The organism is Lysobacter capsici, assembly GCF_018732085.1.
Lineage (GTDB): Bacteria > Pseudomonadota > Gammaproteobacteria > Xanthomonadales > Xanthomonadaceae > Lysobacter > Lysobacter capsici_A.
In genome coordinates this window covers 5963009-6019893 of sequence record NZ_CP076103.1, presented here as the reverse complement: position 1 = coordinate 6019893, position 56885 = coordinate 5963009, and the positions used below count along the sequence as shown (strand labels likewise).

At 61.9% G+C, this 56885-nt stretch carries 52 protein-coding genes (2 of these 52 running past the window's edge); 27 read left to right on the top strand and 25 right to left on the bottom strand.

Annotation, left to right across the window (positions count from 1 at the left end; translation table 11 throughout):
• Positions 1-154, bottom strand: partial view of an SDR family oxidoreductase gene (locus KME82_RS25015; RefSeq protein ID WP_215496434.1) — the beginning only. 716 nt of this gene lie to the left of the window's left edge; the window shows 154 of its 870 coding nt (coding positions 1-154); the start codon lies at positions 152-154; its stop codon lies off the left edge, out of view.
• A 99-nt stretch (positions 155-253) separates the two neighbouring features.
• Here KME82_RS25015 and KME82_RS25010 point away from each other — a divergent pair, with 99 nt between their 5' ends.
• Positions 254-1147 carry a LysR family transcriptional regulator gene (locus KME82_RS25010; protein WP_215496433.1) on the top strand — a complete coding sequence of 298 codons (894 nt, stop codon included), beginning with the start codon at positions 254-256 and terminating at the stop codon, positions 1145-1147.
• Between the two features lie 159 nt (positions 1148-1306).
• Here KME82_RS25010 and KME82_RS25005 read toward each other — a convergent pair whose 3' ends face one another.
• Together KME82_RS25005 and KME82_RS25000 are read right to left on the bottom strand one after the other, a co-directional pair.
• Complete coding sequence (locus KME82_RS25005) at positions 1307-2812, bottom strand: MFS transporter (RefSeq protein ID WP_215496432.1); 1506 nt, start codon at positions 2810-2812, stop codon at positions 1307-1309.
• Between the two features lie 16 nt (positions 2813-2828).
• Positions 2829-3863, bottom strand: a complete 1035-nt coding sequence (locus tag KME82_RS25000; protein WP_215496431.1) for a LacI family DNA-binding transcriptional regulator — start codon at positions 3861-3863, stop codon at positions 2829-2831.
• Positions 3864-4184: 321 nt separating this feature from the next.
• On the opposite strand from KME82_RS25000, the gene KME82_RS24995 reads away from it, so the two are divergent.
• On the top strand, positions 4185-6632 hold the full coding sequence (locus KME82_RS24995; protein WP_215496430.1) for a TonB-dependent receptor: 2448 nt from the start codon (positions 4185-4187) through the stop codon (positions 6630-6632).
• A gap of 164 nt (positions 6633-6796) precedes the next feature.
• Positions 6797-9313, top strand: coding sequence for a glycoside hydrolase family 3 protein (locus tag KME82_RS24990; protein ID WP_215496429.1), 2517 nt, complete (start codon positions 6797-6799; stop codon positions 9311-9313).
• Between the two features lie 283 nt (positions 9314-9596).
• On the opposite strand, the gene KME82_RS24985 is transcribed toward KME82_RS24990, so the two are convergent.
• Complete coding sequence (locus KME82_RS24985) at positions 9597-10715, bottom strand: serine hydrolase domain-containing protein (RefSeq protein ID WP_252255529.1); 1119 nt, start codon at positions 10713-10715, stop codon at positions 9597-9599.
• An 884-nt stretch (positions 10716-11599) separates the two neighbouring features.
• Between KME82_RS24985 and KME82_RS24980 the strand changes: the two genes are divergently transcribed.
• Complete coding sequence (locus KME82_RS24980; RefSeq protein ID WP_215496427.1) at positions 11600-12481, top strand: alpha/beta fold hydrolase; 882 nt, start codon at positions 11600-11602, stop codon at positions 12479-12481.
• Positions 12482-12606: 125 nt separating this feature from the next.
• Here the strand turns inward: KME82_RS24980 and KME82_RS24975 are convergent, their stop codons facing one another.
• Positions 12607-13179 (bottom strand): hypothetical protein, encoded by a 573-nt coding sequence (locus tag KME82_RS24975; protein WP_215496426.1) that lies wholly within the window; start codon positions 13177-13179, stop codon positions 12607-12609.
• Positions 13180-13288: 109 nt separating this feature from the next.
• On the opposite strand from KME82_RS24975, the gene KME82_RS24970 reads away from it, so the two are divergent.
• Positions 13289-13618, top strand: coding sequence for a helix-turn-helix domain-containing protein (locus tag KME82_RS24970; RefSeq protein ID WP_215496425.1), 330 nt, complete (start codon positions 13289-13291; stop codon positions 13616-13618).
• A gap of 135 nt (positions 13619-13753) precedes the next feature.
• On the top strand, positions 13754-14464 hold the full coding sequence (locus KME82_RS24965; RefSeq protein WP_215496424.1) for a hypothetical protein: 711 nt from the start codon (positions 13754-13756) through the stop codon (positions 14462-14464).
• Between the two features lie 434 nt (positions 14465-14898).
• Here KME82_RS24965 and KME82_RS24960 read toward each other — a convergent pair whose 3' ends face one another.
• Positions 14899-15480: a TetR family transcriptional regulator gene (locus tag KME82_RS24960; protein WP_215496423.1), complete on the bottom strand. Its 582-nt coding sequence runs from the start codon at positions 15478-15480 to the stop codon at positions 14899-14901.
• Positions 15481-15687: 207 nt separating this feature from the next.
• Between KME82_RS24960 and KME82_RS24955 the strand changes: the two genes are divergently transcribed.
• On the top strand, positions 15688-16497 hold the full coding sequence (locus tag KME82_RS24955; RefSeq protein ID WP_215496422.1) for an oxidoreductase: 810 nt from the start codon (positions 15688-15690) through the stop codon (positions 16495-16497).
• Between the two features lie 252 nt (positions 16498-16749).
• Here KME82_RS24955 and KME82_RS24950 read toward each other — a convergent pair whose 3' ends face one another.
• Complete coding sequence (locus KME82_RS24950; protein WP_215496421.1) at positions 16750-17115, bottom strand: hypothetical protein; 366 nt, start codon at positions 17113-17115, stop codon at positions 16750-16752.
• A gap of 225 nt (positions 17116-17340) precedes the next feature.
• Between KME82_RS24950 and KME82_RS24945 the strand changes: the two genes are divergently transcribed.
• Positions 17341-17505: a hypothetical protein gene (locus tag KME82_RS24945; RefSeq protein ID WP_215496420.1), complete on the top strand. Its 165-nt coding sequence runs from the start codon at positions 17341-17343 to the stop codon at positions 17503-17505.
• Between the two features lie 14 nt (positions 17506-17519).
• Here the strand turns inward: KME82_RS24945 and KME82_RS24940 are convergent, their stop codons facing one another.
• A complete protein-coding gene (locus KME82_RS24940; protein WP_215496419.1) occupies positions 17520-17870 on the bottom strand; it encodes a hypothetical protein in 351 nt (116 codons plus the stop codon).
• 385 nt (positions 17871-18255) lie between these two features.
• Between KME82_RS24940 and KME82_RS24935 the strand changes: the two genes are divergently transcribed.
• The 3 genes from KME82_RS24935 to KME82_RS24925 all read left to right on the top strand — a co-directional run bounded on the left by KME82_RS24935 (position 18256) and on the right by KME82_RS24925 (position 22722).
• Positions 18256-18822, top strand: a complete 567-nt coding sequence (locus tag KME82_RS24935) for a hypothetical protein (RefSeq protein WP_215496418.1) — start codon at positions 18256-18258, stop codon at positions 18820-18822.
• Positions 18823-19073: 251 nt separating this feature from the next.
• The gene (locus tag KME82_RS24930) at positions 19074-19700 is read left to right on the top strand and encodes an ECF-type sigma factor (protein WP_215496417.1); all 627 of its coding nucleotides are present in this window, start codon (positions 19074-19076) and stop codon (positions 19698-19700) included.
• Positions 19701-20160: 460 nt separating this feature from the next.
• Complete coding sequence (locus KME82_RS24925; protein ID WP_345777958.1) at positions 20161-22722, top strand: serine/threonine-protein kinase; 2562 nt, start codon at positions 20161-20163, stop codon at positions 22720-22722.
• Between the two features lie 660 nt (positions 22723-23382).
• Here KME82_RS24925 and KME82_RS24920 read toward each other — a convergent pair.
• The 3 genes from KME82_RS24920 to KME82_RS24910 form a co-directional block, all read right to left on the bottom strand.
• Positions 23383-23844 (bottom strand): hypothetical protein, encoded by a 462-nt coding sequence (locus KME82_RS24920; protein ID WP_215496415.1) that lies wholly within the window; start codon positions 23842-23844, stop codon positions 23383-23385.
• A 460-nt stretch (positions 23845-24304) separates the two neighbouring features.
• Positions 24305-24703, bottom strand: a complete 399-nt coding sequence (locus KME82_RS24915; RefSeq protein ID WP_215496414.1) for a hypothetical protein — start codon at positions 24701-24703, stop codon at positions 24305-24307.
• A gap of 262 nt (positions 24704-24965) precedes the next feature.
• A complete protein-coding gene (locus tag KME82_RS24910) occupies positions 24966-26171 on the bottom strand; it encodes a serine hydrolase domain-containing protein (RefSeq protein ID WP_215496413.1) in 1206 nt (401 codons plus the stop codon).
• 85 nt (positions 26172-26256) lie between these two features.
• Between KME82_RS24910 and KME82_RS24905 the strand changes: the two genes are divergently transcribed.
• Positions 26257-26772 carry a MarR family winged helix-turn-helix transcriptional regulator gene (locus KME82_RS24905; RefSeq protein WP_252255526.1) on the top strand — a complete coding sequence of 172 codons (516 nt, stop codon included), beginning with the start codon at positions 26257-26259 and terminating at the stop codon, positions 26770-26772.
• Positions 26773-27348: 576 nt separating this feature from the next.
• Here the strand turns inward: KME82_RS24905 and KME82_RS24900 are convergent.
• The 3 genes from KME82_RS24900 to KME82_RS24890 form a co-directional block, all read right to left on the bottom strand.
• On the bottom strand, positions 27349-27789 hold the full coding sequence (locus KME82_RS24900) for a low temperature requirement protein A (protein ID WP_215496412.1): 441 nt from the start codon (positions 27787-27789) through the stop codon (positions 27349-27351).
• 87 nt (positions 27790-27876) lie between these two features.
• Positions 27877-29289 (bottom strand): aldehyde dehydrogenase family protein, encoded by a 1413-nt coding sequence (locus tag KME82_RS24895; protein ID WP_215496411.1) that lies wholly within the window; start codon positions 29287-29289, stop codon positions 27877-27879.
• Positions 29290-29508: 219 nt separating this feature from the next.
• The gene (locus KME82_RS24890; RefSeq protein ID WP_215496410.1) at positions 29509-30540 is read right to left on the bottom strand and encodes an alcohol dehydrogenase catalytic domain-containing protein; all 1032 of its coding nucleotides are present in this window, start codon (positions 30538-30540) and stop codon (positions 29509-29511) included.
• A 150-nt stretch (positions 30541-30690) separates the two neighbouring features.
• Here KME82_RS24890 and KME82_RS24885 point away from each other — a divergent pair, with 150 nt between their 5' ends.
• The 3 genes from KME82_RS24885 (at position 30691) to KME82_RS24875 (ending at position 33020) form a co-directional block, all read left to right on the top strand.
• Positions 30691-31608: a LysR family transcriptional regulator gene (locus KME82_RS24885; RefSeq protein WP_096417313.1), complete on the top strand. Its 918-nt coding sequence runs from the start codon at positions 30691-30693 to the stop codon at positions 31606-31608.
• Between the two features lie 269 nt (positions 31609-31877).
• Positions 31878-32654, top strand: a complete 777-nt coding sequence (locus tag KME82_RS24880; protein WP_215496409.1) for an SDR family oxidoreductase — start codon at positions 31878-31880, stop codon at positions 32652-32654.
• 60 nt (positions 32655-32714) lie between these two features.
• Positions 32715-33020: a DUF1330 domain-containing protein gene (locus KME82_RS24875; protein WP_215496408.1), complete on the top strand. Its 306-nt coding sequence runs from the start codon at positions 32715-32717 to the stop codon at positions 33018-33020.
• 481 nt (positions 33021-33501) lie between these two features.
• Here the strand turns inward: KME82_RS24875 and KME82_RS24870 are convergent, their stop codons facing one another.
• Both KME82_RS24870 and KME82_RS24865 read right to left on the bottom strand, forming a co-directional pair.
• On the bottom strand, positions 33502-33798 hold the full coding sequence (locus KME82_RS24870) for a YciI family protein (RefSeq protein WP_215496407.1): 297 nt from the start codon (positions 33796-33798) through the stop codon (positions 33502-33504).
• Between the two features lie 177 nt (positions 33799-33975).
• On the bottom strand, positions 33976-34779 hold the full coding sequence (locus KME82_RS24865) for an SDR family NAD(P)-dependent oxidoreductase (protein WP_215496406.1): 804 nt from the start codon (positions 34777-34779) through the stop codon (positions 33976-33978).
• 228 nt (positions 34780-35007) lie between these two features.
• On the opposite strand from KME82_RS24865, the gene KME82_RS24860 reads away from it, so the two are divergent.
• The gene (locus tag KME82_RS24860) at positions 35008-35445 is read left to right on the top strand and encodes a winged helix-turn-helix transcriptional regulator (protein WP_215496405.1); all 438 of its coding nucleotides are present in this window, start codon (positions 35008-35010) and stop codon (positions 35443-35445) included.
• 424 nt (positions 35446-35869) lie between these two features.
• Here KME82_RS24860 and KME82_RS24855 read toward each other — a convergent pair whose 3' ends face one another.
• Positions 35870-37330 (bottom strand): efflux transporter outer membrane subunit, encoded by a 1461-nt coding sequence (locus KME82_RS24855; protein WP_215496404.1) that lies wholly within the window; start codon positions 37328-37330, stop codon positions 35870-35872.
• 94 nt (positions 37331-37424) lie between these two features.
• Here KME82_RS24855 and KME82_RS24850 point away from each other — a divergent pair, with 94 nt between their 5' ends.
• From KME82_RS24850 to KME82_RS24835, 4 genes are all read left to right on the top strand, one after another.
• On the top strand, positions 37425-38042 hold the full coding sequence (locus KME82_RS24850) for a TetR/AcrR family transcriptional regulator (protein WP_215496403.1): 618 nt from the start codon (positions 37425-37427) through the stop codon (positions 38040-38042).
• Between the two features lie 81 nt (positions 38043-38123).
• Entirely contained in the window at positions 38124-39233 is a 1110-nt protein-coding gene (locus tag KME82_RS24845) for an efflux RND transporter periplasmic adaptor subunit (protein ID WP_215496402.1), read from the top strand.
• Positions 39230-42319: an efflux RND transporter permease subunit gene (locus tag KME82_RS24840; RefSeq protein ID WP_215496401.1), complete on the top strand. Its 3090-nt coding sequence runs from the start codon at positions 39230-39232 to the stop codon at positions 42317-42319. Before KME82_RS24845 ends, KME82_RS24840 begins: the two co-directional genes overlap by 4 nt.
• Before the next feature lie 78 nt (positions 42320-42397).
• The gene (locus tag KME82_RS24835; protein ID WP_215496400.1) at positions 42398-43741 is read left to right on the top strand and encodes an OmpP1/FadL family transporter; all 1344 of its coding nucleotides are present in this window, start codon (positions 42398-42400) and stop codon (positions 43739-43741) included.
• A 212-nt stretch (positions 43742-43953) separates the two neighbouring features.
• Here the strand turns inward: KME82_RS24835 and KME82_RS24830 are convergent, their stop codons facing one another.
• Together KME82_RS24830 and KME82_RS24825 are read right to left on the bottom strand one after the other, a co-directional pair.
• Positions 43954-44346: a hypothetical protein gene (locus KME82_RS24830; protein ID WP_215496399.1), complete on the bottom strand. Its 393-nt coding sequence runs from the start codon at positions 44344-44346 to the stop codon at positions 43954-43956.
• 137 nt (positions 44347-44483) lie between these two features.
• On the bottom strand, positions 44484-45386 hold the full coding sequence (locus KME82_RS24825; protein WP_215496398.1) for a LysR family transcriptional regulator: 903 nt from the start codon (positions 45384-45386) through the stop codon (positions 44484-44486).
• Positions 45387-45516: 130 nt separating this feature from the next.
• Here KME82_RS24825 and KME82_RS24820 point away from each other — a divergent pair, with 130 nt between their 5' ends.
• The 4 genes from KME82_RS24820 to KME82_RS24805 all read left to right on the top strand — a co-directional run bounded on the left by KME82_RS24820 (position 45517) and on the right by KME82_RS24805 (position 49403).
• Positions 45517-46584 carry an NAD(P)-dependent alcohol dehydrogenase gene (locus KME82_RS24820; RefSeq protein ID WP_215496397.1) on the top strand — a complete coding sequence of 356 codons (1068 nt, stop codon included), beginning with the start codon at positions 45517-45519 and terminating at the stop codon, positions 46582-46584.
• A complete protein-coding gene (locus KME82_RS24815) occupies positions 46581-47615 on the top strand; it encodes an alpha/beta hydrolase (protein WP_215496396.1) in 1035 nt (344 codons plus the stop codon). The genes KME82_RS24820 and KME82_RS24815 overlap by 4 nt, the downstream gene beginning before the upstream one ends.
• A 62-nt stretch (positions 47616-47677) precedes the next feature.
• Positions 47678-48868 (top strand): MFS transporter, encoded by a 1191-nt coding sequence (locus KME82_RS24810; RefSeq protein WP_215499206.1) that lies wholly within the window; start codon positions 47678-47680, stop codon positions 48866-48868.
• A gap of 13 nt (positions 48869-48881) precedes the next feature.
• Positions 48882-49403, top strand: coding sequence for a cyclophilin-like fold protein (locus KME82_RS24805; protein WP_252255524.1), 522 nt, complete (start codon positions 48882-48884; stop codon positions 49401-49403).
• Positions 49404-49480: 77 nt separating this feature from the next.
• Here the strand turns inward: KME82_RS24805 and KME82_RS24800 are convergent, their stop codons facing one another.
• The 5 genes from KME82_RS24800 to KME82_RS24780 form a co-directional block, all read right to left on the bottom strand.
• Positions 49481-49945 carry a hypothetical protein gene (locus tag KME82_RS24800; RefSeq protein ID WP_215496395.1) on the bottom strand — a complete coding sequence of 155 codons (465 nt, stop codon included), beginning with the start codon at positions 49943-49945 and terminating at the stop codon, positions 49481-49483.
• 64 nt (positions 49946-50009) lie between these two features.
• Positions 50010-50483 carry a hypothetical protein gene (locus tag KME82_RS24795; RefSeq protein WP_215496394.1) on the bottom strand — a complete coding sequence of 158 codons (474 nt, stop codon included), beginning with the start codon at positions 50481-50483 and terminating at the stop codon, positions 50010-50012.
• A 56-nt stretch (positions 50484-50539) separates the two neighbouring features.
• Positions 50540-50944, bottom strand: a complete 405-nt coding sequence (locus KME82_RS24790) for a hypothetical protein (protein ID WP_215496393.1) — start codon at positions 50942-50944, stop codon at positions 50540-50542.
• An 82-nt stretch (positions 50945-51026) separates the two neighbouring features.
• A complete protein-coding gene (locus KME82_RS24785) occupies positions 51027-51461 on the bottom strand; it encodes a hypothetical protein (RefSeq protein ID WP_215496392.1) in 435 nt (144 codons plus the stop codon).
• Between the two features lie 212 nt (positions 51462-51673).
• Complete coding sequence (locus KME82_RS24780; protein WP_215496391.1) at positions 51674-52255, bottom strand: TetR/AcrR family transcriptional regulator; 582 nt, start codon at positions 52253-52255, stop codon at positions 51674-51676.
• 186 nt (positions 52256-52441) lie between these two features.
• Between KME82_RS24780 and KME82_RS24775 the strand changes: the two genes are divergently transcribed.
• The 3 genes from KME82_RS24775 (at position 52442) to KME82_RS24765 (ending at position 55561) form a co-directional block, all read left to right on the top strand.
• Complete coding sequence (locus KME82_RS24775) at positions 52442-53548, top strand: alkene reductase (RefSeq protein ID WP_215496390.1); 1107 nt, start codon at positions 52442-52444, stop codon at positions 53546-53548.
• Between the two features lie 77 nt (positions 53549-53625).
• Positions 53626-54489 carry an alpha/beta fold hydrolase gene (locus tag KME82_RS24770; protein ID WP_215496389.1) on the top strand — a complete coding sequence of 288 codons (864 nt, stop codon included), beginning with the start codon at positions 53626-53628 and terminating at the stop codon, positions 54487-54489.
• Positions 54490-54559: 70 nt separating this feature from the next.
• Entirely contained in the window at positions 54560-55561 is a 1002-nt protein-coding gene (locus KME82_RS24765; protein WP_215496388.1) for an NADP-dependent oxidoreductase, read from the top strand.
• Positions 55562-56358: 797 nt separating this feature from the next.
• Here the strand turns inward: KME82_RS24765 and KME82_RS24760 are convergent.
• Positions 56359-56885 carry the 3' portion of a hypothetical protein gene (locus KME82_RS24760; protein ID WP_215496387.1) on the bottom strand. The gene runs 52 nt beyond the window's last position, so 527 of the gene's 579 nt are visible here — the last part of the coding sequence; the start codon falls outside the window, past its right edge; the stop codon is at positions 56359-56361.

Genomic DNA, 56885 nt, shown 5'->3' with positions numbered 1-56885 from the left:
CCAGCAGGTCGCCCTGCACGGTGGCGACTCCGGCCGGCAGGGCCGCGGTGGCCGGATCGCGAACCAGGGCGCGCACATCGGCGCCGCGCTGGGTGAGCTGTTGGACGACGTGGCGGCCGATGTTGCCAGTGGCGCCGGTGATGAGGATGGTCATGGGATTGCTCCGGGTTGGGTTGGGTGGCCCTATGGTTGGTGATTCACCCATGGCCCGATAGCCCGTATATTTGGACCTCCTGTCTCGCTGGTGGAACACATGGACCTGCTGGCTCTGGCCGACTTCAACCTGGTGGCGCGGCATGGAGGTTTCGGCCGGGCGTCCCGCGCCGCCGACCGACCCAAGGCGACCCTGTCCCGTCGCGTGGCGGAGTTGGAGAGCAGCCTCAACCTGCGTCTGTTCGAGCGCGGTGGGCATCTGCTCAAACTGACCCAGGAGGGCCGAGCGCTGTACGAGCGAACGGAGGCCCTGCTGACCGAGCTTGCCGAGACGGCGACGTCGATCAGCTCGGGCGGCGACACGCCGCGTGGCCATCTGCGGATCAGTGCGCCCTTGCTGTTTTCTCAAACCGCGATGGGTGAGCTGGCCGCCAGGTTCGCCCTGATGTATCCGGAGGTAAGTCTCGAAGTGTCGACCGACGATCGCATGGTCGACATGGTGGAGGAAGGCTACGACCTGGTGATCCGGGTCAACCCCGATCCCCATGAAAGCCTCATCGGCCGCATCTTTCTGCACGATCGCCTGGTGGTGGTTGCGAGCCCCGGGCTCCGCATGCCGCAAGGCGATTCCATCGCGTCGGCTGTGATGCGCAGCAAGCGCCCAGCGAACACAGCGTGGGATCTGATCACGCCGACCGGCCTGGTACGCATCCATGCCAACCCCGTGCTGAGCTTGTCATCGCTGATCATGATCCGAAGCGCCGTGCGCACCGGCATCGGCGCCGCGCAATTGCCGTTATCGCTGGTGATGAGCGATCTGCAAGCCGGCACGCTGGTGCAGTGGGGCGAGGTCCAGGCTCCGGGCATCGAGCTGTGGGCGTTGTATCCATCCAGGCGCCTGCTCAGCGCTCGCGTGTCCGCTTTTCTTGAGTTTCTGAAGGCGTCCTTCCCTTCGGGAGCGCCCGAAGAACTGGCGGCGTATATCAAGGGGTGAATCAGTCGGGGTTGACAGCTTGCAATCCAAACGGCGCGTTAAGGATGTTCTTTAAATCGCTTTATGTGTTGCCCGTGGGGACGATGTCGAAGGCCGCGCGGCTTTGGATAGTGGCCAGTCTTTAACTGCAGTGGCGCAGCTGCCGACGGTACTGGTACGTCATCGGCAACCGGCCGCGCGGCTGGTTCCAGCAGCATCGCCCACGCGTAAGACACAAAACGCCGCCAGCAATAAGCTAATGCCACCGATCAGCAGCGCGTAGATCGGTGCATTGCCGAAGAACGTCTTCAGCAGGAAGCCAAGCGCGCTGGCGGCGAGCAATTGCGGGATGACGATAAACAGATTGAAGATGCCCATGTACACGCCCATCTTTCCCGCCGGCACGCTGTCGGACAGCATCGCGTAGGGCAGGGACAGGATCGACGCCCAGGCGAAGCCGACGCCGACCATCGACAGCAGCAACCAGTGCGGGTCGCGGATCAGCAGGAAGGACAGCAGGCCGCAGCCACCCAGGACGAGATTGATCAGATGGCTCAGGCGCAGGCCGAGCCGGCGCGTCATCCAGGGAATCAGCATCGCCGCGGGTACGGCGAAACCGTTGTAAGCGGCGAACAGCACGCCGGCCCAGTTCGCGCCGTCGTTGTAGGCGGCCGAGCGCGTGTCCGCCGCGGCGAAATGCACGCCGGTGACGGCCGCCGTCGTGTAAATCCACATGGCGAACAGCGCGAACCAGGAAAAACACTGCACGGGCACGAGCTGACGCATGATCGTGGGCATCGTCAGCAAGTCGGCGATGATCGCGGTGACCGGATTGCGCGCGCGACTGTAGCCGGCGATCAGTTGGATCGCGCCGTAGGCGAACAGGCCGGCGGCGAGCAGGTGCAGGCGTGGGTCGGTCCGACTCAGGTGGATGGTGAGGAACGCGACCAATCCGGCCGCGCACCAAAGCATGCCGTTGGATCGCACCTGCGCTGGCAGCGGCGGTGGCGGCGTTGTCGGCGCTGTGTCCTCGAACGCGGCGAGCGCGTCGGGCGGATACTCGCGCGTCGACAGCACGCTCCAGGCGAGCGTGCCGAACAGGACGGCGGCGCCGAGATAGAACGCCAGCTTCACCGTGTCCGGCATTTCTCCGGCGGCGGAGAGGTTGCTGACTCCGCATTGCGCGAGCAGCCAGGGCAGCAGGCTGGCGACGACGGCGCCCGCCGCGATGAACAGGGTCTGCATCGCGAAACCGGCCGGCCGCTGTGCCGACGGCAGCTGATCGCCTACGAACGAGCGCAACGGTCCCATCGAGACGTTGATCGCGGCGTCGAGGATCCACAGCAGCGCCGCAGCGCTCCACAGCGTCGGCGAATTCGGCATCGCGATCAGCGCCAATGCGGCGATGACGGCGCCAGCGAGCAAGTACGGCCGGCGTCGGCCGAGCCGACCCCAGGTGCGATCGGAGCAATAGCCGACGATCGGCTGCACGAGCAATCCGGTCAGCGGCGCCGCGATCCACAGCGCGGGAATATCGTCGATGCTGGCGCCGAGAGTATGGAAGATGCGGCTGACGTTCGCATTCTGCAGCGCGAGACCGAACTGCAGCCCCACGAAGCCGAAGCACATGTTCCAGATCTGCCAGAAGCCGATCGGCGGTCTGTTCGTCGTGGCGGACGTGGACATCCGGCGGCGGCGTCGCTCAGCGCCGCTTCGCCGCGGCGGGCGCGGGCCCGCCCGACTGGCGGATCATCAGTTCATACGGCACGCGCACGAGCGCGCCCGCCTGCGGATCGCGGATCGCGGCGAGCAGCTGTTCGGCGGCGATGCGCCCCATCTCGCGACACGGCTGTCGCACCGTCGTCAGGCTGGGCCAGATCTGGCGCGAGGCCGGCGTGTCGTCGAAACCGAACACGGACACGTCTTGCGGGACGCGCAGGCCGCGTTCGAACGCCTCGTGCATGACGCCGCAGGCGCTGTCGTCATTGGCGGCGAAGATCGCGGTGGGCGGATGCTTCAGATCGAGCAGCTGCCTCGTGCCGGCGACGCCGTCGTCGAAGGTAAAACCGCCATCGACAACCAGCTTGGCGTCGTACGCAATGCCCGCGCGGCGCAGGCCGTCGCGATAACCGGCCAGGCGCCAGGCGCGTCCGCCATGCAGCTGCGGGCCGGCGATGTGCGCGATGCGGCGATGACCGAGCTCAACCGCGTGCGCGATCATTTCCGCCGCCGCCTTGCGCTCGTCGAGGATCGTGCCGATGCGCGCGTGACTGAGCTTCGCCTTCGCGGAGATCGTGGCGTAGCGCACGCCCAGGGCGTCGAGACGCTGTAACAGCTTGACGTCGTCGGCGAACGGCGGCACCAGGATCAGGCCGTCCGGACGGTACTGGGCGATCGATTCCTCCACCGCGCGGACATGGTCGGCATTGGAATGCTCGAGCGGACGCAGCATGGCGCTGTAACGCTGGCGCTCGCAGGCGGCCAGCATGCCGACGATGATCTCCATGATGTAGCTCGATGCCGCGGCGGGATCGTCGTACACCAGCGAGATGAGATAGGAACGATTCCCCGCCAGGCTGCGCGCCGACGGATTCGGTCGGTAGTCGAGCGCCTGCGCCGCCGCCTCGACCTTCAGCCGCGTCTTCTCGCGCACGTTCGGCTCCTTGTTGAAGACGCGCGAGACGGTGGTCATGGAGACACCGGCGGCCTGGGCGACGTCTTCGATTCTGGCGCGCATCAATGCGTTTCCGAGGGGCGAGCGGGGCGAATCATGTTATCGCACACCGCGATGCCGGCGGGCGAGATCGCTGCGAGGAGCGCGCTTGCGCCAGTGTCCGGTCTGGCGACGAACGTCGCGCAGATCCGTTGCTGCGGTGCGGCATCCAGGCGCCGCACGCAGCCATGACGTGACGCTGTAAGAGCAAATTGGTAGCGCTTCCATTTCACGATTGACAGCGCTGCCATTCGGGCGTATCACTCGCTCCGCTCCATGCCGGCCGGCGACGATACCGCCACAAGCGCCGGGAGACGGGAGCGTCCGAACCGGAGGGAATAGGACATGGCGTACCGCTTGCACGCGCTGTATGGCGCGATTCTTGTTGTGCTCGTTTCATCAACCGACGCGCTGGCCGGACCCGCCGATCAGGCGCAAGCCGTGGATTCCGCACAACCGCAAACGCCCGCGGGAGCCGCGCCGCAGGCAAGCGCGGCCAAGACGCTCGACGCGGTGGTCGTCACCGGCACCAAGCGCGTCACGCCCTTGCAGAAGACGCCCGTGGCCATCAGCGCGATCAATGCCGAGACGCTCGGCAAGGAACGGGTGATGACCGTGCAGGACATCACCAAGCTGGTGCCGAGCATGCAGGCCACCCGTCAGGGCGACCACGATGTCATCACCGTGACCTTGCGCGGCATCGGCAACGACCAGGCCAAGACCGAATACGCGGATCCGGAAGTGGCGATCTTCGTCGACGGGGTCTACTCGCCGCGCGCCGAAGCCGCCGCCGGCCTGCTGCTGGACATCGAAAGCGCGGAAGTCCTGCGCGGCCCGCAGGGCACGCTGTGGGGCCGCAATTCGACCGTCGGCGCGGTCAACTTCCAGACCACGAAGCCCGAGATCGGCAGCTATTTCGGCAACGCGCAGTTGTCCATCGGCAACTACAACGCCATCGGCGCGCGCGCCGCGGTCAATCTGCCGATCAGCGACACCTTCGCGATGCGCGTGGCGTTCGTGCAGGAACAACACGACGGCTATGTCGATTATCAAAATCCGATCGGCCAACTGCCGTCGGTGGATGCGCAGCGGGCCGCCTACGCCGCCTCGGGCGGCGATGCGACCTTGTTCCAGCCCATCAACCCGAATCTGTTCGTCACCCGCGGCGACAAGTACAACGCACAGGATCAGTCGGCGGCGCGCGTCAGCGCGCTGTGGCAGCCGAACGAGGTGTTCAGCTGGAACTTGGCGCTCGAATACTTTCGCGACCGCGGCACGCCGAGCATGAACCTGATGCAGAAGCCCAGGGCGGGGCAAGACTTCTGGTCGGCACTGATCGACACCGCGCCTTACATCGACCGCGATGCCTACGCGCTTCGCAGCCGCATGGACTGGGACATCAACGATCGCATGCGCCTGAGCTATATCGCGGGTTTTTCCCGGCTCGACGGTGCGTCCACGTACGACCAGGACAGCGGCGTCCAGGTGCCGACCAGTTTCACCACCGGCGCCACCTTCCAGGAAGACCGCACGAACGGCTCGAAGTACAAAAGCAGTTCGCACGAGTTCAATCTGGCGTCGACCGGAACCAACACCCTCGACTGGATCGTTGGCCTGTACTACGCCACCGAAAACAATTCGATGCGTTTCGATATTCCCTTGTTCAACGGTACCCAGCAGGGCACGGTCGGCTGGCAAGGCTCGTTCATCCAGCCCAAGGAAACGGTGGATTCCTACGCCGGATTCGGCCAGGTCACCTGGAATGTCGACGACGCCTGGCGCCTGACGGCCGGCGCGCGCTACACCGACGACCAAAAGCAGAACGTCGGCGGTCGTGGCTGGGGCTGGGCTTACAACCCGGCTGTGCCGCAGGTGCCGATCTCCACCGGGACGATTCCCGGCCCAGGCAACGGCTTCAATGTCTCTACCGTCAATGACGGCAAGTACAGCCATAACCAGACCACCTGGCTGTTGCGGACCGACTTCGACGTCGGCAAGAACGGCCTGGTCTACGCGAGCGTATCGACCGGCTACAAATCCGGCGGCCTCCAGGACGGCGGCGCCACGTTCGGGCACGAGGAACTCACCAACTACGAGGTCGGCGGAAAGTTCAGCTTCATGGAAGGGCGGCTGGTCTGGAACAGCGCGCTGTATTACATGGACTTCAAGGACTTCCAGCTGTCCGCGCCGGTGACCTTTCCCGACGGCAACCGCGGCCTGGGCTTCAACAATGTCGCCGGCAGCACCAAGGTGTGGGGCTACGAGAGCGAATTGTCCGCGTTGATCGGAGAGAACGATCGGCTGAATCTCACCGTGTCGGGTATTCCGAAAAAACAGCTGGGCACGCTGCTTTACGCCGGCAGCAACGACTACCAGGGCCTGCCCGCGTGCCCGCCGGCATCAGGCATCAGCAATTGCATGAACGTCAGCGGCAACGAGTTGCCGCACGCGCCCGACTTCGCGTTGACCGTGATGTGGGAGCACGATTTCCATCTCGGCAACGGCGGCACCTTGACGCCGCGTTTCACCGCTCATTACGAGACCGAATCGTGGTTGAGCGTGTTCAACCTCGGCGACGAAGATCAACAGAAGGCTTACGGTCGCGGCGATATCTCGCTGCGGTACGAGGAGCCCGAGCGACGCTGGTGGGCCAGCGCGTACGTGCAGAACGTCACCGACGAAAAGACCCGCACCGCGGCGGGCCGTTTCAACGCGGGCGACGGTCAGTATCTGTGGGTGTCGCAGTATCTGCCGCCGCTTACGTATGGCATGAGCATCGGTCTGAACTTCTGACCGGCACCGGGCTTGCCTGGCTCGCACCGCGGGCGAGGAGACGTTGCTGCGCATAGCGCGTTCGCCCGGCACGCCGCTCGCACGGACTTTTGGAGCACGGTTTGAAGATCGTATCGAAGCATCTTCGCAGGCCCCCGGCGGCGCTGCGTCGGGGTGGGTTGGTCATGGCGGCGGCGCTGGGTCTTACCGTCGGCTCCGGCGTTGCCGGCAACGCGCCGGCGGGCGGCACGATCCAGCCCGCGCGTTGGCCGGCGCCGGCTTGGCCGTTACCGGCCGATCCGGCACTGGAGGCACGCGTCGATGCGCTGCTGGCAACGATGACGCTGGAAGAAAAGGTCGGCCAGATCGTGCAGGGCGATACTTCCAGTCTCACGCCCGAGGATGTGCGCAAATACCGCCTGGGTTCGGTACTGGCCGGCGGCGGCTCTGATCCGGGCGGCAAGTACAACGCGGCGCCGGCGCAATGGCTGGCGCAAGCCGACGCGTTCTACGAGGCCTCGATGGACACCCGCGGCGGCGGCAAGGCGATCCCGATCCTGTACGGCATCGATGCGGTGCATGGCCAGAGCAACGTGGTCGGCGCCACCGTGTTCCCGCACAACATCGGCCTGGGTGCGACGCGCAATCCGGATCTGATCCGCGAGATCGGCCGCATCACCGCCATCGAGACGCGGACCACCGGCATGGAATGGGCCTTCGCGCCGACCGTGGCGGTGCCGCGCGACGATCGCTGGGGCCGCAGCTACGAGGGTTATTCGGAAGATCCGCGGCTGGTCGCGAGCTACGCCGGCGCGATGGTCGAAGGTCTGCAGGGCAAGGTCGGCGACAAGGAATTCCTGGACAGCGCGCACGTGGTGTCCTCGGTCAAGCATTACCTGGGCGACGGCGGCACCGCCGACGGCAAAGACCAGGGTGACACCCGGGTCGACGAGGCCGAGCTGCGCGACGTGCACAACGCCGGATACCCGCCGGCCATCGCCGCTGGCGCGCAGGCGGTGATGATTTCCTTCAGCAGCTATCAAGGCGTGAAGCTCGCGGGTCACAAGCCGCTGATCACCGACGTGCTGAAGGAGCGCATGAACTTCGGCGGCTTCGTCGTCACCGACTGGAACGCGCATGGCCAGGTCGCCGGCTGCGACAACACGCAGTGCCCGACGACGGTGAACGCCGGTGTCGACCTGGTGATGGCGCCCGACAGCTGGAAACCGTTTTACGAAAGCACCCTGGCCGCGGCGAAGGCTGGCACGATTCCGATGGCCAGGCTGGACGATGCGGTGCGACGCCTGCTGCGGGTGAAATTTCGGCTGGGCCTGTTCGATGCCGGCAGGCCGTCGCAGCGCAAGCTCGGCGGGAAGTTTGAACTGCTGGGCGCACCCGAGCATCGCGCGATCGCGCGCCAGGCGGTGCGCGAATCCTTGGTGTTGTTGAAGAATCAACGTGGCGTGCTGCCGCTAGACCCGAAGAAGAAGTTGCTGGTCGCTGGCGCCGGCGCCGACAGCATGGCCAAGCAGAGCGGCGGCTGGACATTGACCTGGCAGGGCACCGGCACCACGCGCGCCGATTTCCCGAACGGCCAGACGATCTGGGAAGGGGTGAAGGCCGCGGTGCAGGCCGCCGGCGGCAGCGCCGAGCTGGCGTTCGATGGCCGGTATCGAATCAAACCCGACGCCGCCATCGTGGTGATCGGCGAGAACCCATACGCCGAGTTCCAGGGCGATCTGCCGACGCTGCTCTACAAGCCCGGCGACGACAGCGAGCGTGAGCTGATCGGCAAACTGCGGGCCGACGGCATTCCCGTGGTGACGGTGTTCCTCAGCGGTCGGCCGCTGTGGGTGAACCGCGAGATCAACGCGTCCGATGCCTTCGTCGCGGCCTGGCTGCCGGGCAGTGAGGGCGCCGGCATCGCCGATGTTCTGCTGCGCAGGCCTGACGAGAGCGTCGGTTACGACTTCAAGGGCAAGCTCGGCTACTCCTGGCCGCGCCGCGCCGATCAGTACGCCAATAACGTCGGCCAGACGGATTACCGCCCGCAGTTCCCTTATAGCTACGGTTTGACCTATGCCAGCAAGGGCGATCTCGCACCGCTCTCGGAAACTGCCGGCGTATCGCTCGCGCAAGCGCAGCCAGGGCAGTACTACGGGCTCGGCATGTTGGCGCCGGGGCTGTCGCTGGCGCTGCAAGCCGCCGGCCAGCGTGCGGTCAGCGTCAAGACACTGCCCGCGGCTGCGGATGACGGCAGCATCCGCATCGCCGCAGTCGATCACCGACGTCAGGAGGACGCGCGACGCGTGACCTGGTCAGGATCGGCGCCCGCACGCCTGTCGTTGATCGCGGACGCGACGAAGGACCTGACGCGGGAGGCCAATGGCGACGTGCAGCTGCTGCTGGCGCTTCGTGTGGACGATCCACCGAGGGGCGAAGTGGCCGTGAGCGTTGCCTGCGGCGAGGGTTGCGGCGCGTCGCTGCCGCTGCGCGAGTCGTTGGCGTCGCTGCCGGTCGGCCAATGGACCACGCTCGGGATACCGTTGAAGTGTTTCGCGATGTCCGGCGCGAATCTGTCGAAGGTGTCCGGCCTGTTGGCGATCGAAACCTCCGCGCCTTTGCAACTGTCGTTCTCGCGCATCGCCCTGACTCCGCAAGGCGAAGCCGAGCGGACGTCCGGATGCGGCGCCAACAAGTAACTTGAAACCGGCGATTGCCCCGGGCTTCGTTACGCAATCCGCCGATGCATGGGTATTTTCCCGCGTGCCCTGGCAACCGTCTCTCTCGTGCGCTCAGCCCAATATGGCGCCGCTTGTGATTCGCGGCAAACGCCGAAATTTCGGACCGCGAGCCAGCTCAGCACGAAAGCGGCATGAACGAAGCCCCATGCGTTGCCTCGTCAGGCCGAGCCGCGAAGCGGCTTAGGATTGAATGAATTGCCGGGCGGCGTTATCGGACGCTCGCGGTTCGCGCCGACGCCGCTCAACTGGCGATATTTTCCCGCGCCGCGATTTTCTCGACCAGCCTGTCGATCGCCGCTTCCATGGCGTTCGCGGTCTGGTCGCCGCTCTGGTTGGTGATGATGAATATGCCAAGATCGTATTTGGGCACGATGTAGATGTAGCACTGCGACCGCGGCACGCCGCCGTGGTGCGCGTAGTAAACGCCTTTCAAGCGGTCGTCGGTGACGATGTTCCAGAAGTAGCCGATGCTGAACCCGGAATCGAATTCGACGAGGGTCCGATGCGATTCCTTTACGACAGGGCCGTTGGCCAGCTGGAATTTCAGGTACTTCATCATGTCCGGGACGGTCGCCTTCACGTTCCCGGATGCGCCCCAAGGCAGCTGCGGCATCGGTGTGGTCGCCGCCGGGTTGTCGCTGTGGTAGCCGATCGCAAGCCGGTCCGCTTCGGCATCGCTCAGTCTGATGCGGATGCCCGTCATCGCCGCCGAATCGCGGAACGATCCACGCAGCAGCGACTCGTAGTCGCGCTTGTAGACCGTTTCGAGAATATGCGCCGTCAGTTCCGTGCCGGAGCTGGAGTAGGCGTACTTCTTTCCGGGCATCCGCGGAATCTCGACAGCGTGCAGATCCTTGAAGAAATCCGCCTTGCCGTAGTGCGCGTAGATGACATTGAGCTCGCCAGGCGTGCGCCGGTCGGTGAAGTCGGCGAGCACCGTATTCGCTCGCTCGGGCAACATATTGGGCAGGCCGCTGGTATGCGTCAGCAGGTGGCGGATGCGGATGGGCTCGCCGTTATACTGCAGATTCGGATAGGACTCGCTCAGATACATCCGGACGTCGTCGTCGAGGCTCAGCTTGCGTTCCAGGACGGCATTGGCCATCAGGGTTCCAGCAAGGGTCTTGCTCAACGAGCCGATTTCGTAAAGGGTCGCGTCGGTCGGAGGGCTCGGCTTCCCGGCGTGCATATCGCCGCGATGGCGGATGATTTCCTTTCCTCGGTACACGACCCCGATCGAGGTCGAGTGGAGCAGAGGCTGCTCGATCAGGCTGGCGGCGACTTCATCGATCTCGGTTTCCAGGTGTTTCGCCGGCGTGTCCGCGCGGTTGCAGCCTGCGATCGAGAAGGCTGCGGACAATATCAAGCAGCCAAGCCACGATCTGTTTCGAACCATCATCGAACTCGCTTGCATGCGTTGGCGCCGTGAGGGGACATGGAAAGGGCGCTCAATATAGCCGAGTACCAGAAAGATGATCGGACCGGGCGAGGTCTTCCGGGCGCAGCGCTGTGTCCCTGGCGAACTGTCGGCACTGCGGTGACGGCCGACGATGTCGCGCGCTCGGTGAGCATCAAGCCGCTTTGCGCTACATCCTCTCGATTCCTCAGCATCTTCGTCATTTCGGGCACGGAACCTGGCGCCATCTCCCTGCTTGGCGATATTCCTCCCAACTCCCCCTTGCTCACGCCTTGGGTCCAATAAGCTCTGGTTTCCGGAACGCGCGAGTGTGCTGGCCAATGAGTTGGCTACGCCGAGCCGCGAAGCGGCTTCGGCTTGAGCAGCTTGTTCATTGTGGCGAGCGGCCGGGGATCGTCGCCAAGAATCCAGAGCGAGTGCGGCGTCATCAACGATCACTGTGCTGCGCTCGCACCGCGACGATGGGCCCTGCCCCTTTGGTAAGCAAGAGGGCACTCAGGGGAGGGCACTTAAGCTCCGTGAGATTTCGTGCTTGCTCGTTAGATTCGGTGATCCAGACGGAGTCCGTCTACCCCGTCTCGGAACCGGATCCGGATGGACGGTATATCCACCGGAAGTTGTCCGTGAGCTGCGTCGGCAAGGGGCTTGGCCGGTCGACTCGCTTTTCTCGTTATCGCGTTGCTGCCCGTTTCAGGCCGGTTTGAATGCGGCGGATCGATCTGCAGGCCGGGGCGAGTCGCTCAGTTGGTTGTAGTCGATAAACGCTGGACTGCTCTACTCCCAGGTATATCAATACCTATGTACGATGCCAGTAATGGAGAAAACTCATGACAGTGAAGTCCGAAGACTTGTTCGTTGAGATCGAAGACGTGAAATTGTGCTATCGGGTTGAAGGCGACTCGTCGCACCCGCCCGTGCTTTTGATCATGGGCCTGAATTCCCAGCTGATTCATTGGCCGCAGCAACTCGTCGATAAGCTGAAAGAGAAGTATCGGGTCATCCGCTTCGACAACCGCGACAGCGGCCTGACCCGATGGCGGACCGGGCAGCCGCCCGCCGACGGATATAGCCTGGGTGACATGGCCGATGACGCCATCCAGTTGCTGGATCACCTTGGGATCGACAAGGCCGACATCGTTGGGGCTTCGATGGGCGGCATGATCGCGCAGCGACTGGCGATCAACTATCCCGCGCGAGCGCGCAGCCTGTGCTCAATCATGAGCACCACCGGCAATATCTGGGTCGGCTATGCGCAGCCCGGCGTCATCGCGGAGTTGATCAAGGAGCCGCCGTCCGACCCGGAAGGCGCGATCGATCATGTCGCGGCGCTATACGATCTTATCGGCTCGGATACTTATGCCGCCGAAGAGGCCCCTCGTCGCCGAGCGCTTGCCGAAGCGGCATATAAGCGTTCGCTCGATTCGAACGGTGGTCCGGCCCACGCCGGCGGCGGCGCCCGTCAAGTCGGCGCGATCTTGCTCGCAGGCGATCGCACGAAGGAACTCAATGCCCTGACCCTGCCGACGCTGGTCATCCACGGTAACGAGGACGCGCTCATCCACATTTCCGGCGGCAAGGCCACGCGCGATGCGATCCCCGGGGCCGTGTGGCTGGGAGATCCCGAGAAGGGTGTCGAGGGTATGGGGCACGACCTGCCGCAGCCGCTTCTCGACACGATCGCCGCCGGGATCGTCGCTCACATCAAATAGCGGTCGTTCGCGGGCTGGATTGACGACGAGCAACCCAGCGCGAAACAGGTACCGCCGTCAGCGCGATATTCAGAACTTATCCGAACTCTGCCGAGCCGCGAAGCGGCCTCGGCTTGAATGAAGTGTCAGGGCGCATCGCGGCAGCTTACGAAGGCGATCGCAACATCTTGCACGAGCTTGGGGGTCTGAGTTCCGACCGCTGCGCTGATTCTGGGATGCACCCCTGAATGCCAGGCAATGAATTCTTCGACCTGATTGCGTTCCTGAGCAGGCTGATTCGTCCGGGCCGCGGCGGTGGTGAGAAAATAGTGGCTGAAGTTAAGCCCGGCGCTTTCGATCTCTGCGGTCAACTGCTCGCGGTGATCGATGATATAGCGCCTGATCATGGCAAAAACATTGGCTGAGGCCAGCTGGTTTCCCCGCTGGATTTCCTCGAGAGTCAACGCCGACTTCTTGGCGGAGTCGAAGTGGTCGCGAACCAATGGCGTTATTCTTGAGTTGAGACAAGCCATCTCGCTCCGGGTCGCCGGTCGTTGCAGAAATGACTGCTGAAACGAAACGCCAATTCCAAGAACAGTGAATTCGGTTTCCAGGAGCGCTGCGTCTATCGCTTCAGTCGAAACCTCATCCTTCGCAGACGCCTGCGCCCCGCCAGCGATCAGCGCCGATGCGAGTACTGCGGTGATTAAAAACCCCATATGCCTTCCAATTGACACGTGTTTCCCCCGGTACGTTATGACACTGAATTCAGCCGAATGATAAAGCGGCTTCGGCACGAACGGATTGTTAGGCGCCGACTCCATACGAGTGCAAGAAGCCCGGCCAACCTTCTGGCTCAGCAGCGTGCCGTCGCGACGGCAGCTTTCCGGCGCGCTTCTGCGCAAGTTGCGGGAACGGCGGGGTCTGTCTCGCGATGCATTCGAGCCGTTGCTCGGCGCCAACTTGCAAGCGCTGTACAACTGGGAACAAACCGAGACCCGTCCTCGCCAGGAATTCCTGGACAAGATTGCGTTGATTCGTGGTCCGAGCAAGGCGCAGGTTCTGGAGTTGCTGGAGCGCCACGCTGCGCCGAGGCCGGGCAAGAAGGCCGTCCGGCAGCCGGCAGGTAAGAAGGTGTCTAGGCCAAAGGTGGCGTAAGTGCATAAGGAGATGGATCATCTCCTATCAGTGGGTGGCCCCAGCTCGGACGACGCCCGGCTGTGTCTCAACGTACACTCAGATAAGTCGTAAGAACAAGCAACTCCACAAGTGAATGGAATTGGGGAAATCAGGATGAAACCTCTTGCAAGTTTGGCTCTGATTGTTGTTTCGCTGCCCATGACGGCACTGGCTTGTCCCACCGGCATGGTGTACGACGGAAATGGATGTAGTCCGCCGTATGAATACACCGGCTGGGACATGCTTCGGGACCAACGCGCCGCAATCGATGCGATCGGTTCTGATCGAGATGCGCCAAACTACCCAACTTACACCCCTGAGAAGCTGGCAGAATTTGCGCGCATCGAAAAGGAAAGGCGGGAGGCAGAAGAGAAAGAGCGCGAGCAGCTTGCCAAGGGGTTATGGCATGTCGATTCGAAATCCACACCCGAAGGCAATTTATGTGCGGCAACGTTCGCCAAATATACGAGCGACAAGGATCGTTCGGAGGGCGGCCTGGTCACCATCATGGGCTTCCAGCAACCAAAACAGGAGGCGTGGTTGATTTTTCAGGGGGCTGAACTGCCCAAGCCGCGGAACGTGAAAAAAATGAAGATAACTCTTCAGCAGGACGACGAGCCAGCCCAGACTGTTGAGGTGTTCAATTACAAGAAGTCGAGAGACTTTGGGGCGGTTACGTTTGCCGTGCCAAGTCTAAAAGCGGCAGTGGATGGAATGCGTGATACGCAGAGATTCAAGTTATTGCTTGATGGCAAAACTGCGATGGCCATTCAGTGGACCAACGGCGCGAAACCTATCGATGAACTTAGAGCGTGTGCAAAGTAGTCCATATCTGAATGCGCTTTGCCGTCAGGCTGACTGAGCTTGGCTGTGCTGAATGTCATGCATGCAGTGGGTTTGTTGGAGTCGCTCCCGATTTCCGATTTCAAGGCTCGCCTGGAATCGATGGCTCAAGTTCCTGCCCTGTGTTTGGCGACATCGCTGACGAGGTGGCTTGATCGTTGCAATCCGCCGACGTGAGAAAGTTAACTGAAGGACGGCACGCTTTTCTCAGTGGCGATGGGCTGCGGACCAGTTCCGCCGGCTCACTACGGTGGTGCCAACGGCGAGCCGCGGAGCGACTTCGGCTTGAGTGCGCCACTTGGCTTCGCGAATTCATTCGTTTGGACCAGCGGCTCGTGCGCTGCGGTGGCGCACGTGGTTATTGAACGCTTACGACCAATTGCAGACATTGAGATTGGGGAGCCAAACAAGATTCGTCACCTGGCCCCGGCTTGCGTCGCCAGCGACGCAAGGATGCGTACGCGGCAGACCTCCAGGATCTCGTCCGCCAAGGCAGAGTCGTCCGGGCAGGCGCGCGACAGGATCACAGCGCCGACGGCGTGGGCGAAGGTATCGATCATCATGTGCCGATCGGCCTTGCGGCCGCCCGGTGCCGCGGCCTCGTCGCGCTGGAACGCCGCTAGGCTGCTTTCGATGCCTTCCGAAAACGTTGCTTTGATGTCCTGAGACTGGCGCGCGGCGTCACCGCCCAGCGCGGCCACTGTGCAGCCCGTGCCGAGGGCGTCGCGGTGCTCGCGCGACAGGTACTGCGCGACGAACTCGTACAAATCCAAGTCGACGCTGTCGGCTACACGCTGCGAAATGCCGCTGGCCGCCGCCTCGGCCATCAGGTCCGCCTTGGAGCGGAAGTGCTTGTAGAAGCCCCCGTGGGTGAAACCGGCGGCCGCCATCAGGTCGGCCACGCTCACGCCGTCGTAGCCGCGCTCCCTGAACAGGGCTGCGGCGGTCTCGACGATGTGCGCCCTGTTCTCTTGAACCTGTGCCTTGGTGACCTTCACGTCCGAACCTCACGTTGAAACGGGCGCTAGTGTCTCATTGATGATAGGCATAATCAAAATGTTGACATTTTAGATTATGGTCATCATCATAGTTCGAGCCGAGGCATCTCGGCCGCGATCACTCCCTTCCCGAACAACGCAGTGCCCGCTTCCAAGCCAAGGCGCGGCGCCACTGGCCCCCACGATCCGCCCACTGAGGCTAGAGACATGACTAAGCAAAATATCGGCGTCGCCGTAGTAACCGGCGCCTCTTCCGGCATCGGCCGCGCGACTGCTCAGGCGCTGGCCAAAGCCGGCTACCGCGTGTTCGGAACCAGTCGCAAGCCGGCGACCGGCTCGCCGGGGGTGAACATGCTGGTTTGCGACGTCACCGACGAGACTTCCGTGCAGGCGCTGATCGAGGAGGTGATGCGGCAAACGGGCCGGATCGACCTGGTGGTCAACAATGCCGGCATCGGCCTGCTGGGCGGCGCGGAGGAATCCTCGGTCGCACAGGTCCAGCGCCTGTTCGACGTCAACGTCTACGGCGTGGCGCGCGTCGTCAATGCCGTGTTGCCGGTGATGCGCAAACAACGCAGCGGACGGATCATCAACATGAGTTCCATCCTCGGCCTGATCCCCGCTCCGTTTAACGCCTACTACGCTTCCACCAAGCACGCTATCGAAGGCTATACGGAATCGCTGGATCACGAACTGCGCGCCTTCGGGGTTCGCGCCCTGCTCGTCGAGCCCGGTGTCACGCGCACCTCTTTCGAAGAAAACCTCACGCGCGCGGACCGCCCCCTGCCGGAATACGCCGACGAACGCCTACGCAGCGAAAATCTGATGCGCAAGTGGATGGAGCTGGGCGACCCGGCCGAGATCGTCGCCGATACCGTAGTCAAGGCGGCGACGGCCGCGAAACCGATGCTGCGCTACTCCGCCGGCAAGCAATCGCGTCAGGTACGAGCTCTGCGCCGCTTCATGCCGGAGCGCTTGGTCGACAATATGCTGCGCAAGGTCAACGAGTTCCGCTGATCGACGGCGCTCGACGCCCGGCGTATCGTTTCCAAATGCGGGCGCCGCGCATGCAGCGCCCGCTATCGGCCAAAAGCGAACATTCCCGCGCCTGAATTGAGCCGAGCCGCGAAGCGGCTTCGGCTTGGACCAATTGCAAGCTGCTACACGCCGGGACGACTGGCGTGTAGCATCCGATGAAAGCGGGACATTCGTCCTTCGTCGGTTGTCACGTGAGTTCGGGAATCTGACAGCTGATCGCAGTCAAATGGATCAGCAATCCACATCGCCCCAATCGCCAGGATATTGATACACCACCTGGCCCGTTACATCGAAGAGCTGCCCAGTGCAGGTGTTCAGCAGGTAAAGCATGACGTTACCTGTTCTGCCATCAATGCCGACCATCTTGATGACTCTGGCGTTCGGCGCAGGGATGTCGGTCAGGACCACAGTGTCCAATAGTCTTTCACGGGCGGCCGATAAATCCTCGTGGGAAAGCGTAGCGAAGTCACGGAACATTTGCGGTGTTCGTTCCCTTGGCTGGTCGGTAGCAGCCGACGTTCCGTAGGAAGCAATCAAAGCGGCAAGAATGCAAGCGCGCGAGGCGACGCGGAACGAGTTCAATCGCAAGCTGATCATTGGACATTCCCTTGTGGCGCTGACCGCGCTGACCTTACGCCAAGCGCGTAGCTAGGGATCGAAGCTATTACCCATGCGGAAGTCACGCCAGGGCCAAAGCGGGATCAAACCGGGTCGCTTTCTCAGTCCGCGCGGCGAATATCGGAAGTCCTGCGACGAGCGCCGAAGAAACGCGAGACAACTTTTCGATACCGTTAGGGCGCCTCGCAGATGCGAGAGCCCCTAATGATCTCGGTACCTGGTAAAGGGGGGCGGTCGCTCGCCGAACCGCAAAGCGGCTTCGGCCTGAATTTTAGCTCGGCCCAGGAACAGGTTTTTGAAAGCTACTTTGCCCCCTGGTTCAAGGCGAGGCGGGCAGGGTTGATCGTGCCGAGCCTTGCGGCGATGTAGGCCGCATTGAATCTTTACGCGCCAAGCCTGTCTTCCAGTCCGAGCCGTGAGCGAAGTATGGAAATTTCATTGTCGATCTCTGCCACGAGCCCATCGATTTCGCGAAATTCTTCCAGCTCCCGAACGGCTTCCAGCTTTTGAATAGCCAGTTTGAGATGGCGATCCATCTCATGGGCCGGCCAGATGTACACACGGCCCAGTTGCACCAGCACGAATGCGGCAGCGCGAATGACGTCCGGTTCGCTGTCGGAATCCCTGTTCAGAGCTTCCTCAACATGGGCGGCAAGACGAGTGCTGTCGAACAGATGTCCATACCAATCAGCGGCGACGTCGTTATCCTCCGCCGCCAAGCCCCAATCTCCCATGAGTTGCATCCTTGATGCCTAAAGCCTGAGTTTAGTCTAACCGTGAAGCGGCTTCGGCTTGAAGGAGCTACGCCAGCGCATGCCACTTCATTGCCCAATCGAATGCTGCCGTTTCATGCGAATAGAAAACTGCGACCGTCTCTCAGCGAAACCTACGACGCTCTGCCTATATCCAAGAACTGGCGCGTCCCTTCCAAAGCATTCGTTTGGCGTGGGCGGCTTACGCATGATGGTGCAATAGATGACGGATCTATGTCGGTTTTTGATCTCGGATTTCGAACTATATGAGTGATCCCCGCTGAAGCCGCAAGGCGTCGGTACGGCGAATCCGGGTCCGCAGCGATGGACCCGTCACTCATCCACATCATCGACATGGAGAGACACGATGAAATACACCGCATGTTTTTTCGCCGCTGCGTTGGCCGCTGTAACCCTCGCGGCGCCCGCGGCGGAGCCGCAGTCGCCGTGGGGGCCTTCGAACAACCCCATGAATGGAGCCGGCGTCGCCCATAACGCCTACCTCGGATGCATGCTGGCGCGCGATCCCACTGGCCAACGTTCGCCGCTGGAAGTGCTGGTGTACGACTGCGGCATGCCGGTGGAGGGCGCGCGCGACGCGTATGTGGCCCAAAACAAGGACTTCTTCAATCAGAGCCACTTCAATGCGGACAAGTCGCTGAGCGAGAACCTGGACCCCTATCGCAGCCGTTACAGTGCAGCGCAGTTCTCCTACATCCAGGGCATCGACCAGATCTTCGCGACCGCGGCCAGTCTGTCCGAGGTCGAGTCGAAGCTGGCCGCGCTGGAAGATCATGCGGTCGCCTCGCTGGCGCGTGGCCCGGCCGACCTGCAGATCCTCGGTGGGGTGAGCGTGACGCGCGCCTCGCTGCAGCAGTGGAAATCGCGGAAAAATCCCGCCAACGAAATGATCTTCGCCACTTCGTTCGGATAAAACGAGGCTCAAAGGGTCGCGGTCGCCGATGCGAATGGCTATCTCGCGGGCGCTAACTTGAATAACGGGCCGTTTAGCTTGACGGTGGGAATGGAAATGCAGATGTCGATCACCGAATCCTGGCGCGCCGCCCTGAACGCGGATTGGTAAGACCGCGACGGGCGGGCGGCGATGGATAAAGCTCTCGAAAACAAAGGTGGAGCCCCGCAGCCGGGGTTCCATCTTCGCAATGGATTTCGCTGCCGTGCGGCGTGCGTTCGGACGATGGCCATCGTATGCTCCGACGGTGTGGGGAGTGGCACGATTTGACAGACCAGTCGATCACAGGGGACGTGACCAGTTTGCTGCATGCATGTCGTGCCGGCGATGACGGCGCGCGCGAGGCGCTGTATCGGTTGGTCTACGACGAACTCAAGGCGATCGCTCTGCGCCATCTGGGCCAGCACAGGCGCCTGGCGCTTGATCCCACCGAACTGGTCAACGAAGCCGTGTTGCGCCTGCTCGAGGATCGGGTCGACGCGCAGAACCGGGCGCATTTCTTTCGCATCGCCGCGACGGCGATCCGCTGCACCTTGGTGGATCTGATCCGCCAGCGTCAAGCCGAGAAGCGCGGGGGCGGCGTGGTCATCACCTGGTTCGACATCGAACGCGAGTCGGCGCCGTCCGGGTTGTCGCCGGAGCAGCGTTGGCTTGAGATCGAGGACGCGCTGACCGTGCTGGACAAGCTTTATCCGCGCCCATGCCGGGTGTTGGAACTGGCATTCCTGATAGGGCTGAGCCAGCAGCAAATCGCCGAGGCGCTGTCGATCAATCTGCGCACGGTCGAACGCGACCTGCGCTTCGCCAAAACCTGGTTGCGCGGGCAGCTCAGCGAATGACACCGGAACAGCACGCGCGGGTCGAACATATCTTCCACGAGGCCTTGTTGCGGCCGGCGTCCAAGCGCCGAACCTTTTTGTCGGACAACGAACCCGACCTCGAGGTGCGTGCGGCGGCGCAGCACTTGCTCGATCTGGTCACCGAAGACGGCGCCGCTGCGCGGCCCAATCCGATCGTCGAGCGTCTCGCCGAGGCGCTCGCTCTGAATCCCGGCTTGAATCTTTCCCTGGGCTCGGCCCTGGATACGGCCTTGCAGCTCGATGGGCGTCAGGCTCCGGACCTGGCCGCGATCGAGCCCCTGATTGGCCCCTATCGCCCCCCCCCCACCACCACCCCCCCCCCCCCCCCCCCCCCCCCCCCCCCCCCCCCCCCCCCCCCCCCCCCCCCCCCCCCCCCCCCCCCCCCCCCCCCCCCCCCCCCCCCCCCCCCCCCCCCCCCCCCCCCCCCCCCCCCCGCCGGGTGTTCCTGATCGAGCGAGATGCCGGCGACGGCGTGCAGCGGCTCGCCTTGAAACTGCTCCACGTACAGCCCGGCCAGCTTGCGAGCCGACGCATGGCGCGCGAACGCGGCCTGCTGGCAAGCCTGGATCATCCCTGCATCGCGCGTTACATCGATGGCGGAATCGGTGCGAGCGGCCAGCCATACCTGCTGATGGACTACATCGAGGGCCAGTCGCTGCACGAGCATCTGGCGAGCGCGCCAGCCTCGCCGCGTCAGCGCCTGGAGCTGATGCTGGCGCTGTGCGATGCGGTGCAGCACGCGCATCAGCGGCTGGTGCTGCACCGCGACCTCAAGCCTTCCAACATCATGGTGCGAGCCGACGGCTCTCCCGTCCTGCTCGATTTCGGTATCGCCGTGGCGATGAGCGACGCGCAAATGGCGGCGCACACGGTAACCGTGGCGTTCACTCCCGGCTATGGCGCGCCCGAGCAACTGCGCGGCGAAAACGTCACCACCGCGACCGATGTATTCGGGCTCGGCGCCGTGCTGTTCGACTTGCTGACCGGTCGCAAGCTGTCGGATCTGCGTGGCCGCGATGCGCCGGTTCCGTCACCCAGCAGCCGGGTCGACGATCCGGCCCTGCGCAGTGCGCTGCGCGGGGATCTCGACCGGATCGTGCTTACCGCCTGCGCCGAGCTTCCCGGCGAACGCTATGCCACCGTCGCCGCGCTGGCCGACGATCTGCGGCGCTACCTGGAAGGCAAACCGGTGCTGGCGGCGGCAGGCGGCACGTCCTACCGGCTGCGCAAGTTCGTCGGCCGTCATCGCCTGGCAACCGCGGCCACGGCAGTGGCGCTGATCGGGGCCGGGCTGTTCGTGTGGCGTCTGGATATCGAACGCCAGCGAGCGCTGCATGCCGAACATGCCGCCCAGATCGCGCGCGCGCGGTCCGAGCGCGAGGCCAGCCGTGCGCAGGCCTCGCGCCTGCACGCCGAACGTGAGGCCGCGCATGCCGAAGCCTCGCGTCGCTATCTCGCCTCGGTGCTGATCCAGGCCTCGCCGGACAACGCGCGCGGTCAACCGTTGACCGCCTCGGGCCTGCTCTCGGGCGCGGCCGCCGCGTTGCAGGCCGATCGCGCGCAAGACCCGCAGACCCGCGCGATCGCCTGGCTCAGCATCGCCGAGGTCTACGCCGAATTGAACGACCCGCGCGCGGGTCTGCGCGCCGCGGACGCCGCGATGGCCTTGCTCGACCAGGGTGCGAAGTTCGATGCCGACCTGCGCGACCGGCAACTGAGCATTCGCGCGATTCTGCTGACCCTGCTGGATCAGCACCGCGAGGCGATGGCCGTGCAGCGGGAACAGATCGCGCTGCGCGAACGCGACGGCGCCGATCCGGTCGATCTGGCGAAGGCCTACAGCGATTTTGCCAACGCCGCGGCTCAGTCGGCGGATTACGCGAGCGCTCGCGATTACACCCAGCGTGCCTTGGCCGCGCTCGATCGTGCGGCGACGCCACAACCGGCGCTGCGCGCGCAGATGAGCCTGGGCCTGGTAGTGGTGGCGCTGCAGGCGCAGGATCTGGCGAGCGCGGATCGCTATCTGGGCGAAGCGCTGAGCTTGGCCAAGACCGCCTGGAAGCCCGACGACCCGCGTTGGTATCAGGCGCATATGGACGGCTCGCAACTGCGCCGGTTGCAGGGACGCCATCCCGAGTCGCTGCGCGAAGCGGAGCAGGCGCTGCGCATCGCTTATCTCGTTTACGGCGAGCGCAGCCGCTACACCCTGGAAGCGGAAAACTCCCTGGCGGTGCTGCTCAACAGCATGGGCCGGCCGCAAGCGGCGATCGAGCACTACGAACGCGCCTACGCGATAGGCGAACAGCTGGACCTTGACCCGACGCTGAGAGCCAAGCTGTGGACTAATCTGGGCGCGGTCTACGCAGAATCCACCGGCGACTACCGGCGCGCGATCGCGCTGGAAACCGCCGCGCTGGCGTTGATGCCAAACACCAACGACGAAGCCCATTTGAATACCGCACGCGCGAAAGCCTATGTGACGCGCGCGGTGGCTCATACCGAGTTGGGCCAGTTCGCCCGGGCCTATGCCGATCTGGACGCCGCGGATGCGGCCGCGCAGGCAATCAATGAGCCCATGACGCTATTGGGCATTAAGCTTCGCCGCTTGCGCACCCTGATCCGCGACCGGCGTCTGGAACCGGCGCAGCGCCTGCTGAGCCAAGCAATGCGCACGGTCGATACCGGGCCGAAGGCGATGCAGAACTTCAAACCTTCGTTGACCGTGTTGTCGGCCGAACTGGCGTCAGCGCGCGGCGAGCCGGAGCTGGCCGCCGAGCAGATCGCACAAGCCTTGGCCAGCGCCGGCGGCAACCCCGGTTACAGTCCGCTGATGATCGCCAACGCCCGATTGATCGCCGCGCAGATCGACGTGCGGCGCGGCCAACGCGACAGCGCGCGAGAATACCTGCGTCAAGCGGTTCCGGTGCTGCAGGCGCTGACGACGCCCGGCACGCCGCGTCGCAGCGAAGCCGAGGCGCTGCTGCGACAATTGTCGGACTAAGCGGCGGCTTTGGGCCTTGAATGAGCATCATCGCCACGCGCCGCCGCATGGATCTGTTGCGCAAGCCCGATCAGCGGGCTGTTTGATCCATTAGATAGGATGAGCCGAGCCGCGAAGCGGCTTCGCCTTGGTATTTCGAAGGCATGGCGTTTCAGCGGGCACGCCTTTGAAAGTGCGCTCTGACCCCTGTTTCTGCAAATGATTTGGCGCCTGAATTTCATCGAGCCGCGAAGCGGCTTCGGCTTGAGTGACTTATTAGGGCGCGACTACGACAGAGGCGCCTCGCATGAAGTAGTGCGGGGGTATGCCGGCAACCGCACAGTCATGGACGCTACAGTCTGATCCGCGAACGCCCTTAACGAACTCGAGCCTGCCGCTGGCGATGATCTGGGTGCCTGGATTGATCTCGCTAGGTACTTGAAACGGATCGAACAAATAGACGTACCAGCCTTTTGAACTGACGGCGTTGGCAAGCTTGCCAATTGCGTAGCTTCCCTTAAGTTCAACTTGATGCCCGACCCGTTTTGCTAATGGTCCATGAGGTTTGTCCTGGCCAACGGTCGAGCACGAGGTTAGGAGAAGGAACGAAAGCAGAAATGCTCTAGACATATTCCGAGCCTCATAGCGATCGAATTGGCCCGAGCCGCGAAGCGGCTTCGACTAGGGCGCATCTGGATCATCGCATCGAATCCGGGCCTTGCTGGCAGGGTCCTCGTAGAGCCCCGGCAGAATTCGGACCAGACCACCGTCACCGAGTTTATACAGGCTGAGCGCACCCGCGACTGCGCCTTCGTTATTCGAGTTCTCATCCTCTGCCTGGACCGCAACAACCGTATGCGGCCAGCCGAACTGGTCGACGCCCTGGAACTCGCGCCGCCCCGCGTGGGGGGCCTTCGACTCTTGGACGCACTCAGCAGGTGCTTGGGTAGTTTCGCCAACATGCGCCGTGGATGCTCTGGCAGGAAAACGATTCGTCAGCCAGACGATCAAGCCGATTACCGCGACGAGAACGCCCAGCCCCGAAAAGTTTTCGCCGATGAAGTCGTCTATCGGTCGGCCATAACCTCCGCCGGTGGACTGCGCCACTCCCTTGAACAGCGTAAACATGGCCAGGACGATCATGCCCATGCCACTGCAGACAAGGATTAGACCCACTTTCGAAGCTCGCATCGCGGCATTTCCCAGAAGTTACAGGGCCAAGGATGTTGACGAAGATCGGCTGCGGCTCCCCTGGGCGATGCCGATTTGAACGGGATCGCTTCGACTACCTCAAGCTTCGTCGCCAAAGTCAACTACGCTCGGGCCGAGCCGCGCAGCGGGCTTCGGCTCGTCTGTGCCTTGTCATCATGATGGATTGTGCAACGGACCACGAGCGGCCGCCCCCCCTGATGGACGACGGCCGCTCGGGTCGTAAGTAGACACTGGCGCCGATCCAGTCGCCCGGCCCGATCTCGGTGTCCGCTTTTGACTAAAAGCGAACCTTCCCTGGTGTTCGAATCGAGCAGAGCCGCGTAGCGACTTCGTCAACACTGAATGCACGGGCCGCAGTCGAGCCGATCTGCGTTCCGCCCGTGCGCTCAGGTCAATTTCGGCAGGAACATTCCACCAGCGATGCCTTGTCGTTCCAAGCGGAGCCGACATAGCGATAGCTCTTGCTGCTGCGGAAATGCGCGCCATATCCGCGCGGTGGGATACGGCTGCCATCGATATGTTCGCTCAAGGTGATGGTGCAGCCTTTGCGCACGCGGAACGACGAAATGTCATCGTTCCAGTTTGGTTGCCAGTCGATAGCGCAGTTGCTGTGAGAGCACGTTTGGTTGACGCCGGGATCCTCCAATCCCGCCAGGACTTCGCCGGCGGCGATGCTCCTGCGGGCGCCCCCGTAGTCGCGATGCTCGAAGACGGTACAGTCCTGGGCTGCCGATGGCAGCGCCGCCAAACCCAAACCGGTTGCGATGATTATCCTTAAGAAAATTGTCATGACCGCCTCCAATGCGGACTGTGAGGGAGAAGCCTCACAGACGGGCAAACGCGAGAGATCGGGGAGAGCGGCCTGACGGCCGAATCCAGCCTCGCCGCGAGACGGCGCAGGCTCGAAGAGACTATAAATCCGCGCTTTCGACTTGCATTCGCAGCGAGCGGCAACCCGGTGGTCTATGGCCGGCGTACCGCGCTTTATACGTCTCGATACGACTCGACCGTCCTCGGTCAGCCCGAAACCGTCAGCACCGGCAACCGTGCGCTCAGTACATCTCATCCGGTCTCGACAGCAGCCTCAGCGTGATGTTCTTGATGGCAGCCTTGCTGGCGTCGGTGGCGGTGACATTGCACAGGATCGCGACGCCGCAACGTGTGTCCGGGTCGAGATAGGCGGCGGTGAACACGCCCGGATCGCCGCCCCAGTGGTTGGCCAAGGTACGGTCGCCAAGCCGCGCCTGCATCCAGCCAAGCCCCTGGCCACTGAGCCACGTCGGCAGTTGGGCCGGCTGCCGCATCAGCAGCAGCTCCGCCATGCTCTGCGTCCGCAGCATGCGCGCGTCGGCAGTCGCGCCGCCGTTGGCCGCGGCGGCGACGTAGCGGGTGAGGTCGGCAATGGAACTGCGTAGCATCGAGCCGGGCCAATCGGGCGAGCCGATCGGCTGCAGGCGCACGTAGGCGCCGTCGGTCGTCAGGTATGGCGTCGCGCTGCGTGCGGCCGGGGTGGCGGCTAAGGTCCAGAAAGTGCTGGTCATGCCGAGCGGGGCGAACAACTCGCGACGGCTCAGTTCGCGCATGTCCTCGCCGCTCGCGCGTGCGGCCAATTCGCCGAGCACGGCGTAACCGACATTGCTGTAGCCCCAGGCCGCGCCGGGCGCCTGCGCGGAAAAACTGCCGTCAACCGAATACGCCTTGCCACCGGGCAATAAGCAATCGCGCAGGAAAGAGTGCAGGGACAGGTCGGCGTCGCGACCGGACCGACGGAAGTCGATGCGGTAGTAGTTCGCGTCGCTGATGCCGGAGGTGTGCATCAGCAATTGCCGTGCAGTGATGGCCGTGCGGCGATGACGCGGGTGGTGCAGCGGGAAATCCAGATGACGTGCGACCGGCTCATCCAGGTCCAATCGGCCTTGTTCGTGCAGCCATGCGATCGCGGTGGCGGTGACGGTCTTGGTAATCGAGGCAAGGTGGAACACCGTATCGGCGTCGACCGTGCGCCGCGACTCGATGTCGGCATAGCCGAACCCTCGAGCGAAACGTGTCACGCCATCGCGCGCGAATCCAACCGCTAGCCCCGGGATGCGTGCCTGGCGCATCTGTTCGAGCACGAATGCGTTGAATTCGCGCGAGGCCGAGTCGGGCGGGGATGGGCCAGTGGTTAGGCCGAAGGCCGGCGCGGAAGCCAGCGCAAGCCCGGCGGCGAGGAAGCGCCGTCGGCCGGGTAAGGCGTCGTGACTTTTGTTCATGCTCATGTCCACCAGCTCATTGAACGACCGGCTTGCAGGATATCCGTAGGTGCCTACATAATGTCAAGTGAGCGAAGTCAGGAGAACGTTGATGGACTACCCGAGAAGCCTGGGCGGGGCGGCGATAGGCGCTCGTCTGCGGCGTCTGGCCGACCGCATAGACGGCGACGTGGCGCGGATCTACGCCGCAGCCGGTCTTGAGTTCGAGCAGCGCTGGTTCGGTGTCTTGAACCAACTGGCCTTGAACGGCCCGGCCACGGTCGGTGAGCTCGCGGCCACTCTGGGCATCACCCATGCCTCGATCAGCCAAACTCGCAGCTCGCTAGAGAAGGCCGGCCTGGTGCAGTCACAGACCGATCCCGACGATGCGCGCCGCAGGCCAATGCAGCTGACTCGCAAGGGGCGGCAACTGGTCGAGCGGCTGACACCGCTGTGGCAGATGCTGGAGCAGGCGGGATTGCAAATTGTGGCGGAGGTCGATGGTCTGATCGAGTCGCTGGACCGGCTCGACGATGTGCTGAGCCGACAGTCGCTGTTCGAGCGCGTCATCGAGTCCGCACCAGAACTGACCACGCTTGGACTTGAGCGCGGACGCAAGACCCGCTGATCATCCCGAAAAAAATCGAGACATGGCACCTAGTGGCTAATTGTCAGATGGCGCCATCTTCGTCCCTGCTTACGGCGTAATTTACAGGCCGCCAACGAGCTCAACCTGCTACATCGACGGAGAATACATACTGAACCTGTCGCCCGAGTAATCTGCGGGCTGACCCTGGCTTAGCTGCCTTCAAAAGCCACCGCTGCGATCGTATCGCCCGCAGGCGCGGCGGTATCGTGGATATGCGCCTGCAAGCCCCGTCCCACGGATCGAGAGAAATCGCTTCCCGTTCCGGGCATATGCCGGTCGCTAGACTTCCCCCGCCTGCCGCCGCGCTCAACGGACACCGGCTATCCGCAAGCGGGATGATGATCAACGCAGGCATATGTTCCTACGTGTGAAAAAAACAGTTTGAAGTCGAGAGCCGTAGGCGCGTCAAATTTCGCGATCAACTCCGGCGGAGGTCGAGCCGAGCAGCGAAGCGGCTTCGGCATGGTATTTCGACGGCTATAGCGTTTCAGGGGCGGGCCCTTGAAAGTGCACTCTGCCCCCTGTTTCTCTGGGGTTCTGACTGGCCGCCCGTAGTCACTGCAGCACCAGGGCGACGCGCATGACTACGTAGCCGAAGACCATCATGCCCGTGCTGGCGCGTCCATCATCGCTCTCCAGCGAAGAAAATAAGCGTGGACGCCCAACAGCGAAGATCAACACGCCGATCATCTGGGTCATGGTCATGATCCGGAACAGCCAGTCGTCGGTGTCGTACGCCGCCGAGAACCAGGAAAAGTTCACCCATGCCCAGCAAATGCCGAAGCTGGTCAAGCCGAAGCCGATCAGCGCTGTGGAGTAGTGCCCCTCGGCCAACGCATGCGCGAACTGCGAAGCGGCAAAGCCGAAGCTAATGACGAAGGTCAGGTCGAACAGCAGTTCCAGCGGCGTCGCGACCCGGTGCGCTTCGTGGGGGTCGCGTCCGCCCATGCGCCGCACGTGGTGGTGGAGGCTTTTGGGGTCCGATGAGTGGTTCATCAACGAAGTCCACCCATATCCATTCGATTCGCGGGGTTCCGGCGTTGACGGTCGCAGAACGCACCCGGCGGCGCGAAGACCAACCTATCAGCAACCGCCGACGACGGCCTTGGTTTCCAGATACTCCTCAAGGCCCGCCAGGCCCCAGATGCGTCCATTGCCGGACTGCTTGTAGCCGCCGAAGGGCGCATGAAAATCGGGTCCTTTGCCATTGAGCATCACCTGCCCGGCCCGCAACCGGCTCGCGACCGCCTGAACGACGGCTTGGTCGCCGCCGTCGACGTAGGCGGCCAAGCCATAAGGCGTGTCGTTGGCAATCGCGATGGCCTCCTCGACCGTGTCGTAAGCGATTAGCGACATGACCGGGCCGAAGATTTCCTGGCGCGCAATGGACATGTCATTGCGGACGTCGGTGAAGACGGTCGGACGCTCGAACCAGCCGTCATTCAGCCCTTCGGGGCGCCCCGGTCCGCCGGTCAGCAGTGTCGCGCCTTCGTCGATACCCGCCTGGATGTGCTTCTGCACCGTATTCCATTGCGCTTCATTGGCGGCCGGCCCCATGAAGACATCGGTCAGAGGATCGCCGACGAGGATGGCTTCTGCGGCCGTGCGGATCAACGCTTCCAGCTCGGCCTTATGCACGCGCGGGATCAGCGTGCGCGTCGGCGCGGCGCAGGTCTGCCCGCTGTTACGCATGACTTTGGCGACCGCGCTTTGCGCCGCGGCCTGCAGATCGGCGTCGGGCAGGATGATGTGCGGCGACTTGCCACCCAGTTCCAGGCTGACGCGCTTGATTGTATCGGCCGCATTCTTCTGTACTTCGATGCCGACAGCGGTCGATCCGGTAAAGGCGATCATGTCGACATGGGGATGGCGACTGAGCGACGTACCGATCACCGATCCGCGACCGTTGACTAAATTGAACACGCCCTTCGGCACGCCGGCTTCGTGCAGGATCTCCGCCAGCACCTGATTGGTGTAGGGCGTTCCGGGCTTCAAGATCATGGTGCAGCCGGCTGCGAGCGCGGGCGCGATCTTTTCGGCCGATTGGAGCGCGGGATAATTCCACGGCGGGATCATTCCGACCACGCCGATGGGATCCTTGACGATCCGCGTGCCGCCCTGATCCTCTGCAAAGGGGTAAGTCTCGATCGCTTTGGCGAGAAGGCGGAATTGTCCGGCGCCCACTTGCACGATCGTGCGGGCGTAGGCGACGGGCGTGCCGATATCCGCCGTGACAGCCCGCGCCATGTCTTCCGCGCGTGCTTCATGACCATCGGCGATGCGGTTCAGCAGGGCAGAGCGTTCTTCCAGGCTGGTTTGCGAATAGCTCGCAAAAGCCTGTCGCGCCGCCGCGACCGCGCGATCCACATCCTCTCCCGTGCTGAGCGCCAACCGCCCCGATACCGATCCCGTTGCGGGATTGACGATCTCCTGCGTGGCGTCACTTGATGGGGCGACCCAAGCGTGGTCGATGTAATTCTTGAGAATGTCGCGCATCGCCGTTCCTTCTTGAGCCGGAGGGGGCTTCGGAAATTGATCGTCTATAGAAGCTTGAGCTTCTCCGCGTCCGGTCCTAGTCGGTCGCGAACGGCGCCTCTGCGCCACGGCAGCGAACACCCTCGCTCCTGCCGTATGGAATTGCGTCCAGAGATACCGCTTGCGCTTGAACCACTCCGGTGAGACCGGGATCACCGGAGTGGCTCTCGCGATGAATGCTTACGCGCCCTGCGACGGCAAGAACACGCCGCGGAAGCGCATCTTCCCGGAGGACAGCTTGTCGTACGCCTCCGTGGCCTGGTCGAGCCGGAAGGTTTCGACGATCGGCTTGACCTTCCCGCGTGCGGCGAGATCGAGGATCTCGGCCAGGTAATGCTGCCCGCCATGCGTGGAGCCGATCACGCGCTGCCGCATCATGTGGAACGGCTTGCCGTCGGACGGAATCGAGAACGGCTTGCTGAAGTCCAGCCCGCAGAGGACGACGCGGCCGTCAGGATTGACGCCCGCGAGCGTCTTTTCGGCGGTCTCGAAGTCGTTGGTGGTGATCAGCAGCACGTCGGCGCCACCAGCAGCCAGCAGCTCATCGGCATTGGCGACGACGTGGTCGGCGCCCAGCTCGGTCGCGAGCTTGCGCTTGTCCGGGGAATGCGTGATCGCGATGGTCTCGAAGCCACACGCCTTGGAGAACTGCAAAGCGACGTGGCCCAATCCGCCGATTCCCAGCACCGCGACGCGGTCGCCCGGCTTGGGTTCTGCATCGCGCAGACCACTCCAGGTGGTATAGCCCGCGCACATCATCGGCGCGGCGTCCGTATAGGCCAGGCCATCGGGCAACAGCACCGTGCCTTCGGCGGCGATCGCGATGTACTCGGCATGCCCGCCCTGCGTGGCGAACCCGGTCGTACGCGGCGAAACACAGTTCATCGCCGTCTGGCCGGTCAGGGGGCGGTTCTGGCGGCAGTACGGGCAGCGGCCGCAGGACGACTGCACCCAGGTCGTACCGACCCGATCGCCCACCTTGCGCGTACGCACACCGGCGCCGACTTCAACGATCTCGCCGACCACCTCATGACCCGGGGTCTGGGGATAGATGTCGCCACCGGCCCCCTGGGTCGCCCAGACGTCCGTAAAGCACATGCCGGACGCGTGGATTTTTACTAGGACGAGTCCGGGCTCGGCCTTGGGAATCGGAACCTCTTGGACCTCCCAGGGCCGATTAGCCCCGGTCATCACTACGGCCTTCATTTTCATCGACTTGTCCTCGTTCAGGCGGTCCGCGCGGTCAGGGCTGGCGGGGTTCTTGGAGTGACACCAGCACGCGGGGAAGCCGCTACGCAGCACCCTCAATTAGCCTAGGATGCGTGGACTATCTCAACAATCCGCAAAATATTTGATCTGACGATGAAATCCACTCATCAATCGAGAGGCAATGACCTAGCGGCCTACGCCGCGTTTTTGGCGGTCGCGGCCCACCGGAGTTTTCGCAGCGCCGCTGTCGAGCTGGACATGACGCCGTCAGCGATCAGCCACTCGATCAAGGTGCTCGAGCAGCGGTTGAATGTGCGTCTGTTCAACCGCACGACGCGCAGCGTCTCCCTGACCGAGGCGGGAGAGCGCTTGGCCTTGAAACTAAAGCCGGCAATGGCCGCGCTGGACGAGGCGCTTTGCGACGTGGAGCGCGACGATCACGTTCCCAGCGGCACGGTACGGATCAACACCAGTGAAGGGGCGATCCGCTTAGTCCTGCAGCCCGTGCTCGCCCGCTTTCTGAGCACGTACCCGCAGGTGCATCTAGACATCGTCAGTGATGGCCGGCTCACGGATATCACCGCGGATGGCTTCGATGCCGGCATTCGCTTGGCTGAAGCCATTCCCAAAGACATGGTGGCTGTGGCCGTCTCGAAAGAGGTACGTTTTGCAGCCATTGCCTCGCCCGCGTACCTCGAGCGACGCGGTCATCCCCAGGTTCCGCAGGATCTGTATCGCCACGATTGCATCCGCTTCCGGTTTGAAAGTGGTGCCATCTACCGATGGGAGCTGGAGCGCCAGGGAGTGGTCGAAAGGATCAACCCTTCAGGCCCGCTCACGTTGACGGATCAACCGCTGATGGTGGAAGCGGCCATCGATGGTATCGGCATCGCTTTCGTGCCTGACCACTTGGCGACAGTGGCACTCCAGGACGGCCGACTCCAACGCGTTCTGGAGGAATGGTGCCCGCCGTTTCCAGGCCTGTGCCTGTACTACTCAGGACATCGCCACCTATCGTCCGGCCTGCGAGCGCTGATCAACATGATGACGGAAGCGTTGTCAGGCAAATAAACACGGTTGCAGAGGCGCCTCATCCCATGACCGCCAAAACACCATTCCAGGCGCGCCGACCGCTGCGCCTCGATTAATGAAAGATTCTTGTCTTGTCATCAAACATTGTTGGGATTGTTACAGCAGTCGAGATTGTCTAGCGTTCATCGCTCGGCCGAGACGCCTGGGCGGAGATCCATGTTCTGCCCCGGATCGTCTTGCGGCATCGGGATCGGACCTCCGAGCGACGCCCGAATACTCTTCGGACCTAGACAGAAGGCAGGATGAGCATGAGCAAGAAAATTCTTATCACCGGCGCGAGTTCCGGTTTCGGCCTGGGCGCGGCGATCGAACTGGCCCGCCGGGGGCACGCCGTGGTGGCCACCGCGGAGACCTGGCCGCAAGTGCGCAGCCTACGCGATGAGGCGGCGCACGCGGGCGTCACGTTGGAAGTCATCAAGCTCAACTTGCTCGACGATGCCGACCTCGCGCGTGCGGCGACTTACGACCCCGACGTGCTAGTGCTCAACTCCGGCATCATGGAAAGCGGATCGGTCGTCGACATTCCGATGGCGCGCGTGCGCGAATCCTTCGAGGTCAATGTGTTTCGCCACATCGAACTGGCGCAAGGCATCGTCCCCAAGATGGTAGCGCGCCAGTGCGGCAAGGTAGTGTGGGTGTCGTCGATGGGCGGCATCATGGTCATTCCGTTCATCGGCATCTACTGCGCCACCAAGCACGCGATCGAGGCCATTGCCGGCGCGATGAGGACGGAGCTGGCACCCTTTGGCGTCAAGGTCGCCACCATCAATCCGGGCCTGTTCGGCACGGGCTTCAACGACACCGGCGCAGAAAGTCACGTGCAGTGGTACGACGCCAAGACCGCGGTCGTGCCGATGCCCGATTTCAGCGGCCCCCTGTCCGCCCAAAGCGATCCGAAGGAAATGATCGACGCCATGGTCGACATCATTCCGGCCGAGGATCACCTCTACCGCACGATGCGCCCGTTCGAAACGATCGACGCGGCCAAGCAGTGGCAAGAGACCGAGTGGACTCAACGGGCCTGACAGCGCCGCCGGATCGGCATCGGTCGCAAGCTTTCTACCGCACAGCGCCTGGAGGCATCGATGGCCGCGTACGTCATTTTCTGTATCACCTACGTGCATGATGAGGAGCGCCTCGCGGAGTACCGTCGCCAAGTGGTGCCGTTGCTCGAAGCGACCCCCGGAGTGAAGTTCTTTGCCGGCCCGATGCCGCTCACCGTGGAGAAAGGGCCGCCGATCACCTATGGCGTGGTGGTGGAATGCGCCGACCTCGAAGCCGCAAAGCGCTGGTATTACTCCGAAGACTATCAGCGGGTTGCCGCGATCAGACACGAAGCCTCGGACGGCTTCGCCTTCATCGTCGAGTCTTGGACGGGTCCTGTTCACTAGTCCAGGCCGTCAGCGATGTGATCGTCGTTGACCGAACGCTGAGTCGCCCCGGGGTTTTGCGGAGCCTCGCGTTATGTTCGCCGACGCGCCCACCGCGTCTGTTGTCGGCGCCCGTGACCGCGCGTAGCGTTCTCGCGAACACCCCGCGTCCGCGCATGGCGCCGGCGCACCCCTGTGCGGCCGCGCCGACGGTATGTCCTCTAGCTTATTCGGTTCTCCGCCCAAGAGAGATATCGCGGTGCTATGGGGCTCAGCTAGTGGCACCGAAACGCTGACACCATTTAGTGGTAGAGCAAAGTGATATGGCTATCCGCTTATGGTCGATGGCGGATGTAGAGTTCGTGACACTTCGATCATTCAGTTGACCGTTGTCACTAACAACGTGTTGCGGCCGAGCCGCGAAGCGGCTTCGGCTTGGTTCGCTTTTCATATAACGCGCCGGGACTAATTCGTAAAAATCCAGTCTTTCACTATTTTCCGGTTAGCTGCGGGCAGTCAAGTGAGGCATGACATAATGCTCGTAGTGGCCGGCGCCATTTTTGACGATCGGATCGTCAGCAGTAAGCGCGACGATGTCTTGTTCGTCAGGGATCTGATAGAGCGAGACACCGTAGCCGCCGGCATCATCCATGACAGGGCCGTGGGCAACAATGAATCCCCGCTTCAGAAGGCCGTTCATATACTCACCGTGTTGAGTCATCCACTGCTTCTCTTCGATGGACATCGTCTGCAGGAAGTCAGAACGCGGCGGTATGTACTTGCATAGGTAACTTTTCATATCTATTCCGTTTCCTAGTAGGTAAATTGTTGGAAGAACACAAGGGAAACGTAAGCATTCGAGAGAAGTGATAGTTCTCTGATGTACACGAAGTTTCTAGCGGACCTGCATACACTCGGAATCAGAGCCGGAGGCGGCGCTCGACCGCAACTGAGCTGTTGCGATGCTTTGTCGGCGTTAGGCCGTCTTCACGCTCTTGAGAATTGAGTCCTCGAACATGCTTGGCAGATAGCTCTGAAGGAACAAAATCATCCCTGTCATTTTTCCTACCGGGTTGCTGAACTTTGGTGCCTTGGCGTTGATCAACGACGTAATGGTGGTCACCACTGCATCGGGAGCTTCGGCCTCATCAATGCCCTTCTGGGTGGCTGCATTTGCCTTCGTCCGATAGGAGTCGTAGTCCTTAATGGCCAAGCCGGTTGCCTTGATCGCATGCTGTGCGAGGTTGGTCTTGAACCACACCGGCTCCACCATGCTGACCTTGATGTTGAACTGCTCCAACTCGAAGCGCAGGGACTTGAAGTAGCCTTGAATGGCGTGCTTCGAGGCGGTGTAGTAGGAAAGGTTCGGCGGGCCGATCAGACCTACGATTGAGCTAACGGTGATGATCTGGCCTTCCTTCTGCGCCCTGAGGTGCGGCAGCAAAGCATTGGTCAAGTTCACCGTGCCCCAGAAGTTGGTTTCGAACTGCTGCCTGCCGACTTCGACAGGGGTTTCTTCGGCAATGCCTGTCACCATGTAGCCGGCGTTGTTCACCAACACGTCGAGGCGCTTGATTTGCTGGAAGAGTTCGCTGACAAAGGACTGGATCGAGTTGACATCCTCGATATCCAGCCGCAGCAGTTTGAACGGCACCTTTTGAGCGTGTTTTTCCGGATCGCGGCTTGTGCCGATGACGTTGAAGCCTTCTTTGTGCAGGCGATTGGCCAGCATCAGGCCAAAGCCGGATGACGCCCCAGTGACCAGTACGGTCTTCTTCATAGGATTTGCTCCAGGTGTGCGGACCGGATTGGTTCCGCATGACGGTTGAGGTTCCGGGTGGCGATCGCCACTGCCGGTAAAGCGGGATAGCTGTGGCGCGGGCCGGCGCGACGTCGGATGAGGGGCAGATGGCCACTCGGACTGCTTGGAGGCCCGCTTTGTTGGTGGTGGATTGTCGACGGGCGGCATGTTAGTATCGTTTTAGTATCGAGTCAATACTAAAATGATATGAACTCAAAAGAGCCGTCCACCGCCACCTGCCCAATCGAACGAAGCCTCGCCTTCTTAGGCGACGCTTGGACAATGCTGATCCTTAGGGACGCAAATTCCGGACTGACGCGCTTCGATCAGTTCAGAAAGAGCCTGGGCATAGCCCCAACGATGTTGACGAAGCGTCTGGCGACGCTGACCGAGGAGAGGCTGCTTGAGCGACGGATGTATTCGGAGCGCCCGCCACGCGAGGAATACGTATTGACCGAAGCCGGACGCGACTATTTACCGGTGCTGTTCATGATCGGTGCGTGGGGAAGGAAGCACCGAGGTGGGGGCAAGCTGGTGCAGTTCCTTGATGCCGAAACGGGCGCCGAGATCAGGCCTGTCGCAATTGATGTGGTGACGGGTGCAGAGATTGGAACCCGACCTATCCAGCTGGTCATTCCGGAGTAGACCTTCCTCCCGAGGTAACGAATGGCGCTCTCGAGCTCGCCATGGCCGGGTAGTAGCTAAATCGATCGGAGCTTCTCGTGATGTTGCGACGTTGAGGTTAGTCGCCATGAGCGTCTGACTATCGCCGATTGCGCATCGGCGTTTTGGCCATTCACTTTGCGGCGATCGGCTCTCGCCTCTCCTTGTCGGGACTGAGGCTTCAACAGTGTCGCGATGGCTAAAGGTGCGCCGTCGCCCCATAGCTCGCGCGCTCAAGCCATACAAGCAGATGGCACGACTGCTGCGTTTGGAGACGATGCGCTGTCGCCAGCGCCAAGCTTTGTTGCTGCGTCTGACGCTTTGCCCAACCCTCGGCCTAGCGGTAACAGCTCTGCAAATTCCGTCAAGTACGAGGCGTCCGTAGATGCGGATATGAAAGACGTCTCTAGTTGATTGCCATCGAACCGGGTTCATCAGGCTGCCAGCCCCCACCGAGCGCCTTAAAGGCGGCGACCGCTGCACGTGTCGACTCCGTTTGCGCCTGTACTCGCGCATCAGTTGCACGCAACAAGCTCTCGTCGGCCTGCAGAACTTCGACCAGGCTGACGGCACCACTTTGATACGCCGAAAACGAGGCTCCGCGGGCGCGGGTAAGTGAGTCCACCCCCTGCGTAAGGACGCTGGTTTGTTCCTCGCGATTGGCCAAGGCTGAGAAAGCATTTTCCACATCCTCGGCTGCACGCAGAACGGCCAGACGATAGGCGGCCAGCGTCTCGGCCTCCTGGCCCTTGGCCAAATTGATCTGTGCGTTGATGCGCCCGAAGTCGAACAGGCGCCAGCGCAGGCCCAGCAGGCCAGCAGATTGACTGGCACCACTGGTGAAGAGGTTGCTCCCGGACACTGCCGTCGCACTGCCGATAAGTCCGCCGAGGGAAAGCTTGGGGTAGTACTCGGCGATTGCGACACCAATGCGAGCATTCGATCCGGCAAGACGGCGCTCAGCCACGATCAGGTCGGGCCGGCGCCTGAGCAAGTCACCTGGCGATCCTGTCGCGCTGATTTGTGGAGCGACAGGGATGGCGCCGGCATCAGCCAGGTCCTTACGGTGCGTTCCCGGTGGCGTACCCAGTACCACGTCCAGTGCGTTCATGGCCGCGTCCAAGCCTGCTACCAGTGCCGGCACGGTAGCCCGAACTTGCGCAAGCGCACCTTCGGCCTGCCGCACTTGAAGTTCGGCGGCTAACCCCTTTCCGTAGAGAAGAGTGATAGTCGAGAGCAACTCCTGCTGCGTTTGCACTTGTCGATGGGCAACATCGAGACGAGTCTGCAGGCCGCGGATACTGATGTAGATGTCAGCGGTCTGTGCGGCCACTGTCAGTCGTGCGGCGGCGGCGCCAGCTTCGGAAGCCTGATACTCGGCAAGCGCCGCTTCTCGTCCACGGCGTAGACCGCCGAACACGTCCAGTTCCCAGCTGGCGCTTACATTGGCCTCGTAGGCGTTGCCATGCCGGTCGAAACCGGGCGTCGAATTCAACGCTTGTCCCAGGGGCGTTTCGACGGATTGGTACGCTCTGACTGCTTGGCCGCTGACATTGCCGGAAGGCAGTAACGCGGCATTTGCCGCCCCAAGTCCCGCGCGCGCCTGGGCCACACGAGCCGACGCCTGCGCAAGATCGAGGTTCTGCTCCAGAGCCAGCGTTACGAACCGAGTTAATTGCGGATCGCCGAATCCGGTCCACCAAGTGACGAGATCGGCCTGGGCATTGGCCTGTCGCTGGTCTACGGCTGATTCGCCCAGATACCGCTGGGGCAGGGGCATCTGCGGCCTGACGTAGTCGGGACCGACGGCGCAACCGGCCAGGAAGCTGGCAGCGACGAATGCAGTGAGCGGGTGTTTAAGCGGCATGGTCTTTTTCCGGGGCAAGGGTAAGAGCCGAAGTGACTATAATACGAAATAGTCACTCGTTGTCCATTTCCTTGGCCAGAGGTAAGCTTCAAACATGACCAAAGCAACCACTCGCTCCACCCCGGCCCGCGGCCCGGCCGACCACGAGGTGCGCGACCAGATCAGCGCCGCGGCCACCGAGCACTTCAGCCGGTACGGGTACGAAAAAACGACTGTCTCCGACCTCGCCAAGGCCATCGGCTTCTCCAAGGCCTACATCTACAAGTTCTTCGATTCCAAGCAGGCCATTGGCGAGATGATCTGCGCCAACTGCCTGCGCGAGATCGAAAGCGAGGTCAGGGCGGCCGTGGATGAAGCTGAACGGCCGCCGGAAAAGCTGCGGCGGATGTTCAAAACTATCGTGGAGGCAAGCCTTCGCCTGTTTTCCCGGGATCGCAAGCTATACGAAATCGCCACGTCCGCGGCCACCGAACGCTGGCAGGCAACGCTCGACTATGAGGAGCGCATTCGCAAATTGCTCCAGGACATCCTTCAAGAAGGCCGGCAGACGGGCGATTTTGAGCGCAAGACACCGATCGACGAGACCGCGATGGCGATCTACCTGGTCATGCGCCCCTATCTCAACCCCCTGCTGCTCCAGCACAGCTTCGACTACACCGACGACGCGCCCGCACAGCTATCCAGCCTGGTACTGCGCAGCCTGTCCCCCTGACGCGTGAGCGTTGTGACTATTGACTAATTTAGTCACTAGAATTAGATTTCGAGTCCTGGCCATCTCGCTGTCGGGACTCTCATGCGTCGCCTCGCTGCCTCTACCCTCATTTGCGCGCTGCCGTTTGCGCTGGCCGCATGCGGCGAAAAACCGCAATCCGACCCGCGCAACGAAGCGCCCTTGGTGCGTACCGCGCTTGTCCAGCAAGCATCCTCGGCGTCGCGTTCCTTCACCGGGACCGTAGCCGCGCGGGTGCAAAGCGACCTGGGCTTTCGGGTCTCCGGCAAGGTGCTGGAACGGCTTGTGGATACCGGGCAGACCGTCAAGCGGGGTCAGCCGCTGATGCGCATCGATCCCGTCGACTTGAAGCTCGCCGCGCATGCGCAACAAGAAGCCGTTATCGCCGCGCAAGCGTTGGCTCAGCAGGCGATCGGGGACGAAGCTCGCTATCGCTCCCTGGTCGGAACCGGTGCAATCTCCGTCTCCGCATACGATCAGAGCAAAGCCGCCGCGGACTCCGCGAAAGCGCAGCTGCGCGCGGCCGCGGCCCAAGCGGAAGTCGCCCGTAACGCGAACAGCTATTCGACGCTCATCGCCGACGCCGATGGCGTTGTCATCGAGGCGCTGGCCGAGCCGGGCCAAGTTGTCGCGGCCGGGCAGGTCGTGGTTCGGGTCGCCCGCGCCGGTAGCCGCGAGGCGGTAATTCAGTTGCCGGAAACGCTGCGTCCAGTGGTTGGCTCGGCCGGGCGGGCCAGTCTTTTCGGTAAAGAGGGCGTTGGCGTTCCTGCCTTGCTCCGGCAGCTCTCGGATGCTGCAGATCCACTGACCCGCACTTTCGAGGCGCGCTACGTGCTTGAAGGCGCGTTAGCCAACGCCCCGTTGGGCACCACGGTCACCGTCGAGATTCCGGATGGTTCTCTCGCCACGCAAGTCGGCGTGCAGATACCGATCGGCGCGCTGTTCGATACCGGCAAGGGGGCCGGCGTGTGGGTCGTCGATGGCCAGTCGTCGAAAGTGACTTGGCGCCCGGTCGTGGTCCAACACTTGGACGACGACAGTGCACGCGTCAGCGGTCGGCTGAAGCAAGGCGACACGGTCGTCTCGCTCGGCGCGCACTTGCTGCGCGAAGGCAAGCAGGTGCGAGTGGCCGGTCAACCTGGCGCTGCGGCGAGCGGGAGAGCCCGCCCGTGAACGAAGGCCGTTTCAACCTGTCGGCACTTGCCGTACGCGAACGCTCCATCACCTTGTTCCTGATTTTCCTGGTGTCGTTGGCAGGACTCGTCTCATTCTTCAACTTGGGACGCGCCGAAGACCCGGCCTTCACGGTCAAGGTGATGACCGTCGTTACCGCCTGGCCCGGGGCGACAGCGCAGGAGATGCAGGACCAGGTCGCCGAGAAGATCGAGAAGCGCCTGCAGGAACTGCGCTGGTACGACCGTTCTGAAACCTATACGCGACCGGGCTTGGCATTCACGATGCTGACGCTGCTCGACTCCACGCCCCCCTCGCAGGTGCAGGAGCAGTTCTACCAAGCTCGCAAGAAAGTCGCCGATGAGGCAGGCAACCTGCCGTCCGGCGTGATCGGACCAATGGTCAACGATGAATATGCCGACGTCACCTTCGCTCTGTACGCGCTCAAGGCGCAGGGCGAACCGCAACGCCTGCTGGTGCGCGACGCGGAAAGGTTGCGCCAGCGGCTGCTGCACGTACCAGGGGTCAAGAAGGTCAACATCGTTGGTGAGCAGTCAGAACGCATCTATGTCGAATTCTCCCATGAGCGTCTGGCCACGCTGGGGATCAGTCCGCAGGAGGTGTTCGCCGCGCTCAACACCCAGAATGTCCTGACGCCGGCCGGTTCCGTGGAGACCAAGGGGCCGGAGGTATTCATTCGCCTGGACGGCGCGTTCGACGAATTGCAGAAGATCAGCGACACACCGGTGGTGGCGCAAGGCCGTACGTTGAAGCTATCCGACATCGCCACGGTCAAGCGTGGCTATGAAGATCCGAAGACGTTCATGATCCGCAACGGTGGCGAACCCGCGCTGCTTCTGGGCGTGGTCATGCGCGAGGGTTGGAACGGACTCGACCTGGGTAAGGCGCTGGACGAAGAAGTCAGCGCAATCGGATCCGAGCTGCCGCTCGGTATGAGCTTGTCCAAGGTCACTGATCAAGCCGTCAATATCGACTCGTCGGTCGATGAGTTCATGCTCAAGTTCTTCGCCGCATTGCTGGTGGTGATGCTGGTTTGCTTCGTCAGCATGGGGTGGCGCGTTGGTCTGGTGGTCGCAGCTGCGGTGCCGCTGACCCTGGCGGCGGTCTTCGTGGTGATGCTCGCAAGCGGCAAGAACTTCGATCGCATCACGCTGGGCTCCCTGATTCTGGCGCTGGGCCTGCTGGTGGACGACGCCATCATCGCCATCGAAATGATGGTGGTGAAAATGGAAGAGGGGTACGGCCGCGTCGCCGCCTCCGCTTATGCATGGAGCCATACAGCCGCGCCCATGCTCTCGGGAACGCTGGTCACCGCGGTCGGCTTCATGCCCAACGGCTTCGCCCGATCCACTGCGGGTGAGTACACCAGCAACATGTTCTGGATCGTGGGCATCGCGCTCATCGCCTCGTGGGTGGTTGCCGTGGTCTTCACGCCTTATCTGGGCGTCAAGCTGCTGCCTGACTTCAAGAAGGTGGAGGGTGGCCATGACGCAATCTACGACACGCCACGCTACAACCGCTTCCGTCAGATTCTGGCGCGTGTGATCGCGCGCAAGTGGCTGGTCGCCATCTCGGTCGTGGCTCTTTTCGTTCTGTCTGTCCTCGGGATGGGCGTGGTCAAGAAGCAGTTTTTCCCGATCTCGGACCGGCCCGAAGTTTTGGTTGAGGTGCAGATGCCTTACGGCACGTCGATCAATCAGACCAGTGCCGCCGCCGCGAAGGTGGAGGCCTGGCTAAGTAAGCAGAAGGAAGCCAGGATCGTCACCGCTTACGTGGGCCAAGGCGCGCCCCGCTTCTTCTTCTCGGTGGGGCCTGAGTTGCCAGATCCGTCGTTTGCCAAGATTGTGGTGCGAACGGACAACCAGGATGAGCGCGACGCGCTGAAACATCGGCTGCGTCAGGCGATCGCCAACGGCCTTGCTCCGGAGGCGCGCCTGCGCGTCACTCAACTGGTTTTCGGCCCGTATTCACCGTATCCGGTGGCCTATCGGGTTACCGGCCCCGATCCCGAAACGTTGCGCAACATCGCAGCCGACGTGCAGCAGGTCATGGAGACCAGTCCGATGATGCGCACGGTCAACACGGACTGGGGCGTACGCACGCCCACGTTGCACTTCACCTTGCAGCAGGACCGATTGCAGGCCGTAGGACTAACCTCTAACGCCGTGGCGTTGCAACTGCAGTTCCTGTTGAACGGTGCGCCTGTCACCGCGGTGCGCGAGGACATTCGAACGGTGCAAGTGGTCGCGCGTTCGGCGGGCGAAACCCGCCTCGACCCGGCCAAGATTACGGACTTCACGCTGGCTGGCGCTAGCGGGCAGCGCATCCCGCTCTCGCAGGTAGGCAAGGTCGAGGTACGCATGGAAGAGCCGATCATGCGCCGCCGCGACCGGATGCCGACAATCACGGTACGCGGCGATATCGCCGATGGCCTGCAGCCGCCGGACGTGTCATCGGCAATCACCCAGCAACTCCAACCGTTCACGGAGAAGCTGCCGAGGGGCTATAGCATCGAGCAGGCTGGCTCCATCGAAGAGTCAGGCAAAGCCACGAAAGCCATGTTGCCGCTGTTCCCGGTCATGCTAGCGATCACCTTGTTGATCATTATCCTGCAAGTGCGCTCGATCTCTGCAATGGTCATGGTGTTTCTGACGAGCCCATTGGGGCTGATCGGCGTCGTGCCGACACTGCTTTTGTTCCAGCAACCGTTCGGCATCAATGCGCTGGTCGGGTTGATTGCGTTGTCGGGGATCCTGATGCGCAACACGCTGATTCTGATCGGGCAAATCCACCACAACGAGCAGGAAGGGCTGGCCCCATTCGACGCTGTCGTGGAGGCCACGGTACAGCGAGCCAGACCCGTGATCCTGACCGCCTTGGCGGCGATCCTGGCATTCATCCCGCTGACCCATTCCGTGTTCTGGGGAACCCTCGCTTACACGCTGATCGGCGGCACGTTCGCGGGAACGGTCCTGACCCTCGTGTTCCTGCCGGCCATGTATTCCATCTGGTTCAAGATCAAGCCCGACAGCGACAACCGCCCCGTCGAGGCGAAGCTCGCATAAACACACATGGCTGGCGGGCGCAGTGCGCGTGACGCCGCCGCAAAACCACGACGATTCAGCTAACGGAGAGCCATACGCATGAAGCAGTACGTCCACCCCCGTTTCTCGGTGCTTGCCTTGGGCATCGCAGGTGCACTGAGCCTAGGCCAGGTCCACGCCTCGGGTTTCCAGCTCAAGGAAAACAGCGTCAAGGCCATGGGCGCCGCCTTCGCCGGCGCCGGCGTCCGCACCGATGACAGTTCGGTGGTCGTCAACAACCCTGCGACGATGGCTCGCTTCGAAGGGACGAGCTTTCAGGTCGACGCGACGGTGATCGATCTGAGCTACCAGTTCAAAGGTTCCGGTACCGACGCATTGGGCCGTCCGCTGGTCGGCGGTGACGGTGGGGATGCCGGTGATATAGCCGCGGTTCCCGCGGTGTCCATGATTCATAAAGCCGACAACGACCTGGCGTTCGGCATCATGATCAGCGCGCCCTTCGGCCTGAAGACGGAATACGACAACAGTTGGAGCGGGCGCTACTTCGGCCAGAAATCGGAAGTGGAGATCGTCGATCTGACTTTGGCTGCCGCGATCGATATCGTTCCGAACCGATTTTCGGTAGGTGCTGGCGTGATCTATTCGCGCGCCGACGTGACCCTGTCCAGGGGCATCGATTTCGGCACCCTGCTTTTCTCCAACGCCAGTACACGTCCGCTGCCCTTTGCGCGCCCACAAGCAGCTGACGGCTTCGCCGAAGTGCAAGGCGACAACACCGGATATGGCTGGCTGGTCGGTGCGAACTTCAGCCCCACTGACAAGCTGGCGATCGGCCTTAGTTACCGCTCTGAAATCGACTACGAGCTGTCCGGAAATGCGGACTGGACGGTCCCAGGAAACGTCGCTGCAGTATTCGCGGCTAGTCCGGCCACCCGTAATCTCTTTCAGGATGGCGCAATCACCGCCAAATTGACCACGCCGTCGGTCACCAGTGTCGATGTGCGCTACGCGTTCACCGATCGTTTCGCGGTGATGGCGTCGTGGAGCGAGACCGGCTGGTCATCGCTGCGAGAGGTGCGCATTGACTTCGCCAACCCAGATCCTGAATCGATCGAGCCTTTTGAATGGCGCGACACTCAGTTCATGTCGTTAGGCGCCGAACTAAAACTCAGCGGACGTTTCACGCTACGCGCGGGCGTGGCTTTCGACGAGACTCCCACTCACATCGAAACCCGAACCCCGCGCATGCCCGACGACGACCGTATCTGGTACTCGGTGGGCGGCACTTGGAACGCAAACGATGCGCTAGAGATCAATTTCGGATACACCCGCATCGAGGTTGATTCAGCGCCGTTGGACATTGACGCTGGCGGCTCGCAGCTGGCAGGCTCATTCGATGGTCATGCCGATCTCTACGGCGTATCGGCGCAATACAGGTTTTGACCACATCATTGTGGCAGCCGAAAGCGCCACTGCAGCAGGCGCCAAGTGGGCGTAGAGTTCGTGACACTTCGATCATTCAGCGGGAACGGTTGTTACTAACGGGACATTGTGGCCGAGCCGCGAAGCGGCTTCGGCTGTCGCGTTGAATACTAAGATGCCTACGAAGCTCTGGACGACTCAGGTGTCCTCAAGCCGTCTCCCATCGCGCCACGTTACGTGTCTCGCAGGAAACGAACCTTGAGATTCATCTTTGCGGCGGCCTCTTCGACCGCCTGCACCTCGTACTGCGAATAACGCCCTAGGTCCCATTCAAGCCGGCCCGCCGCGATTTGGGCCTCGAGATCTTCCAAATAGAAGTTGCCTATTCCCTGCAACGCCTTTCGGACTTTGATCTTAAGTTTGCTGACCTCTTCCGGCGAAGCCACATCGAAGAAGGCCCTGTAAACGATGTAGGGCTCGCTCTCATCAGTAACGGCAGGAGATACATGCGCCCAAAACTCGTTCAAGCAGACCGGACACTTGAACTGGAGCAGCACTGTTCCCTCGCCCGCGATTAGAACTGCGTCCGCTCCGCAGTTGATGCAAGTAAAAGTCATCGCGGTCATCAGCGCTCTCTTCGGATATAAGGGCGATAGTCCAAACCGCTCTTCACGCAGTACATCGGCAGACCGAATTTTTCGGCATAGACTCGATTTCGCCAACCGAGCCGCGAAGCGGCTTCGGCTTTAACTAACCGCGCTGTTCAATTAAGGGGTGGATACATCCGCAATGCATCCACGACGAGCGAGAACGCCGGCGAGTGCTGTCGACGGCTAGGGTAGTAAAGGTGATAGCCGGAAAATGGCGGACACCAGTCCTGCAGCACGCGAACCAAGCGTCCTTCCTCTATGTGGGGCACGAACTCTTCTTCAGGCAAGAACGCGATGCCTAGCCCATCTAGGGCCGCGAGCACGATGTGGGGCGACGTGTTGAACACCGCTTGCCCGTCGACGCGGACGTTCACCTCTCTGCCTCGGCGCTCGAATTCCCAGACATACAGGCCACCGGAAGTAGGGAAGCGGATGTTGATGCAATTGTGTCGGGTCAGGTCTTCTGGAGCCTTCGGGACAGGGTGCTTTTCGAAGTAGGCGGGTGTCGCGACGGCGGCCATCCGCAGCCTCGGGCTGATGGGCAGGGCGATCATGTCTTTGTCGATGCTTTCGCCCAAACGGACGCCGGCATCGAAGCGATCGGCGACGATGTCGCGCAACCCGTAGCTGACGTCGAACTCGATGTTGATATCCGGGTACCGCTGCATCACCGGCAACAATTTTGGTAGCAGGATCGTTCGTAGGACGTGGTCGCCGCTGGTGATTCGAACCGAGCCGGCGGGTTTGTCCCTTAACTCCGTTAGCGCATCCAGTTCGGCCTCGATCTCGTCGAAGCGGTTTCCGATGGCTTGGAGCAGCCGTTCGCCCGCCCGGGTGGCCGATACGCTGCGGGTGGTGCGGGTCAGCAGCCGGATCTCCAACCGCTCCTCCAACGCCTTGATGGCCTGGCTGAGCGCCGATTGGGAAACCCCTAGTAACGCGCCCGCGCGGGTGAAGCTCCCTTCCCGGGCCACGGTGACGAAGGCCAGCAAATCGTTGAGGTTTCGGCGTGCCATGGGCTCAGTTTGGCATGGCTGATTAATTAGTAAAGCTTATAAGGTCTAAAAGAATTGATCACCTAATCAAGCAGATCATGCGTGAGCACAATGGCCCGCACCGTCCCGGTTGGACCTTTGGAACTCACTCATGCCTGTTCAAGCTTATGGCGCCTATAGCGGCGACAAGCCCCTGGAGCCGATGGAAATCACCCGTCGCGCACCCGGGCCCCACGACGTGCAGATCGACATCGCTTATTGCGGCATCTGCCATTCCGACCTCCATCAAGCCCGCGCCGAATGGGCGGGGACCCAATTTCCGTGCGTACCCGGCCATGAAATCGTGGGGCGGGTCTCGGCCGTGGGCGCGCACGTTGCGGGCTTCCAGGAAGGCGATCTGGTCGGCATCGGCTGCATCGTGGATAGCTGCAAGCATTGCGAAGACTGCGCGAGTGGGCTGGAAAACTACTGCGACGCGATGGTCGGAACCTATAACTTCCCGAGCCCGGACGCCCCGGGCTGGACGCTGGGCGGCTATTCCGAGCAAATCGTCGTCCACGAGCGCTATGTGCTGCGCGTACGCCACCCCGAGGCGCAACTGGCGGCGGTAGCTCCGTTGCTGTGTGCGGGTATCACCACCTATTCGCCGTTGCGCCACTGGAACGTCGGCCCCGGCAAGAAGGTGGGCGTGGTCGGCATCGGCGGTCTAGGCCACATGGGCATCAAGCTCGCCCATGCGATGGGCGCGCATGTCGTCGCGTTCACCACCTCCGATTCCAAGCGCGAAGCCGCTTTGGCGTTGGGGGCCGATGAGGTTGTGGTCTCCCGCAACTCAGACGAAATGGCGGCGCACGCCAAAGGTTTCGATCTGATCGTCAATACGGTGGCCGCCCCGCACGACCTAGACGCGTTCCTCGTGCTGCTCAAACGCGACGGCGCGATGGTACTCGTCGGCGCGCCCGCCAGCCCACATCCGTCTCCCGGCGTGTTCAACCTCATCACCAAGCGCCGCACCTTGGCCGGCTCGATGATTGGCGGAATCGCGGAAACCCAGCAAATGCTCGATTTCTGCGCCGAGCACGGGATCGTGGCCGATATCGAATTGATCAGGGCCGACGAGATCAACGAGGCCTACGAACGCATGCTCAAGGGCGAGGTCAAGTATCGCTTCGTGATCGACAACGCGACGTTGCCCGCCCAACCAAGGAAAGACCGATGAAAAAGCTGCTTCTGTCGCTGGCCTTGGCGGCCAGCTCCTTCACCGCGGCGGGGCAAGACATGTCGAACGGCGCAAATAATTTCTACAAGAGCGACAGGCTGATTGCGGAGAAGGTCTCCTTCAACAACCAATACCGGATGAAGATCGTAGGCAACCTGTTCCTGCCTAAGGATCGGAAACCAGGGGTTAGGTATCCGGCGATCATCGTGGGGCATCCGATGGGCGCGGTGAAAGAGCAAAGCTCGAACCTCTACGCCCAGAAATTGGCCGAGCAGGGATTCATCACGCTGGCGATGGATCAGTCGTTCTGGGGCGAGAGCGAGGGTCAGCCACGCAACGTAGTCGCGCCGGACATTTACGCAGAGGCATTCAGCGCGGCGGTGGATTATTTGGGCGCCCAGGCGTTCGTAGACCGCGAGCGCATCGGCGTGCTCGGCATCTGCGGTAGCGGCAGCTTTGTCATAAGCGCGGCAAAGATCGATCCGCGCATGAAAGCCATCGCGACCGTTAGCATGTACGACATGGGCGCGGCCAACCGCAATGCGCTGAATCATTCTCAGACCGTCGAGCAGCGCAAGGCGATCCTCGCGGACGCCGCGCAGCAGCGCTGGGTCGAAGCCGATGGGGGCGAAACGCAATATACCAGCGGGACGGTGCATCGACTCGATGCGACTACGCACCCCATCCAGCGCGAGTTCTACGATTTCTATCGCACCGCGCGGGGCGAGTTCACGCCGGCGAGTTCGTCGCCCGAACTGACGACGCACCCGACCCTGACCAGCAACGTCAAGTTCATGAACTTCTACCCGTTCAACGACATCGAGACCATCTCGCCGCGACCGATGCTGTTCATCGCAGGCGATCAGGCGCACTCGAAGGAGTTCAGCGAGGAGGCCTATCGCTTGGCCGGCGAGCCAAAGGAGCTGATCTGGGTGAAGGGTGCGGGCCACGTAGACCTTTACGACCGTGTTGACCTCATTCCATTCGACAAGCTGACAGCGTTCTTCCAGCAGAACCTGGGCGCTAACTGAATCCACGCATTGCCGATGTGCATGGATTTCGAATTTCTGGAGATGAGAGCGTGACCATCCCAATGAGGACTCAATCGGGCACCGAACAGAACGAGACCACTGCGCAACTCGCTCACTGGGGCGGGGTATTCGCCATGACGCTGTGTGTGTTCGCGCTGATCGCGTCCGAGTTCATGCCTGTCAGCTTGCTGACGCCTATGGCCGCCGACCTTGGCGTCAGCGAAGGCTTGGCTGGATATGGCATCGCCATTTCCGGCGCATTCGCTGTGCTTACGAGCCTGTCGATCTCCACGCTGGCTGGCAGCATGGATCGCAAAACCCTGTTGCTGGGTTTGACCGGGCTGATGGCCTTGTCCGGCGCCGTGGTCGCGTTGGCGCCAAACTACCTGACCTATATGGTCGGCCGCGCCCTCATCGGCGTAGTGATCGGCGGCTTCTGGTCGATGTCCGCAGCGACGGCAATGCGCTTGGTGCCGGCCGCGGAAGTTCCACGTGCATTGGCCATTTTCAACGGGGGCAATGCGCTGGCCACCGTGATCGCTGCTCCCCTTGGTAGCTACCTGGGATCGATCATCGGCTGGCGTGGCGCGTTCTTGTGCTTGATTCCCGTGGCGGCCATTGCCTTCATTTGGCAGTGGATCAGCTTGCCGGCCATAACCGCGGCGCGCGCGCCAGGCTCCGGCAATGTGTTTCGTCTTTTTACAAGCCGAACCGTTGCGCTGGGCATGGCTGCTTGCGGGGCGTTCTTCATGGGGCAGTTTGTGCTGTTCACGTATGTACGGCCGTTCCTGGAAACGGTGTCGCACGTGGATGTCTCGACGCTATCGCTTATTCTGCTGGGGATCGGGCTGACCGGCTTCGTCGGCACCACGATCATCGGCACGTTTCTCAAGGACAGCCTTTACCGCACGCTGACCATCATTCCGGTCTTGATGGCGGCCATTGCCTTGTCCTTGATTCCCTTCGGTGCCCAAGTCGGCGCCGTGGCCGTTCTGCTCGGTCTATGGGGCTTGCTCGCCACGGCGGCGCCGGTGGGGTGGTGGAGTTGGATCGCTCAGGTCTTGCCGAAGGACGCCGAAGCCGGAGGTGGTCTGATGGTGGCGGTGATCCAATTGGCCATCGCGCTGGGTTCCACCATCGGCGGCGTATTGTTCGATGACGCCGGCTACCAAGCCACCTTCATAGCGAGTGCGGCCGTTTTGCTGCTGGCCGCGTTCCTGTCCTTGATGACGTCGCGGTCGCAAGTCGCCTGATTAGGAGCGCGCCATGACCGCGAACAACGTCTATTCGATTCCGCAACGGATGCCGAAGCGGTGGCTCCTGCATGGGCTAGGCTTGGTGCTCGGCCTCTTGGCGCTGGGCGGCTGCAAAGCTGGCCAACGCGAGGCGCCCATTTCTGTTGCCCAGGATGCCGTTAAGGCATCCACCAATCGGGAGAGAGCCCGCATGTGGATGACCGTCGGCGAACGACGCTTCGCCATCACCTTGGCCGACACCGACGCCGCTCGGGTGTTCACGGCTCAACTCCCGCTGACGCTGGATATGTTTGAGCTCAATGGCAATGAGAAGCATGCCGAATTGTCGGCAGCATTGCCCGTAGATGCAAGTCGGCCGGGAACGATCCACAACGGCGATCTGATGCTCTACGGCTCAAATACGGTGGTCGTCTTCTATGAGACTTTCCGCTCGTCTTACTCGTACACCCGATTGGGTCGCGTGGACGATCCAAGTAGTCTGAGTCAAGCTCTCGGAAAGCGGCGGGCTCGGGTGGTATTTTCAAAGGACTAGAGCTAAACCGAGCCGCTCATGAACATGTTATGCCGAGCCGAGCCGAGCCGCGAAGCGGCTTCGGCTTGAGTGAATTGTCAGCTCTTCTGCTCGTAAGCGAGGGCCATTGCCCCAAGGACAGCAGCTTCCGACTCTGGGCGATCAGTGGAGGTGTCAGACAGTAGGGAGGACACAATATAGAACTCAGTGTTATTGCGAATTTTGCCGCGACGAAGAATGGCTCTTAAGAGCTTGGACTGGTGCGCAAGAAGTTGAGTCAGAGTGGGCGCGCCAGATTGGTGAAGCACCTCGTCAATCAGGGCGATGAGATCCGGCTCGTAGTCGACGGCGAGCTCAAGGTTGTCGTTAATGGCTTGCTTTAGACCAGCGAGTGCGCGGGAGCGGCCAAACCGCTGCTCAATAGCAGCCAAGGCATTGACTGGGTGGTGGGGATGATCTGCCCTAAAGAATTGATTAGGGAACAGCTGGGTTTCCCAAACTTCAAAGAACCGTTTGAGATCACTGTACTCACGGAGCTTTTCTTCGGATATCTGTCGAGGCATGCGCGAAGCCTAAAGTATGAATTAAGCCGAGTAGCGAAGCGGCTTCGGCTCGATCTACTGAGGCTCAGTAGCCAGTGGCTACCAAGCGAAGGGCCATGCCTCCGACCTTTTTATCTTCTTCGTATGTTAAATCTATCAGCGCGTCGCGATTTCTTCCGCCGTAACTGAAAGATAAGTTCGCACCATGGATTCTCAGCGACGGATCGAAACGACTCTTTCTCGTCAGGCAAGAAACCGCATGCATAACGATAACCCCAGCGGACTCGACTGACCCATGCTCCATCAGGTAGCTACAGATGTTCCTGGCTGGTCCGTAGCCATTGTGCTCACAGCGCTTAGCACCAAGCACTGTTTCCGCCGAGTCTTTAAAGTTCTCGCCCCAGGAGATGCGGTAAGTAAATTCCTGCTCAGAATTCGGCTGGATGGACTCGGCGAAGCTACGCAGCAGTTTGCATAGTTCCATCGGCGCGGCGGCATGAGCCGTCGGAAGCATTGCGGACAGAGATAGTGCAACAAATGTTTGAGCGATGGTCTTCAATGTCAGTGGGCTCCTGTGCCAAGTGAGTAGCGAAGCGGCCTCGGCTTGCTGAACTTTTATTGATTAGGTTCAACGCGTCTACACTGACCCTCAAATGACCCATCACGGATGTCTAGTCGTATTGCATTGCTTAGTGTGGACAAGCTGCCCGTATGCTTAGAATCGTAGGATGTGAAGTGAATAAAGTCCCCAATTCTGGCGACCTTGGAGTAGTACTCGAGCTCGCCATGAGGGATTTCTGTCCATGCGGCTCCACCATTACTAGCCCAGAACATCCAAGGTCTGTAGAGCTGAAGTTTTAAATACACCTCTAGAGGTTTGGCATCTTGAGCATCAGCCAATTCGCCGGCGCAACTATACCGAGTCTCAGTTGATCCATAGAAGATCGCAAAAAGGAAAGCAGCGATGACGAGTGTTGCCAAGCCAAGTGCGAGCTTGAGAGTGCCTTTCAAGAAGCCCATGAGCTTTCCTCCTTGCGCTTAACGTCTGAATTAGGCTGAGCCGCGAAGCGGCTTCGGCCTGAACACGTGGCTCAAAAAAAGACTAGATAGGACAGGAAAGTTCCTGCGTGTACGCCCCTGCTATATCTCCGGAAGGCTCTGACCACAAATAGATATTTTGATTGCACGCGCCGTGCATGTTGCTGGTCGCTTCATCCGCATACGAGAACCATATCCTGCGATACGGCTTTGCATCAGAGAGAATCCATTGCTCTTCCACCAGAGTCAGGGAAGCTCGATTGGATGCGAGTTCGGGGAATTGTGTTTTCAACACTGCCACGAGTTCAGCGGTACTTCGGCGTCTTGCAATCTTAGCCGCCAATGGGAGCTCCGCTTCACCGATTACGTCGAACGCTGGCTCGTGTCGAATAGGCAACTCAATCGGATCTGGCATCGATTGAGACGGAATGCCTGCGCATGATGTGAGAAGAAGCACAGCAATTGCGACGAAAAGCGTCAGCAAAGTCTTTCCGTACATATCCGGCTCCAAATTACATAAGGCCGCGAAGCGGCTTCGGCTGTTGTCGTCGGTTGATGACTGTCTATAGCTACCCTGCGACGATTCAAAGGGCACAGAACAGGGAGGCTTAAGACACATGAATGGTCTGTTCGACCTGTCTGGGCCGTCAAACCGCTTGGCAATGCATACGAGCTGTCCGTGAACGTCTAACGATCCTAGAAGGGACTGCCCTAGATATGCCCTTCATCCGACAGCTGCGGCAAGATGTGTGCCCGGCAGACATCCAGAATCTCGTCCGCCAGCGGCGCATCGTCGGGGCAGGACCTCGACAACACCACCGCCCCGATGGTCTGCGCCATCAGGGCGATTCGGCGCGCACGCGCTTTGTTGCTCACATCGCCGACCGGCAGCCCCTCATGGCGAACCGGAGCCGCTAGCTGAAGCTCGATACCGGTGGCAAAGGCCGCCTTGACCGATTCCGGCTGGCGCGCGGCATCCGCACATAGCGCGGCCATCGTGCAGCCGTCGCCCGGCTTGTCCCGATGCTCTCGGGAGAGGTAGTACTTCACGAAGTCCGCCAGATCTACGCCCGCCGCAGCGTCCGCGGACTGCGCTAAACCGCAGCTTGCCGCTTCCGCCATCAGGTCGGTCTTGGAGCCGAAATGTTTGTAGAAGCCGCCGTGGGTGAAGCCGGCTGCCGCCATCAGGTCCGCGACGCCCACGCCGTCGTAACCGCGCTCCCTGAACAGGGTGGACGCGGTTTCGACGATGTGCGCCCGGTTTGCCTGCGCTTGTGCCTTGGTGACCTTCATAGCCGATGTCTCTAGATGCCCGGTTTGGCAGCGGAAGCTTGCCATTTTACATCATAGATGATGTTCATAATCAAACTATTGACATCAAAGATTACGATCGTCATCATTGATGCCGTTACCAAAACACGGCAGCGCGGGACGAGCGCCATCCCCCGCCTCATCGACGATCAACACCTCTGACACGACATGACCAACACGACGCTTTTCCAGCCCTACACACTCGGCCCGTTGACCCTTGCGAACCGCATCGTGATGGCGCCGCTGACGCGCAACCGCGCCGGCGCCGGCCTGGTGCCCAGCACCCTGGCTGCGACCTATTACGCGCAGCGCGCCTCGGCCGGCCTGATCATCACCGAAGCAACGCAAGTCTCGGCCCAGGCCCAGGGCTACCAGGACACCCCCGGCCTGTACACGCAGGACCAGGTCGATGGCTGGCGCAAGGTGACCGACGCCGTCCACGCTCGAGGCGGGCGCATCTTCGCGCAGCTGTGGCACGTCGGCCGCATCTCGCATGTCGATCTCCACGCGGGTATCGCGCCGGTGGCTCCTTCGGCCATCCGCGCCCATACCAAGACCTTCGTCAACAACGGCTTCGCCGATGTCTCAGAGCCGCGAGCGTTGGAAATTCACGAACTGCCGGGCATCGTCGACGACTTCCGCCGGGCCGCCGCCAACGCGATCGCGGCCGGTTTCGATGGGGTGGAAATCCATGGCGCCAACGGCTATCTGCTGGAACAGTTCATCAAGGACGGCGCCAACCAGCGCACCGACGCCTACGGTGGCTCCATCGAGAACCGCGCGCGCCTGTTGCTGGAAGTCACCGCCGCGGTGGTCGATCAGATTGGTGCCGACCGCACCGGTGTGCGTATCTCACCAGTATCGCCGGCCGGCGCGATTTCCTGCAGCGATCCGCAGCCGCAATACGACTACATCGTCGAACAACTCGATGCGCTGGGCATCGTCTACCTGCATGTGGTGGAAGGCGCCACAGGCGGCCCGCGCGACGTGGCGCCATTCGACTTCGATGGCTTGCGCCGTCGCTTCACGCGCACCTACCTAGTCAACAACGGCTACGACCTGGGACTGGCCAGCGCCCGCCTGACCGAGGGCAAAGCAGATATGTTCGCGTTTGGCCGGGCATTCATCAGCAACCCCGATCTGGTCGCACGCTTGAAGACCGGCGCGCCGCTTGCGGCGTTGAATCCGGCGACGTTGTACGGCGGTGGCGCCGAGGGTTACATCGACTATCCGGCCTTGGCCGACATCCGGCAGACACAAGCCGCGGAACGCTAACGCACCGCCGTCTGAGGCAGTAATGCGGCAGGCCGCGCCTTCTTTGACCCGCCCAGACTCGACACACGGAGCCCACGATGACTCTTTCCGATACACGCCCGGCGTCAGGCACGTCCTACCAGAGCGCGCCCAATTGGTCGATCAACGTCGGCGGCACCACGTTCGCCTATCGCGACCTGGGACCGCAAGGCGGCATCCCGCTGGTCCTGCTGAACCACTGGGGTGCGGCGCTGGACAATTTCGACCCACGCATCGTCGATGGCCTTGCAGGCACGCATCGCGTCATCGCCATCGACTACCGCGGTATCGGCGGCTCGGACGGAAAGGCGCCCTTGACCATCGCCGATATGGCGAAGGACACCATCTCGCTGATTCACGCGTTGGGTTTCGAGCAGGTCGATCTGTTCGGCTTTTCGCTCGGCGGCTTCGTCGCACAGGACATCGTGCTGAAGGCGCCCGGCCTGGTGCGCAAGCTCATCCTGACCGGCACCGGGCCGGCGGGCGGGCAAGGCATCGACCGGGTGGGGCCAGTGTCCTGGCCCTTGATCATCAAGGGCCTGCTGACACTTCGCGACCCCAAGCACTACCTGTTCTTCAGCCCCAGTGCTCACAGCCAGCAGGCCGCCATGGCCTTCCTACAACGGCTGAAGGAACGCAGGGGCAACCGCGTTAAAGGCGCTTCGCCCAACGCCTTCCTGCGGCAATTGAAAGCGATCACGGCCTGGGGACAGCAGCCGCCCCAGGATCTGGGCAGCATCCACATCCCGGTCCTGATCGCCAATGGCGACAACGACATCATGGTGCCCACGCCTAACAGCGCCGACATGGCACGCCGCATTCCCAACTCGCAACTGATCATCTATGCGGACGCAGGGCACGGCAGCATCTTCCAGTATCACGCCGAGTTCGTGCCCAAGGCCTTGGCGTTCCTCGGCGGCTGACGCCGGCCCCGTCCGACACCACAACACCGTACTTCGGCCTGGCCGACAACCCACCCAAAGGCGCATCCACATGAAAGCCTTCATCATCGACCGGTACAGCAAGAAAGAAACCGGCCGCATCGGCGACATGCCCGAGCCGGACCTGCGGGACGATGAAGTCCTGATCCAGGTCCACGCCGCAGGCGTCAACCCACTGGACTCCAAGATCAGGAGTGGCGAGTTCAAGCTGATCCTTTCCTATCGCTTCCCGCTGATTCTGGGCAATGAAGTCGCCGGCACGGTCGTGCGCGTTGGCACGCGCGTGCATCAATTCAAACCGGGCGACGAAGTCTATGCACGCCCCGACGATGATCGCATTGGCGGCTTCGCCGAGTTCATCGCCATCAAGGCATCGTCGCTGGCGCTCAAGCCCACGAACCTCAGCATGGTAGAGGCCGCCTCCCTTCCTATGGCGGCCCTGACGTCCTGGCAAGTGCTGGTCGAAACCGCCAAATTAAAAAGGGGACAGAAAGTGCTGATTCATGCTGGTTCCGGCGGCGTCGGCAGCATTGCCATCCAGCTCGCCAAGCACCTTGGAGCTTTTGTCGCCACGACCACGAGCACGCCCAACATAGCCTGGGTGAAGGCCTTGGGCGCGGACGTTGTAATAGATTACAAGCAGCAGGATTTCGCCACGGTGCTTCGTGACTACGACGTGGTGCTGAATAGTCTGGGTGGCGACGAGCTGAATAAATCCCTGCAGATTCTCAAGCCCGGCGGGCATCTCATTTCCATCTCCGGGCCGCCCACCCCGGTGTTCGCTGCCGCGCGAGGACTGGCCTGGCCGCTCAAGCTGGTGCTGCGCCTGTTGAGCCGTGGCATTCGCAAGAAGGCCAAACAGAAGAATGTCGAGTACACCTTCGTTTTCATGCGCGCCGACGGGACGCAGTTGCGTGAGATCACTCACCTCGTCGAATCAGGCGCGATCCACCCGGTCGTCGACAGAGTATTCCCGTTTAAGGATACCCACGAAGCTTTGGCTTACGCAGACGGTGGCCGCGCCAAAGGCAAGGTTCTGGTGCAAATCAGATAGCTGGCGCGCATGTCGATGCGCAAACCTCGCAGGTCTGGGGGTTGCCTGACCGTTCCAATCGGCAGGCGAACGATGGGAGCACATGCAAAAGTGTCCACGCCGGCAAGCGCGCGCTGGTGACCGGAGCATCCAACGGCATAGCGGGAAGAACGATCGCCGCTCTCTTTTACCTATTCGCAGACATTGAATTCGGCCGCCCGTCGTTTGAACTGGAGCGAGCAGCGGCGGCGAAGCGGCTGTCCTCTCCTCCAGCGGCCTCGCCGGTCCCGGCCTTGGCCCCAGCCCTATAGGGCTAGCCCAGGTCCCTGCCCCGGCTCCAGTTCTGGCCTCGGCCCAGGCCGCGCCAGCGGTTGGTCCTCCGGCGGTTCAGGGCACTACCCCGAAGGCGCCGCAACGGCCCAAAAGGCAGCAACGACACAGGTGAGGACGACTATCCCTTGAGCGGGACGTGCGTCCGTGTGCCTGGGTGTTCCCAGGCGTGAATAGACTAGTTAGAACCCGGCAGCCGTGGGCGCGTCAAATTTTGCGGCCAACTGCGGCTCCCAGGCCGAGCCGCGAAGCGGCTTGGGCGCCAACGACCTGTCGTGCGAACGTATGCAGTCAGCGGTAAGGCGAGCACTAAAACCATTGGCGTCGTCGCCGCCACGCGTCCCTTGCCCCGAACACCGGCGCCGCTAAAGGTGCATGAACTGAGACCGCCATGGCCACGATCGTGACGATAGCTGAGTTCACTGGGGACGGTTCTTCGGCGCGCATCGACTTGTCCATGGATGCCCGAAATTAGTCCAAATCATTGGTCAGTGCGAGGCATTCCGCAAATCAATTACTCGCCCATTTGGCGTCATTGCACCGACGCCAAAATCATTGGGAGGATAGATTAGCTCGGTGGCGGGCATGAGCGCATCAGTGCCAGATATTCGACAGTAAAGAAGCACTAAAACAAGCAACCCACCGAGCGACTCCAAGGAGCTGGCGAGAGATGCATGAGAAAGTGCGTCTTTGTGATCGTGCTTGAGGGAGTTATAGGCAACCCACCAGTTCGGTGATTTATTACCAGCCCACGCGCTCCAAGGAGTAAGCGTCAAGTCATGTCGCGGCAGAAAAACTTGAGCTGCTGAAATATGTGGATACTTGCTCATGAGGGCGTCGCGGATTTGATCGATTTTCCGCGGACGAATGTTGTGAGTGTGGGCAATCAGCTTGCCGACTACTTCGACCTTGGCACACGTGGCGAGTAGCACTCGCGCAAGCTCTATCGAAAAGGTCTGCATGTTGTCTTTGTGAAACTCAACAAATCGAGACACTCTCACAAGGTCAGACTCGA

What these genes read in the sequence shown, in the direction of transcription:
- KME82_RS25010 (WP_215496433.1), top strand. Translation starts at nt 254, where the DNA reads ATGGACCTGCTGGCTCTGGCCGACTTCAACCTGGTGGCGCGGCATGGA.
- KME82_RS25005 (WP_215496432.1), bottom strand. Translation starts at nt 2,812, where the DNA reads ATGTCCACGTCCGCCACGACGAACAGACCGCCGATCGGCTTCTGGCAG.
- KME82_RS25000 (WP_215496431.1), bottom strand. Translation starts at nt 3,863, where the DNA reads ATGCGCGCCAGAATCGAAGACGTCGCCCAGGCCGCCGGTGTCTCCATG.
- KME82_RS24995 (WP_215496430.1), top strand. Translation starts at nt 4,185, where the DNA reads ATGGCGTACCGCTTGCACGCGCTGTATGGCGCGATTCTTGTTGTGCTC.
- KME82_RS24990 (WP_215496429.1), top strand. Translation starts at nt 6,797, where the DNA reads ATGGCGGCGGCGCTGGGTCTTACCGTCGGCTCCGGCGTTGCCGGCAAC.
- KME82_RS24980 (WP_215496427.1), top strand. Translation starts at nt 11,600, where the DNA reads ATGACAGTGAAGTCCGAAGACTTGTTCGTTGAGATCGAAGACGTGAAA.
- KME82_RS24975 (WP_215496426.1), bottom strand. Translation starts at nt 13,179, where the DNA reads ATGGGGTTTTTAATCACCGCAGTACTCGCATCGGCGCTGATCGCTGGC.
- KME82_RS24965 (WP_215496424.1), top strand. Translation starts at nt 13,754, where the DNA reads ATGAAACCTCTTGCAAGTTTGGCTCTGATTGTTGTTTCGCTGCCCATG.
- KME82_RS24955 (WP_215496422.1), top strand. Translation starts at nt 15,688, where the DNA reads ATGACTAAGCAAAATATCGGCGTCGCCGTAGTAACCGGCGCCTCTTCC.
- KME82_RS24950 (WP_215496421.1), bottom strand. Translation starts at nt 17,115, where the DNA reads ATGATCAGCTTGCGATTGAACTCGTTCCGCGTCGCCTCGCGCGCTTGC.
- KME82_RS24945 (WP_215496420.1), top strand. Translation starts at nt 17,341, where the DNA reads ATGATCTCGGTACCTGGTAAAGGGGGGCGGTCGCTCGCCGAACCGCAA.
- KME82_RS24940 (WP_215496419.1), bottom strand. Translation starts at nt 17,870, where the DNA reads ATGGGAGATTGGGGCTTGGCGGCGGAGGATAACGACGTCGCCGCTGAT.
- KME82_RS24935 (WP_215496418.1), top strand. Translation starts at nt 18,256, where the DNA reads ATGAAATACACCGCATGTTTTTTCGCCGCTGCGTTGGCCGCTGTAACC.
- KME82_RS24920 (WP_215496415.1), bottom strand. Translation starts at nt 23,844, where the DNA reads ATGATCGTCCTGGCCATGTTTACGCTGTTCAAGGGAGTGGCGCAGTCC.
- KME82_RS24915 (WP_215496414.1), bottom strand. Translation starts at nt 24,703, where the DNA reads ATGACAATTTTCTTAAGGATAATCATCGCAACCGGTTTGGGTTTGGCG.
- KME82_RS24910 (WP_215496413.1), bottom strand. Translation starts at nt 26,171, where the DNA reads ATGAGCATGAACAAAAGTCACGACGCCTTACCCGGCCGACGGCGCTTC.
- KME82_RS24905 (WP_252255526.1), top strand. Translation starts at nt 26,257, where the DNA reads ATGGACTACCCGAGAAGCCTGGGCGGGGCGGCGATAGGCGCTCGTCTG.
- KME82_RS24900 (WP_215496412.1), bottom strand. Translation starts at nt 27,789, where the DNA reads ATGAACCACTCATCGGACCCCAAAAGCCTCCACCACCACGTGCGGCGC.
- KME82_RS24895 (WP_215496411.1), bottom strand. Translation starts at nt 29,289, where the DNA reads ATGCGCGACATTCTCAAGAATTACATCGACCACGCTTGGGTCGCCCCA.
- KME82_RS24890 (WP_215496410.1), bottom strand. Translation starts at nt 30,540, where the DNA reads ATGAAAATGAAGGCCGTAGTGATGACCGGGGCTAATCGGCCCTGGGAG.
- KME82_RS24885 (WP_096417313.1), top strand. Translation starts at nt 30,691, where the DNA reads ATGAAATCCACTCATCAATCGAGAGGCAATGACCTAGCGGCCTACGCC.
- KME82_RS24880 (WP_215496409.1), top strand. Translation starts at nt 31,878, where the DNA reads ATGAGCAAGAAAATTCTTATCACCGGCGCGAGTTCCGGTTTCGGCCTG.
- KME82_RS24875 (WP_215496408.1), top strand. Translation starts at nt 32,715, where the DNA reads ATGGCCGCGTACGTCATTTTCTGTATCACCTACGTGCATGATGAGGAG.
- KME82_RS24870 (WP_215496407.1), bottom strand. Translation starts at nt 33,798, where the DNA reads ATGAAAAGTTACCTATGCAAGTACATACCGCCGCGTTCTGACTTCCTG.
- KME82_RS24865 (WP_215496406.1), bottom strand. Translation starts at nt 34,779, where the DNA reads ATGAAGAAGACCGTACTGGTCACTGGGGCGTCATCCGGCTTTGGCCTG.
- KME82_RS24860 (WP_215496405.1), top strand. Translation starts at nt 35,008, where the DNA reads ATGAACTCAAAAGAGCCGTCCACCGCCACCTGCCCAATCGAACGAAGC.
- KME82_RS24855 (WP_215496404.1), bottom strand. Translation starts at nt 37,330, where the DNA reads ATGCCGCTTAAACACCCGCTCACTGCATTCGTCGCTGCCAGCTTCCTG.
- KME82_RS24850 (WP_215496403.1), top strand. Translation starts at nt 37,425, where the DNA reads ATGACCAAAGCAACCACTCGCTCCACCCCGGCCCGCGGCCCGGCCGAC.
- KME82_RS24845 (WP_215496402.1), top strand. Translation starts at nt 38,124, where the DNA reads ATGCGTCGCCTCGCTGCCTCTACCCTCATTTGCGCGCTGCCGTTTGCG.
- KME82_RS24835 (WP_215496400.1), top strand. Translation starts at nt 42,398, where the DNA reads ATGAAGCAGTACGTCCACCCCCGTTTCTCGGTGCTTGCCTTGGGCATC.
- KME82_RS24830 (WP_215496399.1), bottom strand. Translation starts at nt 44,346, where the DNA reads ATGACCGCGATGACTTTTACTTGCATCAACTGCGGAGCGGACGCAGTT.
- KME82_RS24825 (WP_215496398.1), bottom strand. Translation starts at nt 45,386, where the DNA reads ATGGCACGCCGAAACCTCAACGATTTGCTGGCCTTCGTCACCGTGGCC.
- KME82_RS24820 (WP_215496397.1), top strand. Translation starts at nt 45,517, where the DNA reads ATGCCTGTTCAAGCTTATGGCGCCTATAGCGGCGACAAGCCCCTGGAG.
- KME82_RS24815 (WP_215496396.1), top strand. Translation starts at nt 46,581, where the DNA reads ATGAAAAAGCTGCTTCTGTCGCTGGCCTTGGCGGCCAGCTCCTTCACC.
- KME82_RS24810 (WP_215499206.1), top strand. Translation starts at nt 47,678, where the DNA reads ATGAGGACTCAATCGGGCACCGAACAGAACGAGACCACTGCGCAACTC.
- KME82_RS24805 (WP_252255524.1), top strand. Translation starts at nt 48,882, where the DNA reads ATGACCGCGAACAACGTCTATTCGATTCCGCAACGGATGCCGAAGCGG.
- KME82_RS24800 (WP_215496395.1), bottom strand. Translation starts at nt 49,945, where the DNA reads ATGCCTCGACAGATATCCGAAGAAAAGCTCCGTGAGTACAGTGATCTC.
- KME82_RS24790 (WP_215496393.1), bottom strand. Translation starts at nt 50,944, where the DNA reads ATGGGCTTCTTGAAAGGCACTCTCAAGCTCGCACTTGGCTTGGCAACA.
- KME82_RS24785 (WP_215496392.1), bottom strand. Translation starts at nt 51,461, where the DNA reads ATGTACGGAAAGACTTTGCTGACGCTTTTCGTCGCAATTGCTGTGCTT.
- KME82_RS24780 (WP_215496391.1), bottom strand. Translation starts at nt 52,255, where the DNA reads ATGAAGGTCACCAAGGCACAAGCGCAGGCAAACCGGGCGCACATCGTC.
- KME82_RS24775 (WP_215496390.1), top strand. Translation starts at nt 52,442, where the DNA reads ATGACCAACACGACGCTTTTCCAGCCCTACACACTCGGCCCGTTGACC.
- KME82_RS24770 (WP_215496389.1), top strand. Translation starts at nt 53,626, where the DNA reads ATGACTCTTTCCGATACACGCCCGGCGTCAGGCACGTCCTACCAGAGC.
- KME82_RS24765 (WP_215496388.1), top strand. Translation starts at nt 54,560, where the DNA reads ATGAAAGCCTTCATCATCGACCGGTACAGCAAGAAAGAAACCGGCCGC.